The following is a 50101-nucleotide window of genomic DNA, read 5'->3' as shown; positions in this document are numbered from 1 at the left end:
TCCACTTTTTTACAGTCCGCGAGGCAGATCCACTATATTCAGTGTTTGATATTACGGGCTTTCGAAATTTAGGATCATTTGTCGACGAGCTGCGTCCGGGCGTTTACACGAGACGGGTCAGGCCGCTGCCGGCGGCTTCGGACATTCAAGCTGACTCTTGCATATTTAAGGACGATTTAAAGACTTGTCTTTATATAAATGGACGAATACAATTAAGTTATAAATAAGCGAAAGATGAAGGGAGAACTGTTATGAAAACGGTCGAAGAACTGGAAGCGAAGCTGGCCGAGCCTTCTGCGGCATTGGTTAAAGAGATTGCAGAGCTGGACGGCGATATCATGCTGCTGGGTGTCGGAGGCAAGATGGGGCCGAGCTTGGCGCGGTTGGCCATGAATGCCATTAAGGAAGCCGGAGTGAACAAGAAGGTAATCGGAGCCTCCCGTTTCTCCTCGGGTACGCTTAGACAGGAGTTGGAGAACGACGGAGTGGAAACGATTGCAGTCGACCTTCTTAATGATTCGGAACTGCAAGCGCTGCCAGATGTCAAAAACATTATTTATATGGCGGGAAATAAATTCGGTACGACCGGCAATGAGCATTTTACCTGGGCGATGAACTCCTACCTGCCCGGGCGGGTGGCGGAGAAATACAGAAATTCCCGGATCGTCGCCTTCTCGACCGGGAACGTCTATCCTCTGACGCCTGTCATCGATGGCGGAGCCACTGAATTAACTCCTCCGAATCCGAACGGGGAATACGGCCAGTCGAGCTTGGGCCGCGAGCGGGTATTCGAATATTTCTCTCATAAATATGGGACTCCGCTGACTGTATTTCGCTTGAATTATGCTATAGACTTGAGATACGGGGTCTTGCTTGAAATTGCCAAGGCAATCAAGGAAGGAAGAGAAATCGATGTAACGATGGGCCATGCCAACGTGATCTGGCAGGGAGACGCCAATGAGATGGCCATCCGCTCTTTGACCGTCGCCAGCAATCCGCCGACTGTGTTGAACGTAACCGGTCCCGAGACGATTTCGCTGCGCTGGGTGGCCAAGGAATTCGCCAACCGTCTTGGTACCGAGGCCAAGATTATCGGCAAGGAAGCAGAGACGGCTCTGCTCAGCAACTCTTCGAAAGCGATCCAAACCTTCGGTTATCCGAGAGTTTCCTTGCTGCAGATGATCGATTGGATTGCCGATTGGGTCCAAATAGATGGAGCTACCTGGAACAAGCCGACTCATTTCCAGGAAAGGGAGGGGAAATATTGATATGGCCAAGCGTAAAGAATTAACTCCCGAACAGCTGCGGGCGCTGCACGACGGTTTGGCGATTCCCGCTCACCCGCTGGCCCTGGATGAGAACCGGAAGCTGGATGAGCGGCGTCAGCGGGCACTGACACGCTACTATATGGCAGCCGGTGCCGGAGGAGTAGCGGTTGGGGTCCATTCGACACAATTTGAAATCCGCGATAAGGACGTGAACTTGCTGGAGCCTGTGCTGCGTCTGGCTGCCGAAGAAGTGGACCGGGCCAATCTGGACCGTCCCTTCCTGAAAATAGCCGGGATTTGCGGGCCGACAGAGCAAGCGATAGCCGAAGCAGAGCTTGCCGTGCGTCTCGGCTATGACATGGGGCTGCTCAGCATGGGCGGTCTTCAGAACTGGACGGAAGAGCAGATTCTCGACAGAACCCGGGCGGTTGCCGAGATTATTCCGGTGTTCGGCTTCTATCTGCAGCCTTCCGTCGGAGGGCGGATCTTCAGCTTCCGGTTCTGGGAGCAGTTCGCGAACATTCCCGGCGTTATGGCTATCAAGATGGCTCCGTTCAATCGCTACCAGACGATTGACGTAGCCAGGGCGGTATGTTATTCCGAGCGCAGAGACGAAATCGCTCTGTATACCGGCAACGATGATAACATTGTCAACGATTTGTTGTCAGTCTACCGGTTCCAGGTGAACGGACAGCCGGTGGAAAAAAGAATTGTAGGCGGTCTGCTCGGACATTGGGCGGTCTGGACCCGTAAAGCCGTGGAATTGCTCGAGGAAATCAAGCAGGTCCGAAATAATGAGCAGTTGTCTGCCGAGTGGCTTACCCGGAATATCGAGGTGACGGAGACTAATGCCGCTTTCTTCGATCCTGCCAACCATTTTGCAGGCTGCATTCCGGGAATTCATGAAGTGCTGAGACGCCAAGGGCTGCTGGCCGGCCGCTGGTGCCTTAACCCGAAGGAGGAGTTGTCTCCGGGGCAGATGGAAGAGATTGACCGGATGTATCGGGATTATCCGCATTTGAACGATGATAAGTTTGTCAAGCAACACTTAAATGAGTGGCTGGAGCAGTAAGGTAACGCCCACCATGAGCGGAGGGGTATTCCATGCGGTTTAAAGATGTGTTTTCCATAATAGGACCGGCGATGATCGGTCCTTCCAGCTCACATACGGCGGGGGCTATTCGTCTGGGACGGGTAGCCCGTCAGCTGTTTGGCGAGCTTCCGGAACAGGCGGAGATTACGCTGTTCGGTTCATTTGCCGAAACCTATCAGGGGCATGGGACAGACTTGGCCCTGGTGGGTGGCTTGCTGGATTACGAGCCGGACGATTCGCGGATTCCTCATTCACTGGATGATGCGGAGCAAGCCGGCATGAAGGTCAGTTTCCTGCCGAGCTCCCTGCCTGCCTTCCATCCGAATACAGCGAAGATTGCCTTGTCCGGCAAGGGAAAGACGCTGTCGGTGACGGGGGCATCCATTGGGGGAGGCAACATTGAGATTGTCAACGTCAATCAGTTCGACATCAAATTCACCGGCATATATCCAACCTTGGTAATCGCTCATCAGGACCGGCCCGGAATGATCGCGGAGATTACGGCGATTCTCAAGTCGGAGCAGGTGAATATCGGGTATATGGATCTGGACAGAAAGTCCCGCAACGGCGAAGCGATGACGGTCATTGAAGTGGACTCGCCGATTTCCCGCGAGCTGATCGATCAGCTTCTTAAGGTGGACATGATTCATACAGTGGGGACGGTTGACCTCACGGAAAGAGGATGAACAATGAGATTTCGGACGCTGAAGGAATTGGCGGAGTTATGTGAGCAGGAAGGATTATCTATAGCCCGTCTGATGATTGAGGAGCAATCTAAGGAATCGGGCCGGACTCCGGAACAGGAATTTAATAAGATGAAACAGTATTATGAAGTGATGAAGGAAGCGGTTCATAAAGGGCTGACGGAGGATACGACTTCACGCAGCGGTCTGACCGGACGGGATGCCCAGCGGGTGAACAGCTTCATGCAGGATCAAGAGCCGTCCTTGGGGAGAGAGGCCTGCCTCGCCATGACGTATGCGCTTGCGGTTTCAGAAGTGAACGCTTCCATGGGGCGAATCATCGCTACGCCGACGGCGGGGTCCTGCGGAATCATTCCGGGTGTCTTCGTCAGCAGCCAACAGCGATTCGGTTGGACCGACGACCATATGGTGGAGGGACTGTTCTGTGCAGGGGCGATCGGCTACGTTATAGCGAACAATTCGTTTGTCTCCGGAGCCGAGGGTGGCTGTCAGGCCGAGGTGGGATCCGCGATCGGAATGGCGGCCGGCGCTATGACGGAACTACGGGGAGGAACCCCGGCTCAAGCGGTACACGCTGTTGGATTGGCGCTCAAAAATACGCTTGGCCTGATCTGCGACCCGGTCGGCGGCCTAGTTGAAATTCCGTGCATCGTCCGAAACGGCTTCGGCGCAGTGAATGCGCTGGCCGCAGCGGATATGGCACTGGCCGGCGTGAGAAGTGTGATACCGTCCGATGAAGTGGTCAATGTTATGTACGAAGTAGGCAGCGCCATGCCGTCGAAACATCGCGAAACGGCTCAAGGCGGGCTCGCTCAGACTCCGACAGGCAAGCAGATCATGAGCGAGCTGAACTTGCGAAGGGGGAAGAAGCAATGAGCATGGCGAATCGGAAATGGTTGGATGACGGGAAACGGTTGGAGACGGAACTGGTCGAGTTTCGTCGCGATTTGCACCGTCATCCCGAGCTTAGCCTGCAGGAATCGAGGACAGCGGGCAAAGTTGCGGAGGCGTTAAGCGGGTTGGGGCTGACCATACGTACGCAAGTAGGGGGGCACGGAATTGTCGCCGACCTGGTTGGGGAAGCCCCCGGGCCCAGGATTGCTCTGCGCGCCGATATGGATGCGCTGCCGATAGAAGAAGAGAGTGGAGTTCCTTTCTCTTCCGAAGTCCCGGGTGTTATGCATGCCTGCGGTCATGACGCCCATACGGCCATTCTTCTGGGGGCCGCCCATATTCTGTCTGCGAGACGCCGGAGCCTGAAGGGTACGGTCCGCTTTCTGTTTCAGGCAGCCGAGGAAATCAATGCCGGAGCGAAGGCTATGATCGCAGATGGAGCTCTTGACGGAGTAGACGAAATCTACGGGCTGCATAATTTGCCCACGCTGTCGGCCGGTAAGGTGGCGACCCGCTATGGTTCCTTGATGGGATCGGTTGACCGGCTGGAAATCAAGCTGGAGGGGCGCGGGGGGCATGGTGCGATTCCCGATCAGAGCATCGACCCCGTCGTTGCCGCATCGGCCATCGTCATGGGGCTGCAGACGGCGGTGAGCCGCGAAATCTCTCCGTTCGAGCCGGCTGTCGTCACTATTGGGAGCATTCACGCCGGGGAGGCGAATAATGTAATTCCCCACCGGGCCATCCTGACCGGGACCGTGCGTACTTTCTCTCCTCAAGTGCAGAGCGGAATGAAGGAGCGTCTGGCAAGAATTATCCAGCAAATTAGCGAAGCCTATCGCTGCCGCGCAACGGTAAACTATATCGAACAGACACCGGTGCTGGTCAGTACGGATGAATGTGTCAGCCATGTCGAACAGACTACGGATCGTCTTATCGGACAGGAAAATCGGGTTGAGGCGGCTCCCACTATGGCCGGAGAAGATTTCTCCGTTTATCTTAACCATGTACCGGGTTGTTTCTTCTGGCTCGGATCGGGGCCTGCGGAGAATGCTGAACAGGCGTATGGTCTTCACCATCCGAAGTTTGCAATAGATGAACAGTGTATTGCTCTAGGTGCTTCATTGCTGTCAGCCATTGCAAATGATCGGCTGAACGGGTATAAATGAGAGGGAAGCCATCATCTTTAACTTGAAGCTGGAGGCACATTGCTCATGATTTCTAATTGGAATACCAATGAATTGGACAATATCAAAATCGGTGTCATCGGTTCCGAAGTACTTATAAAAAAGATCAGCAAAGTGATGAAAGGATTCCCTTCCTTTCAGCCGATTTATTCTGCGTTTAAAAGTGAACAAGAAGTACCGTCATTGGCCCAAAAATTGATGGACGAGGTGGAGGTCCTTCTATTTTCAGGGCCTCTTCCTTATCAGCGAGCGAAGGACAAGCTCAAATTCACCGTTCCGGTTCATTATTTGCCGCTGACCGGGACAGGCTTGTATCGGGCATTATTCCGTGCATATAAGAGTTTTGCCGCCGCCACACTATCGGTCGACACCTTAAAGATGCAGATGATTGAATCCCCGTTGAACGAATTAGGGGAGGTCGGGCTGCAAACCTTCGTCTATAATGGCAAGGATCCGTATTCCAGAGAGGCCCTTATTCAATTTCACCGCCAAATCTACGAGGAAACGCAAGGGAAGTCGTGTGCCTTAACCGGATTGAAATCGGTTGCAGCCGCACTGACGGAACTTAACATCCCGAACGAGTGGGTCGTGCCGACCGAGCAGGATATCATCGTTACCCTGGAAAGAGCCTTGTTATCGACAGAGTCCCGCAAGAGTAAGGAATCTCAGATTGTGCTGGGATTTATCGTCATTGACGATTCGGCCAGGTTATATGAAATGAAAACGACCGAACACGAGGTGCAGAAGCTAAAGCTGGAAATTCACCGAATGCTTCTGGAATATGTTGAGTCATTGGATGGCCATCTGACCCATCTGGGCGGGGATGAATATTTATTCACAACGACTCGCGGTATTTTTGAACGGGAAACCGGGGGGTACAAATATATTCCGCTTGGAAGAGAAGCGGAAAAATCACTTGGCTTTACCATCAGCATGGGGGTTGGCTTCGGCCAGTCCGCAGGAGAAGCGGGGACGCATGCGCGCATCGCTCTGCGGCAAGCCCGGGAAGCCGGGGGCAATATCAGCTTCATCGTCCGCGAGGATCGAAGCGTCATCGGTCCGCTAGAGATGTCCCAGCCACTGGAGATGAATTTGTCGCTGATCGATTCGAATCTGATCAAGAAAGCGGAGAATAATGGAATGACACTGGCTTACTTGAGCAAGCTGGCGGCTCAGGTGGCGCGTAAAGGGCAGACGGATTATACGGCCAAGGAGCTGGCGGAGATTCTGGGTGTAACCATCCGGAGTGTGCACCGGTTTCTGCTGCAATGGACCGATAGCGGTTTGGTGGACATTGTAGGCGAGCAGCGAAGTCCGTCCAAGGGGCGGCCCAAACAAATTTATCGGCTTTTGTTTATCGATAATCAACAAGAAAACTAAGCCATAGTCCAAAAAAATGATTAAAACAACAATAATAATGATTGAATCTTTCAAAAATAAGACATATAATTTCATTAAGATTTCTTATTTTATAAAAGGAGCGATCATTCATGAACTATGGCAAGTTTACTTATCCGGAAATTTCTTCTCAGTCTGAAGCGATTCAGGCGGCTCTCCAGATTGTTGAGCAAAATCAAGGCTGGATTGACCGTTATTTGAAAAACAATCAATGTGACGAAGTTATTTTTATCGGGTCCGGATCGTCTTATTATCAAGCCCAGACGATGGCCTCGACGTATCGAAAGTGGCTCGGTAAAGATGCCTCGGCATGGCCATCCTCTGAAATTTTCTTGTTTAGAGATCAGGCGGCAGCGGCAGGACGTAAGTATCTGTTGGTAGGTGTATCCCGTTCAGGAGAATCCACAGAGGTTATCCTTGCTCTGGAATCCGTGAAAGATTTGGCCAACTGGACGACCTGCGGAATTACATGCTATGCTGACAGTAAAATGGCTCAAATGACGGAGTGTCTTGTATCCGAACGGGGTCAGGAGAAGAGCACGGTCATGACCAAATCGTTCAGCAGCATGACTTTCATGATGCAAGCTGCAATCGCTTCCGCTTCCGGCAAGGCGGAGCTATGGGATGATATTCGCAAGGTGGCGGAAATGGATGAGCAGGTAGTCAAAGCGGCAGATCCCGTAGCCAAAGAATTAGCTTCAAACAAGTTCAGCAAATATATTTATTTGGGGATGGGAGCGTATTTCGGGTTGGCTCAGGAAGCCTGTCTGAAAATTAAAGAGATGTCTTATGTCTGGACGGAAAGCTTCGGCACATTGGAGTTTCGTCATGGTCCCAAATCTGTCGTTGACAAAGATACCTTCGTGTGTGTTATGGTCTCCGAGCAGGCCAGAAGCTACGAGCTGAAGGTAGCCGAAGAGATGAAGGCTTACGGAGCTCATGTTATGCTGATTACAGCCCGCAAAGGGGACGATACGGCTTTTGCCGATACGGTTTTTGAAGTGGGTGGAGCTGACTTATCCGATGAAGCCAGAAGTGTTCTTAATCTTCCAGTCCTGCAGTATCTTGGTTTATATACAGCTATTGAATTGGGTGTCGACCCGGATAGCCCGCGCAACTTGACGCAAGTCGTTAAAATCTAAAGAACTAGTATTACATTGCCACATTTATTCAAATTTGTACTAAAGTCTAACATTTGGAGTGAGCAGAAATCATGGTCGGAAAGGGTTCATCCAAAGGTGAGCAACGGCGCGCCAACATTCTGAATATGCTTAAACAAAATGGACGGATAACCGTGCAGGAAATAGTGGGCAGATTCGCATGCTCGGAAGCGACGGCCCGCCGCGACCTGGATCTGCTCGAGAAGACGGAACCGATCATTCGTACGATAGGCGGAGCTTTGTATGACGGCTTTAGTGCCACCCGGGAAATATCGTTCACCGAGCGCAAGCATTATTCCTGGATAGAGAAGGAAGCTATTGCTGAGAAGGCGGCTTCTCTTATCGGGGAAGGTGATATTATAGGTTTGACCGGGGGGACCACCACCTTTTTGATTGCCAGAGCGCTAAAGACGCGCAGAGGGATTACCGTGGTGACCAACGCAGTCAATATTGCCATGGAGTTAGCCGATAACGACGAGATTCAGATCGTCGTTATCGGCGGAATCATGCGGAACAAAAGCTTCGAGCTATGCGGTCCCCTGGCCGAGAAGATGGTCGACAGCTTGAACATAGGCAAGATGTTTATCGGAATTGATGGGATTTCCTTGCAGGGCGTGACCACCTATTCGGAATCGGAAGCGGAGATCGCCAAAGCGCTGATCAAAAGATCCGGGCAAACCTATGCCGTATTCGATCACTCCAAAGTGGGGAAAAGCTCGCTGTTTTCCATCGCTCCATTGTCATCCCTGCACGCTTGCATTACCGATGCGAAGAATATGGGGGCCGAACTTCATGAGCAATTGGTGAAGCTTGGTGTTAAGCAGTATTTAGTTGATTCCAGTGGAAAAAGAGAGGGAAGCGTATGAAATATTATGCCGGTATCGACTTAGGGGGAACGAATATTGTCTGCGGCCTCCTGGATGAACAGTTTCAACTGCTCCGCAAACTCAAGCTTCCAACGGAAGCAGCCAAAGGCGGGGAACACGTGATTGCCAAAATTGCCGGGATGGTGGATGAACTGATCGGCCAGCAAGGGATTACCCGCAAGGATGTCCGCGCCATCGGCGCTGGAATTCCCGGTTTAATTAATCCGGCGGAAGGAATTTGCAATTTCGCGGCCAACCTGTCCTGGAGAGATTTCAAAGTCAGTGAGAAACTCAATCAATTGCTGGGCATTCCTGTGTTTATCGATAATGATGTGCGCATGTATGTCCAAGGTGAAGCAGCCAAAGGAGCCGGGCAAGGCTATCCGGTAGTATTCGGCATAACCATCGGAACCGGTGTAGCGGCCGCTTTAGTTGAGAATGGCAAGCTGTATTACGGCGGATCCTACATTGCCGGTGAGATCGGCCATATTCGGATGGACGGGGAAGAGAGTTTGTGCGGATGCGGGCTAACGGGTTGTTTGGAAACGGTTGCTTCTGCGACAGGTCTGGCAAGACAAGCGCGAGAAGCGGTCGAGAAGGGGACCTCCACGATCATGTCCTCTATGGTTTCCAGTCCGGCAGAGCTAACCGCGACGCATCTTTCTCAAGCTTATGATCAAGGAGACCAGGTTGCAATCGATATTATGACGCATACCGGCAAGCAGTTAGGCAGAGGGCTTTCTTATGCGGTTACATTACTTAACCCGGACGTCATCGTTATCGGCGGCGGAGGCGCGAACGCGGGAGAACGTCTGCTGGGTCCGATGAAGCAGGAGCTTCAGCGTTTAGTTCTGCCTATGTATTGGGACCGTTTGGAGATCAAAACAGCAGAACTGCTGGATGATGCCGGAGTCATCGGCAGCGCGGTTAACGCCTCCAACCGGGTAGCGGAGTAGAAGAAGGGACTCGCTTCCAGCAATCTTCTTGCGTCTTTCTATCTCCCTAAATAACATCCATATCACTAAGCCGTTCCATCTTTTGATAAAAACTGCCCAAACTGAACTGCACCTCTTATGTTAGAGGGTCTCTAACTTTCGAGGGTCTCTTCAAAAATAGGGGCAGTTTTTATTTTTTTACCGCATCAGAAGGTTAAAGTTTATTAAGGCAACAAATGAATACCTTTCAAACTGGCATAAAAAAGCTACCGCGTAAAATCTTCACACGATCAGACACCCTGGCAAGCGACCGCGCCGGGGCAGGCTAATGCCATATTACTCCACGTCCTTGCCTCGACCAAGATGGCCGACCAATTTCTTCAAACTTGCCTGTTTTTCTAAGCCTGTTTTAGTTAGCCTGTTTTAGATAGCGTGTTTTTCTTAGCTTGTTTTTTTGCTTACCTGTAGCTTGTCTATTCACTTACTTATACACAAAACGTATACACTTATCTATCAATTGCCTATATGCCACCCCTGTACAAGACGTATACACTTATCTGCCATTTGGTTATGCACTTTCTGCTGTGCAAGACGTATACACTCGTTTCTACCACTTGCCTATGCACTTACCGATGCACTAGATGTAACCGCTTTTTATCGCTTGCCTATGTGCTTATCTTAGTACTCACGTATTCACTTAATGTATATCTTTTATCTCTTTGCGAAGCCTTTTGACTGTTATCCCCTTTGCTCAGAAAAAGTACATGGCTTGATGGATTAAATGTCAGATAAATAGTCAATTTAAAAAGATGTTTATTAGTCATGCTCAGAAAAGAGAAGCAATCTGAAGTGTCGCCCGTTATTCAATAATTATAGATGTTCAATTCGGTTACAGTTATCCAGATGTCCGCAAACAAGCACTAGCCAGATGTTCAAAAATCGGGACGTTCTGCAATTGTAAATTCAGACGAAAACAGAATTCATCCAGGTAATGCTGTAAATACTTCGGTCCGATCCCGTTAAATACTCGATTGGTCCACGCTCTCGCTTTGCGCAAATAATTCCGCAGGGAAGGAACGCGTTGATAATGGTAGCGTCTCGTCTCGATATCCACATCGAGCGCATCCGGGCTGACGTGCTCCTTGATGAAGTGCTCGCCCGCAGACCGATAGATTCTGCCATCCTCCATATCTTCCGGACGAACGGTTTTGATTTTGACCTGCTGAGGTACAGCTCCTTTGTCCAAGGAAGCAACGACGAATACAGGCCTCTGTTCGGGATAGAGCCCTAAGACCGATGCAGCGCTGCGGAAAGGGCGATGAAAGGCTGTACCCCCCTTCACCACACCGGTAAGCGGCTGCTTATGATCTGCTTGAGACAAAGCTTGGCGAATCTTGTGAAGGATCGCCCAGGCGGTTTTATAAGTGACCTGCAGGAACGAACTGAGCTGAACGGCATTCGTGCCTCGCTCGGTGTTGGCAACGAGATGAAAAGCGAGAAACCATTTGCACAGCGAAGTCCGGCTTCCTTCCATCACTGTACCAGCGATCAGGGAAGTCTGATGTCGGCAGCTTCGGCACTCATAGAGCGGCAGCCGACGGGAACGGATGACATACGCCTGCCTATGTTCGCAACGAGGACAGGAAAAGCCATCCGGCCATTTCGCTTGATAGATGAATTGTACACAATCCTCCTCGGTTTTAAAGCGATTCCGAAAAGCTTTTTCCTCTTGCTTGAAGGCACTTTCGTCCCATTTGGAGTACCGATCCATAGACAGATTTAACAAAACATCTTGAATTATTTTCGAATCTACACTTCGACCCGCATCCGTTTCTGGCTTTCGGTGCAAATCCGAACGGCAATCTTTATCCGCGTTTCGAGGCAAAAATGCCCCCAAGCCAAAACTCTTGTCCGACTCTTCATCCCTCTTCGAATCGAAACTTCCAGTCCATTTTCGATACAAACCTGAATGAAAGCCAGTACGCCGCTCTAACTCCATAGCCTCCGAAGCAAAAGAGGACATTGCACTCACCTCAATAGTACGAACATATGTTTGTTTTTATTATAACGAATATACGTTCTCGTATCAAGAAGTATTTATAAAAAGAGTAGAGGTTTAGATCGAGTCTGGACGGAATTTTTAAGAGCAACTATGGTAAATCTTAAAGACAAATCAACTCTGAATTTTGACAAATAAAAACTGTGTTTTTAAGAGTCAAAGAAACAAGAAAAGAGGGGAGTACTGAGTGAATGGGATAACAGTCAAAGAGCCGGGAAAGAGATAATGACACAACCAAACGGAACTGAGTGAACGGGTAGCAATCAAAAGGGGGGCGATGTATGAAGCTACTGCAGATAAAAAACTGAGTGAACGGGATAACAGTCAAAGAGCCGGGAAAGAGATAATGACACAACCAAACGGAACTGAGAGAACGGGATGGCAATCAAAAGGGGGAGATGTATGAAGCTGCTGCAGATAAGAAACTGAGTGAACGGGATGCAATCAAGGGGGGGTAGATATATGAAGCTGCTGCAGATAAGAAACTGAGTGAATGGGATAACAGTCAAAGAGCCGGGAAAGAGATAGCAATCAAAAGGGGGCGATGTATGAAGCTGATGCAGATAAGAAACTGAGTGAATGGGATAACAGTCAAATGGGCCGGGAAAGAGAAAATGACACGACCAAACCGGAACTGAGTGGTCGAGAGGCGTTCCTAGACATAAGTAACCGCCCGGCGGCCGCCGGGCGGTTGTATGTGACCTTCTTCGGGCTTAGGCGCCCATTGAAGTTGTCATTAAACGGTTTGTTTTCCCTTAACCCAAATGCTTGAGATGTCAAGATCAGGAGTGAGAAGCAGGATGTCCGCTTGCTTGCCCACTGCGAGGCTTCCCAGCTTGTCGTCCATTCCGAGCATACGGGCCGGATTGCCGCTTGCCAAAACACTCGCCTCCTGGACGGATATTCCCACCGTATTCACCATGTAACGGAAAGCAGAAATCATAGTCAGGGTGCTTCCTGCCAGACTGTTACCTTCTGTTAGGGTGGCCATTCCGTCTTTAACGGTGACGGCGAGCCCTCCAAGGCTATACTGTCCGTTACCCAGTCCGGCGGCAGACATGGCATCTGTAATCAGCATCAAATTATGACTCTGTTTAGCCCGGGTCAACAGCCGGATGGCACCCGGATGGACATGAAAGCCGTCTGCGATGATTTCCGCGCTGATTCGGTCATCCGTCAAGACAGCGCCGACCGTACCCGGCTTCCGGTGATGAAGTCCGGTCATTGCGTTAAAAGTATGGACCGCATGCTTCAGGCCGTGCTCCACCGCTTCCTCGATCACTTCATAAGTGGCATCTGTATGTCCGGCGGCTGCTACAATGCCGTTAGCCTTGAGCCACTCGATCAATTCGTAGGCACCTTCGGTTTCGGGTGCGAGGGTAAGCATTTTGATCAAACCAGGATATTGTTGAGTCCAATCCTGCAGCCATTGCTTCTGAGGAGGAACGATAAACTCAGGATTTTGCGCACCCGGCCATTTATGGCTGATGAACGGGCCTTCCAAGTGAACACCGATCAGTTGAGCATAGGGCATTTCCTTGCTTCTATAGCTGCTGACAGCCTCCAATACGCGGGATAAAGCATCATGAGGGCCGGTTACAGTCGTGGCCAGCATGGAGGTCGTTCCGTTCTGGCCATGAAAGCGGGTAATTCCATCCAGGCATTCCTGGGTTGCATCCATGAAGTCATGACCGAATCCCCCATGAACGTGAACATCGATAAAGCCGGGAACTACCCAGCCTTTCTTGGCGTCAACACGTGTTCCCGAGAAGGATTCCGTCAGTTCAGGACGGCTCCCACGGGATCCAACCCATACAATTTTATCTCCTTCTATCAGCACTTCTCCATCGCTGATAACCTCTTCCTCCGTAACTACTGAAGCATTGGTAATGAGAATTTGATTGGCGCTCATTTTAATAACCTCCCTGCTTCGGAATCCGTCATAACGATCAGTTGAGGATGCAGTTGAAGGAATGATGCCGGGCATTGCGGGTCAATAGGGCCTCTCAATGCTCTATGCATAATTTCTGCTTTATCCGAGCCTTTCGCGAGCAGCAGAATGGTTTTCGATTTCATAATGGTCCCCAGACCTACGGTAATTGCTTGGACAGGAACATCATCGATGGAATCAAAAAAACGAGCGTTAGCCTTTCGCGTCTCCTCGTGGAGATCGACCAGATGGGTAGCACTTTGGAGCGTTGGGCCAGGCTCATTGAACCCGATATGTCCATTGTGGCCGATTCCCAGAATTTGTATGTCAATTCCTCCGGCTTGTTCGATCATTTGGTCGTACCGGACGCACTCCTCTTGAACAATCTCGGCATTGCCATTAGGAATATGGGCATTCTCTGCCGGAAGATCGATATGCTGGAATAAACGGGTATTCATAAAAGTGTAGTAGCTTTCCGAGTGATCTCGGGGCAGTCCAACATACTCATCCAGATTGAAGGTCTTGGCCGATTTGAAGCTGACGCTTCCCTTTTTATAGAGCTCTACCAGCTTCTCGTAAACACCGACCGGTGTGGATCCGGTCGCCAGGCCAAGTACTGCATTCGCTTTCGTATGAAGCGTGGCGGCCAGCAGCCCGGCTGCCGCTTCGTTCAGTTCTTCATTGGATGAAAAAATGTGTACATTCATTCTAATTCTAACCTCCGACGATATTGTACGGACAGCAAAAAGAACCTGGGTCCGCCTAATCAAGAACAAAGAAATCCGCAGAAGCAGTCCAGGGACAGAGCAATAGATCATCGTCCCAACACAGGACCATCAGGATAGTACAATGGTAGTCATATAACGATGTCCTATTTTAAATGTAAGGTTTCTGAGGGGCTATGTCAATAAACAGAAAGTTTATCTCGATCATAATCCTGATTGCAAACATCATTTGTAATGTTAGAAACGATAAAAATAAATGCTACAACTATTAAAAGCCCGCAGCTGCAGCTTTTCCATTGAAAAACAAAATATCTCGTTAAATATTATATTTGGAAAGGATTGACTAGCACGTAGACCACTTATACACTATAGGGGAACTCATTTTTTGTCTGATGAAGACAGGGGCAAACCGGGAGAAGTCTTCAGCATCTGGGTAAACGCTTGCAGGCAGGCAACGCTTTGTCAAGTATTTCGTCGAACGTTTATCTGGCTGCGGAATTTGTAAACAGAGCCGCTCTCGGATTCACACTGGCTCATCAGATAATTAATATTGCAGATTGGGGTGGAGGATATGAAGCTGACGAATAAAATCGGAGTCATTGTGGATAGTTTTGGAATTGGAGTTAGAGAAGGACTGAAGAAAGCCAAAGAGGTTGGGGCTGAGGGAGTTCAGATTTATGCTGTAAAAGGAGAGATGGATCCCGCTAACCTTAACGCGGCAGCACGCAGAGAGCTTAAGGACTATATTGAATCACTTGGTCTTGAAATCTCCGCTTTGTGTGGCGATCTCGGAGGTCACGGATTTCAGGACAAGTCAGAAAATCCCGCTAAAATAGAGAAGTCTAAACGAATTCTAGATTTGGCCATGGATTTGGGTACGAATGTAGTAACGACTCATATCGGAATTGTTCCCAACGACCGTAATAGCGAGGTTTTTGCAGTGATGCAGGAGGCTTGTGAGGAATTAAGTCAATATGCAAGCAGCATGAATGCTTATTTCGCGATTGAGACGGGTCCGGAAACGGCTGAGCATCTGAAATCATTCCTGGATACGTTAAGCTCCAAAGGCGTGTCCGTAAACTTCGATCCGGCCAATATGGTTATGGTGACGGGAGATGATCCGGTACAGGGAGTCAAGCTGCTAAAGGATTACATTGTACATACCCATGTTAAGGATGGTATCCGATACAAGGAAGTGGACCCGCGTGAAATTTATGGAGCGCTTGGATATGAACCGATGGATCATGGCAAAATTGCGCAAATGGTAGCATCGGGAGAGATTTTCAAAGAAGTTCCTCTTGGAGAAGGAAAGGTTGATTTTGATGCTTATTTTGCCGCCCTGCAGGAAATCGGTTATCAAGGTTATCTGACGATCGAGCGGGAAGTAGGGGATCAGCCGGAGGTGGATATCCGCAAGGCTGTAGAATTTATCAAACGTTATCGGTAAGCCCGAAACGGCTCTTGAACGGGTCCGTTCCCGTTCAAGGGCCTTCTTTGTATGATGAGAGTGGAAGGCCGTTTAATGGTTTCGCGATGGCTTCGCCTCTAACCTGATGTGAAATCTTCGCAGCTATTTTTGGAATGATTCCGGTCACAAAGAAGGTGCCAGGATATGGACGTAATTAAAAGTCGTTGGTCAATCCTCCAAATAGTCAATCTGGGAACCTTTATGTCCACGTTGGATGTGGGTATTGTTAACGTAGTGCTGCCGACAATGGCCGAACAGTTCGCGGCCCCGTTGGCCCAGGTTCAATGGGTTGTTACCTCTTATTTACTGACTATGGTTGCCCTGCTTCCGATATTAGGCAAATGGTCCGACCGGATGGACCGCAGTAAAGTCTACAGCTACGGCTTCTTGGTATTTGCGGTCGGATCTTTATTTGCTGCTTATTCACCTAATTTGGCTTCTATGATTGTGTCCAGAATCGTTCAAGGAATAGGGGCCTCGATGATTCTGTCGAACAGCCAGGCGATGGTGCGCAAATTATTTCCCAATCATGAAATTGGCAAAGCACTGGCGATGAATGCCGTTGTGATCTCGATCGGAACTCTGTCCGGACCCGCAGTCGGAGGTTTGCTGATGGAATGGGCTGATTGGTCCGTCTTGTTTCTGATCAATGTCCCGCTAGGTCTCTTGGCCCTGCTGTGCGGGCTCAAATGGTTTCCCCGGGATACCAAGCGAGGATATCAGCCGCTGGATGTAATAGGCTCGGTTTTGCTGGCTATCAGCACGGCGCTTCTGCTGCTGGGGGCGGTATATGGTGAAAGCAAGGGCTTCACCGGCACAATCATTGCACTGTATGCTTCCGGAACCGTGCTGCTTGTACTGCTGTTTCTCTATGAGAGGCAAATCTCCCATGGAGTGATTGACAAAGTATTATATACCAATCGAGGGATGGCGGTGGGCAATTCTGCCTCGCTGTTAATGAACGTTGCTCAAATGTCCACTTTAATTCCGATAACCTTCTACATGCAGCAAGTGTTGGAGTACCCGACCCGCACAGTGGGGCTGATGCTTGCCCTGCAGCCGGTATTTCTCGGAATCGCATCACCCGTTTCCGGATGGTATAGAGATAAGTACGGGGCGTATTATCCGACTATTGTCGGAGCGTCCATTTGCGCTATCTCCATGCTGTTTATTATCTGGGGCGGTGGAATCCACCCCATAGGCATTGCGCTTCATCTTTCGTTATTTGGGGTAGGAATGGGATTGTTCCAAGCCATAAATAATGCCGAAATTATGTCTGCGGCCCCGCCCGAAAAAATAAGCTTGATAGGAAGTATGCTGGCTCTGATCCGTTATTTCGGAATGATTATAGGGATCGGAATGGCGGTACTTATGGCTGGCGGAATGGGGGCAACCGCAGTAGATCCGGTTGAGTTGACGGGAAGGATTAAAGGTTTGTTCGGTGCGGCCTGTGCAGTCTGTTTCGCGATGGTGCTTATTTGCTTGCTGCGGCCCAAGGAGAAGCCGCAGGCCGAAGCTCCGACGGGCTCTGCCAAGGCAAGCAAGCCGTTATAAGCGGATAGGGGGAACCTGCAGTACCTACAGGTCCGCAGAAGAGAGCCCATTATGACGCTGCAGAATTCGCATCCGGTAGCTGTTCTTGGCTGCCACATTCAGATCCTCCAGCAAACCGTAATTGGCCCAAGCTCCAATTACAGCTCCAATTCCCGGAACCAACTGGAGAAGTTTGCGGAGATCAAGGGAGTCTCGATATTCCTGCTGCAGCTTCTGCCAGTCGATCTCGTCGCTGTTATTGAATCGTCCTGATGATTCGTGATGCTGATGTTCCCAATTCTTCATCCGTTCAAACACCGTCAGCCGGTGCTCTCTGCTGGAGAAGGCCAGTTGAAAGATTGAGAGAATATAGAGCCTCTCGTTCATGTCCGAGGTATCGAAGCCGTAAATATGCGCCATCTCGAATAAATACTTCATCTTGATGGCGATCAGCGCGGGAAAATCCACTGCTCCCAGCAGAAGGCCCCCGGCTCCGGTACCCGCTCCTTCGGCGGCCGCTACTTTCTTGTATACATTCGTCAGCTGCTCCGCCTGGCGGTCTCTCTCCTCCAGCGTAATGCCGTATGCTACCGGCCGCTTAGGAGTGTACTTTGCGCCGACGAGAGAAGCTTGCACGATTCCTTTGATCGCGGAGGTCAACGCTGCGTGGACTTTCTTGGGCAGGACATTGTTGATTTTGTTGCTGAATGCTTTGGAAGTCGATTCCAGAACTCCTTCTTTCTTGGCCAAGTTCCGTGCCCAAAGCCGCAATTCCATGGCGACTTGTTCTTCATATCCCATCATTAGTCCACTCCTGATTTCTAATTCTCCATCCGGATGACAGACCATCTCGCCCGGGAAGGATCTGTTTGCCATTCTTACTTGACCGATCGCCTGCGGATGCCGGATGAAGATTGCGGTAGTTAATCATCGAAAGTGTCTTCCACCCTCGAATGTCCTTCCAAAATACATTCCAGCTCCGTCTCAAAATTCAAATAAAGAGGAGGGGGTAGAAGCTCGATCATTTTGGCGATCTCGGGAAGCGCCAAAGCTTCTTCCATATTTCTCGGCCTGCGCTTCATTCCTTCGATCCAGTCTCTAACCAGCTCTATCAGCTTATAGAAGCTATTTTGAAACCGGTCCGCGTCCGCTTCGGAATCTTCCGGAGAACTGACGCTCATTTGCTGCCAGTTCTCCATCATTTCCTTAAATGCCCTATCGATAATCGAATTCATCCCCAATCTCCCCTTTCATGGCTTTCATAGCTCTTTCTCGGCTTGTTATCCGCCTTCTAATTCATTGTAACGGAATTTGTATGCAGGGTAAAAGTAAAAATTAATAATGAAGAGTAAGTTAAGTTTAACATTTTTAGAATATTCAACGTTTTTTTATCCAATTTTCTCCATTTTTCACTCTCTTTGAAGTATAATAATGGGGAAGAACCAAGCAGCCGTCAACTAGGACAGGGAGGAATAATCCTTCAACGCGGTAAATTCGGTGCCATGCACTCGAGAAGGATAACCATTCATTTTCGAAAGGAGCAGATACGAAATGAACTATCGTCAATTGGGGGCTTCCGGACTGAGAGTAAGTGAAATCAGTTTGGGTAGTTGGTTGACCTATGGAGAAGGGGGATATGTCGATTCGGCTAGAGCCCAGGAGACTATAGACAAGGCTTATGAACTGGGCATCAACTTCTTCGATACAGCTAATATTTATATGCGCGGAGAGGCTGAGAAAGTAGTCGGACAAGCTTTAGGAAAATATGCCCGGGAATCGTATGTGATTGCTACCAAGGTGTGGGGGCGGATGGGGGAAGGGCCGAATGACAGAGGCTTATCTCGCAAGCACATTATGGAGCAGTGCGAAGCCAGCTTGAAACGGTTGAATCTGGATTATATAGATCTTTATTACTGCCATCATTTTGATCCGGACACACCGATGGAGGAAACGCTGCGTGCCATGGACGACCTGGTCACACAGGGCAAAGTCTTCTATATCGGAGTAAGCAACTGGACGGCGGCACAAATTGCGGAAGCTGTCCATTTGGCAGACAGGAAGCTCCTGAATCGGATCGTTGCCAGTCAGCCGGTATACAACATGTTTAATAGAGCGATTGAACAGGAGCTGATTCCCGCGTGTACGCGGTTTGGGATCGGTCAGGTCGTATATTCCCCCTTGGCTCAAGGAGTGCTTGCGGGAAAATACAAGAATGCGACAGATGTGCCTCCGGACAGCAGGGCCACCCACTCCAGCGGAAAGCAGACGATCCAAAGATATTTGCATGACGACAACCTGCTCAAGGTGGCTCGAATCCGTGAAATAGCTGACGAATTAGGGTTAACCCTGTCTCAGTTGGCCATCGCCTGGATTTTGCGTCAGTCCAATGTTTCCAGCGCGCTCATAGGCGCCAGCCGAGTCCAGCAAGTGGAGGAGAACGCAGTGGCGTCCGGGGTAAGTCTCCCAAACGATGCGTTAGAACAAATTGAATCCATCCTGAATAATTGATGATTGGGCCCGGGACATTGCTCCCGGGAGCTTCCCAAATTGCCTTGCAGCAGCCTCAATACATACTCTCGCCAGTATAGCGCTTCTCGGTATAGATACCCTCTTCTTGCCACCATACATACTCAAAATTTAAAGGCAGATGATCATATTTTCGCTTCCGGAGAACGGCCTGAACTGTTTCAAATCGCGTAATTTGGTTTATTTGTTAGGGGTTATAGGGGGAAGGCAGCTACAAGATGTAAGTCACCACAGATGGTTAGTTAGAAAATATCGGACTAGGGTGAGGAAAATGATAAGGCTTCATTCAAAAGGAAGAAGGATCACTGGAAGCGCTCGCAATGGAGTGCCTTTAAAGATATCCCGTCGGGGTTATGTGCGGAAAGAAAAAGATTCTCCCATTCAGAGTTCTTCCCAACGGATGGAAGAAAAAGGGGAACAGGGAGACGGAATCGACCGTTCAAAGGAAACTCAACAGCACTGCGATTCCTTGGTGGAGCACAATCCGGCAGCCATCTCCTCCCTCGACTTATCCGGCGCTATCCAAACGGCCAATCCGGCTATGGAACAGCTAAGCGGCTATTCGGCCCAAGAATTAATCGGAATCAATTTGCTAAGCATGATCGATCCGGCCGATGTTTCGCGGACCAAGGGCTGTCTGGAGCAGACGATTCGCGGAGAACCGGCAAGCTGTGAGATGGTCTTCTACCGCAAAGACGGCACGGCAATGGATTTGGGGGTCAAATTTGTCCCGATCATCGTCCGCGGAATGCCAACGGGCATATATTTCATCGGCAGGGACATCACCCAGCGCAAGAGGGCAGAGAAAGAGCTGCGGCGAACCAAGGAGCAGCTTGAATCTCTATTCACGAATACATCGGATGCAATCGTCATTTTTAACAGGGCTGTCACCGTTCTTCAGGTGAACCCCGCTTTCGAGAAAATGTTCGGATGGACAGCGGAGGAAGTGGTCGGCCGTCATATTTCCGAGATGCTTCCTCATGAATGGGACAAATTGGAGCGGGCCTGCGATCATGTTCTTCATGTCGGCCCCTTGAACGGAACGGATGTCGCTCTATGGAGAAAAGACGGCACCGTAATTGAAATCAGCGTCACCATCTCTCCAATTAAGGATGGTACGGGACAGGTCAATGCTTTCGCGGCAATGATACGAGATCTTAGCGAGCGGGTTAAGATGGAGAAGACTTTGCGAGAAAGTGAAGCGAAGTACAGATTGATCGCGGAAAATATGACGGATCTCATCGCCATTTATGACAGAAACGGAAGGATGACTTATGCGTCTCCGTCCTTTAAGCATGTTCTCGGTAAAGAGCCGGAGCTGCATGGGAGAATAGAACAGATGGTCCACTCCCAGGATCGCAGAAAGATTCGTGAGAGGTTTACGGAGATGGTAAACACGAATCAAGCCAGCCGGTTTGAATACCGGTATGCCCTTTCCGAAAATCAGTCCCTGTTTCTGGAGGCAAGCGGCATTCCCGTGATCGGGGAATCCGGCCGGGTAGAAAGCGTCGTTATCGTCTCCCGCGACATTACGGCTCGCAAGAAGGCCGAAGACGCCCTGTTGGAAGCGGAAGAAAAGTATCGCAGTCTTGTAGAAGAGGCTCTTGTAGGAGTATATTTGATACAAGACTGGGAAATCACTTACGTTAATCCCAGATGTGCAGAGATGCTGGGATACCGAAGTGAAGAAATACTCCATAAGAATGTGATGCATTTCGTATATCCGGAAGACCATGACCTGTTCCTGAGCAAGTTCCGCAATCGTAAGGGCAGAAGCGTCCATTTTTATTTTCGTGCCTTGCATAAGGATGGCAGGGCGGTGGATGTCGAGCTGCACGGGACGATGACGACATACAAGGAGAAGCCGGCGATCATTGGCACGGTTATGGATATTACAGAGAGAAAACGAACGGAGGAGCTTCTGCGGAAATCCGATAAGCTGTCGGTCGTCGGGCAATTGGCGGCAGGCGTGGCTCACGAAATCCGCAACCCGTTAACCTCTCTCAAAGGCTTCGTCCAGCTGCTTAAAGCCAAGAACCAGGGACAGGAGCAGTATCTCAATATCATGCTGTCCGAGCTGGATCGAATCAATTACATAGTGAATGAATTCATGGTGATTGCCAAACCTCAGGTCATAGAATTCCAGCCGAAAGACGTCCGCCGCATTCTCTATGACGTCATTCCACTGCTGGACACCCAGGCCATCATGAACAATATTCAAATTCGGATGGACGCGGAAGAGAACCTTCCGTTGATCCATTGTGATGAAAACCAAATGAAGCAAGTTTTTATCAATATTCTCAAGAATGCTATCGAAGCCATGCATCATGGCGGGATCATTCAAATAAGAGTCAAGCAGGATCACAAGCGAAAGCTGCAGGTACGCATAGTTGATCAGGGCTCGGGAATCTCGCCCGAACGGCTGGCCCAATTGGGGGAGCCTTTTTATACAACGAAGGAGAAGGGGACTGGCCTCGGATTAATGGTCTGTTATAAAATTATTGAGATGCATCACGGGACCATTAAAATTAAAAGTAAGCTAGGCCAGGGGACAACCGTGGATATTGTGCTTCCCGCATATCCATCCCCGGAACAAAATCATTTCAAAGACAAAGGGACTGAACTATGAAGACGAACAAGATATCGGATTTAAACAACTCGTTGCTTATGATCAACAGCATTTACTCCTCTCTCACCAAATCGGAGAAGAAGGTTGCGGATACCGTTATGAAGGATCCGGAGGCCGCTGTCTTCTATACGATAACGGACCTCGCGGAGAAGGCGGACGTGGGGGAAACTTCCGTCATCCGGCTTTGCCGCAAGCTGGGGTTTAAAGGCTACCAGGAATTCAAGCTGTCCATCGTCCAGGATTTGGCCAGCCCGGCGGAGCAAATTATGGGAGAGATTGAAGAGAACGATAATATGGAAACCATCGCCAAAAAAATAACGGCCCATAACACTCAAGCGCTGCACAATGCACTGTCACTCCTTAATGAGCAGCATCTGAACAAGGTGGCCGATGCCATCATTCGTGCCGACCGACTGTTCTTCTGCGGAGTCGGCTCCTCGGGATTGACGGCCATGGATGCCAAGTACCGGTTTATGCGCCTCGGTTTTCAGGCGGACGCAGTGATGGATTCCCATATGATGGCCATGAATGTGGCACTGGTCGGCAAGAATGACGTAGTGGCGGTGATCTCTACAAGCGGGAGCACGAAGGATGTGGTGAATGCAGTTTCGATTGCCAAGGCCAATGGGGCTTTTATTTTCTGTATTACCAACCACGGGAAATCCCCTGTCACCCAGCAGGCGGATGCAGTGCTTCTGGGGACGTCAAGAGAAACCCCGCTGCAAGGAGGCGCGTTCTCTTCCAAATTGACCCAGATCCATCTTCTGGATATTTTATCGACCGTTGTCGCTCTCCGGCAGAAGGATCGGACCTACGCCGCTCTGGAGAAAACAGCGAAGGCGGTGTCCGATAAGCTATACTGATGAGCTGCTGGCCGATCAATACTGATAGTTAACAAGGAAAATGGAGCAAAAGTTCATTTTATTTAAATTATTGGAAGGAAAATTCTTTCTTTCTTCGGTATAGGGATGTATACTTAAAAAGTAGAGAGTAAAAGACCGAAAAGGAAAGTGAGAATTATAATGAAGAACTCTTTGATCCCATCCTTGTATAACCAATGTATTGTTTCTTGCCAGGCACTGGAAGATGAGCCTCTGTACGGCTCTCATATTATGGCGGCGATGGCCCAAGCGGCAGAGCGTGGTGGAGCTGCAGCCATACGCGCCAATACCCCCGTCGATATTCGGGCAATTAAACAGGCTTGCTCCCTTCCGGTGATCGGACTGTACAAGAAAGATTACCCGGATTCCGATGTGTATATAACGCCTACGTTCCAGGAAGTGAAGGAAGTAATCGAGGCCGGTGCCGAAATCGTGGCGATGGATGCTACCCGACAGCAGCGGCCGAATGGGGAGACTTTGGAGGGGCTGATTTCCCGTATTCGCGAGAGCTTTCCAGAAACACTTATTCTGGCGGATATTTCCACCTATGAAGAAGGAGTCCATGCGATGGATCTTGGGGTCGATCTGGTCTCAACGACATTGTCCGGCTATACGAGCTATAGTCTGCAGCAGTCCGAACCGGATATTGAGCTGGTCGGCAGACTGGCGGCTCTCAAGCGGACACCGGTCATCGCGGAGGGACGAATCTGGACGGTTGAGCAGTGCCAGGAATGCTTCCGTCAAGGCGCTTACGCTGTTATAATCGGGTCGGCGATTACCCGCCCGATGGAAATTACGAAGCGGTTCGTCCGGGCTGTTCAAGAAGTCACGGGCACGAAGTAATCCATTACATGATCTTATGGGTATGGTGAATGAACGGGGGACTTAGAATGAATGAACTGGCCATTGGAGTGGATCTGGGCGGGACCAAAATTCATTTGGCCGCGATAGACCGTTCCGGGCAGACGGTAGTTGAATCCATCGTTCCTACCGAGGCCAAGCAAGGTTCAGCCGCTGTGCTGAACAAGATGGTTAACGGCATTGCCGATATTTTGAGCCGGCTGAAGGATGTAAGCAGAGAAGGCGATGTGGTCGGCATCGGTATAGGAAGCGCGGGTCAGATCGACTTCAGCAGCGGTACGGTCGCTTTTGCCGTCGATACATTACCCGGTTGGACCGGAACTCCGATTCGCGACAAGGTCACCGAGCGTTTTGGGCTGCCGGTGTATGTCGATAACGATGTGAATGTGATTGCCATCGCGGAGAAAAATTTCGGGGCGGCGCGCCCTTATAACAGCTTCGTATGTATCGCGCTGGGTACCGGTGTAGGCGGAGCTATAGTTGAAGAGGGCCGTTTGGTCCGGGGCGCTTTCGGAGGAGCCGGGGAGCTCGGCCATATTTCGGTCGATTTCAACGGGCCTCGATGCAGCTGCGGCAATCACGGATGTATTGAACTGTACGCTTCCGGTACAGGAATAGCCCGAGTTGCGGCAGAGATGATTAACGCGAATGGCTGGCAGCCGAAATGGCAGGCCGATTCGCGGGAAGTGATTGCCGCCTGGAATTCGGGTGACCCTCATGCTTCTGAAGTGATGGCTAAAGTCATTAGCGCATTAAGCACTCATATAAGCAGTGTCATTCACACTCTGAATCCGGAAGCGGTTATTATCGGCGGCGGCGTATCTGAAGCGGGACCGGCCTTCTTCGAGGCTCTAAGAGAGGAAACCGGAAGAAGAACGGGGGCCGCGATGTGGAAGGCAACAACTTTGCTTCCTGCAGAAATAGGGAGCGGCGCGGGTGTCATCGGAGCGGCCGCCCAAATCTGGCATTATGGAACGAACACAATCAATCACGGATAAAAGAAAAGGCCGCGTCAGCGGCCTTTTATGTTGGTAGGGATTTTACGCATCCGCGGGAATCGGCCAAACCTCACGTTCTTAGTTTGTACTTGCCGCTTGATCTAATGTTAACTTTCACTTTAATCTGTTTAAGGCTGTCCGGTTCCACGACCAGATCCCGGGTTTCCCGTATGTTCTTCCAGTTGGACAAATGATCCCGGTAGACAACTTCCCCCAGACGAAAGATGTCCGCACGTATTTTCATCCCTTCATCGAAAGTTCTTCTAATCTGTGAACGGATGGCTTCTTCCGTTGCTTTCTCCAGCTCGGCGGAGGAGATGTTCTCGTGTAATTCATTAACGATTCCCTTCAATTTGACTTCGATGTTAAAGTAGACCTTATGGTCATGAAATGAGGCTTCAACCTCATATATGGGCCTAGTCAATACAACTACAGCCAACAAATCATTATCCCTGTAAAGGGTCACGGGGGCACGTGCCGTATGCCTGTTAAGCCATTGGATGCCAAACAGGTCATGATTTTTGATCCATCCGGCCAACGAGCCGTCCGACCGGATGAAATAGGCGCCGTCCACTTGAAGCAGCTTGTGCTTCTTCAGTTTGTCTTTCTCACTGCTGATCCAATGATTCGTATTGGTTGTCAATGAAGGGAGATAGCTCGTTTCCCCAGGCTCCCGGTATCTCTGGATGAAACGGTATAAATAAACCGGTTCAATAATGGATCTTTGCTTATAGGTATTTGCCGGCTCATGCAGGATGGAGACCAGAGCGTTCGCATTGAAAAGGGGAGTGGAGGCGAATAATTCTTCAATGGGCTGTTTGGTGCCGAACACCCAAGTGTTGTACCGCACCTCCCGGTAACGGTTGATTAAATCGAGAGCTTCTTCCACTCCATGTCTAAGCACATTTTCCGAAACGACCAAGGCGGTAATATGTCCCCATAATATTTGCTTCTGCGAAGTGGAATATAATTGATTCATCGCTTCGGTAATGGTCCGCCCTCTCCCTTCTCCTATGTAAATAGGCGTAGGCTGGGACGCCGAGGCGCCTTCCTGCCTGACAATACTCGAGAAGTCCAATATTTGGGCATAGGTAATGTATTCCTTATCTACGTACTCCAGGCCCAAAGCGCTAATATAGCTGTAGCTCTGAGGCTCCTGGTAATTCCAACAGCCGCTTAGCATGATCGATATCATGACAAGGCAGAGCATTAGCCGGACTCTTCTCCCTGCCGTATTTTTCAAGAAGATCCCTCTCCTTGCTTCGATTGGTTTTTGGTCTTCAGATATTGCGGACGTTTCTTGCGCAGGCTCCATGGAATCCGCAGAACAGATTCCGGGATGTCCCGGAAAGTAGGCGGCGATAGCGGGGCCAGATAAGGAACCCCAAACGAACGGAGGTTGGCCAAATACAGGACGAGAGCAAAGAATGAAAACAGGAAGCCGAACATTCCAAGCAGGGAAGAGGCGAACAGAATAATCAGTCGTAATACATTCAGCGTCCCGGACAGAGCCTGGCTGACTAGAGTGGAGCCGGCCACTGCCGTGATGGCCCCTATGACAATCATGGATGGGGAGAACAGGCCCGCCCGGATAGCCGCATCCCCGATAATCAATCCGCCGACAACGGTTATCGTTTGCCCAATGGCCGACGGCAGCCGAACCCCGGCTTCCCGGAACAATTCAAGCAGGGCGAGAGTAAGAAACATTTCCAGTGCAGCCGGCAGAGGAATCCCCATTCGCGATGAAGTAATCGTGGCTAGCAGCATAAAGGGAATCTGATCCTGGTGGAAGGTCAGCAGAGCAATATAAAACCCCGGCAGCAGCAGCGTTACAAACAAGCTGATGAAGCGGATCAGCCGTCCGAAGGCAACATTCAGGAATGTAAAGTGCGTATCCTCCGCCGTTTTTAATTGGAGCATCAGATCGGATGGGGCGATAACTGCCGAAGGATTTCCATCGACAAGCACGACAAACCGTCCGTTCATCAGGCATTCGACTACAAAATCGGGTCTCCCCGTATACCCCATTAATGGAAATATGGAGAAGCTGGAATCGGCAATCATCGATTCCAATTGGGTGGTGCTGTAAAGCCCCGCGATGTTCATGCTCGTTAATCTTTTTCTGGCTTCCTCCAACAGTTGAGGATTGATAACATCTTGTATGTAAAGCAATCCTACTTTAGTCATCGTCCGGGTGCCGATAATATATTTTTCGTAGGCCAAGCTATTGCTGCGAATTCTCTTACGGATCAGGGCCAAATTCACTGAAATATTTTCCACAAAACCGTCCTTCGGCCCGCGAATCGAAACTTCCGCATTGGACTCTTCCGGCTGCCGGTCGGGAATTTTGGCTACATCCACTGAAAACAAGGAGGAATTGTCTACAAAATAAATAAGCAGCTTGCCCTCGAACACTTTGCCAGCCAGATCGGCATCAGAGGAGTCATTCTCTTCGCTCAGCTCCAGCTTCTTCTCCCGCTGGATTTGTTCCACGCTTCGAAAATGTGTTAAAGCATGCAAGTCCTGCAAAGAGGGGAGCACCATCTCATTAATCATCTTTTCGTCTGTCATGACCTCGCAGAAGACGAACAAAACAGCCGACTGCACGGGAGGATTACCGAACTGATAATATTGAAATTGAACATCGTCACAATGGGAGAACATCTTTCGGATCTTTTGTTCATTCCAGTGGGTAGCTGCCTTCGCTCCGCTCCTGGATTGCGTGTCCGGCGGAGTCATCCATTTTGGAATCCATTTCATGTTTGCCTGCTCCTTTTCTTCGCGACAAGCTCGCCAGCAAAGTTAGAATAAGGATGACCGATATCATCATAAAGAACGAATATGGGTAGTAATAATTTTTCAAAATCGATAGAAATACGGGGTCGCTATAGGGCAGTTCACATATAAAAAATGTGATGACGCCTAAGCCGAAAAGAACGATCACTCGTGCCAGCTTCTTGCGGACGTCCAACAGTTCCAGAATGAGAAATTGGGTGATGCTGATCCGGATAAAAGCGCCGGTCAACCATTGATAAATAGAGAAAAAGTCGAGATGTTCAATGTATCGGCCAACCTTGACAAGCCTCCATTGCTCGAATGGGGGATAGCGCTGCTTAGCCGCTTCGCCCGGCCCGAATTCGGCAATCGATCCCATGGTGGGACCTAACGTTAGCCACGCCAGAATGATCGCGAGCAGAAGGATGTGCCATAGCTTGACTTTCCTGCGCAGACGATGCTGTATAAGCAGCAAAATTACGATTTCGCTAAATCCGGAGAGCACGAAGAAAGCCCCGCGCAAAGACGGTGTCCAGCCATACTCGAATAGAGGAAATAAATAATTATAATCTTTGTGCTCGAAATTGGCGGACATGACGAAGAAACCGAGGAGAATGACGATCGGCAGAAGCATTCCCGACGTGATGGAGATGGCCTGAAGGCCGGAATAAGCCGCAACGGAACAAAGCAGCAGACCGGAAAGTGACAGGACGAACGAGGGGGTTCCCGGAAGATAGGAAGAGATAGTCCATGTATTCGTATCTTTGAGAGTGAAGGCACCCATGAATACAAAATATACTATGAAGATAAGTAAGAAAGGCCAGGTGGCCCAACGGCCGAAACGATCGCTGAGCCAGTCCCTGATCGACATTTGCCCGTTTTTTTTGATTATGTAATGTATACAAATGATGATAGGAATGTAGGCCAGGGAGGCTATAATGACTGAAATCCAGGAATCTCTCCCCGCTTCATCCAGAAGAATAGGGATAATCATTACGTGGTTGGTCAATCCGACAGTAAGCATGATGATGGAAGCCGCTTGAATGAAGGAAATTTTCCCCGTATTTACCATAACCACCATTCCTATACTTTGAAGTTACGGTTATTATTCCAAGAGCTTCATAAAATATGCCACGAAAGGTCAGCTTCAGTATCCGTTGACAAATCCATCCAAATAGATAGACTTAAAGAAAAAATGAATGGGGAGGCTTGGCCTCTCTTCCATGTCATTCGGGGGGAAAACTTTGAATCCTTTCTTTACGTTCCTGGCAAGACTTTCCTACAAGAGAAAGCTGATGGTATATTCTTTGCTGATCAGTATTCTGCCGGTTTTTCTCATTGGATTTGCCGCTTCCTATCGGGTTACCAAGGTCATTCAGGAGGAAGTGGACCATACTCAGCAAATGGTCTTGAATCAAATCAAAAATCAGCTCAACGATTTTATCATCAACCTGAACATTGCTTCCATCAGCCTTTCCTCTAATTTAACTCTGGAAAAATCGGTGAATGAAGGCCTGTCGGCCGATAATGTCAATCAATCGTTCGAGATGATTGAAACCATCCGCAAGCAGAAGAGCTTTTCCTCCATTCGTTTTGAAGTTTCAATGATTAGTAAGCGCTACCAAATGGTTTACTCCGACCTGGCCAAAACTTCTTTTGAGTATTTCAACCAAATGATGGACAGCGAGAAGCCCCAATACAATTCCTCCTTTATTATTACACCGCGTACTTATCCGAATCAGGAGGATTTGCTGCTGTTCCGGCCGATACCGCTGCATACGTATTATACTGACGGAGTGATCATACTCCATGTCAGTATTAGCGAAATTCTGCAGTTTGTCGACAAGCTCAATTTGGAAGACAACCGTAGATTGTATGTGGTCGACCCGTCGGGCAAAGTCATCGTCAGCCGGAACGAGAAAGACATTGGGACACGCTTAAGCGGCAGCCCCGGTATGCACGAATGGTGGCAGCAGCCTCCCGATACGATGGAGATTGCCTTGGATGGGGAAAAGTATCAGGTTGCATCTCTGAAGTCAAGCCTTAATGATTGGACCTACATCCTGATGATCCCCAAGGCCGATTTAACCCGCAAAGCCGATTCCATCCGGGGGTTCACCTGGGGCATTATGGGTGCCATGGGCCTGCTTTCCGTCATGATTGCGTTAATCGGTTCGCGCAGGTTCTATCATCCCATAGAGAAGCTATTAAAAACGATTTCGGGAGAGGGCAAATGGGAGGACAAGCATAGGGACGAATTGCAAGCTCTGGACTCTTTCATGCTGCATATGTTGAGAACGAACGGGGAGCTTAAGGACAAGCTGAAGGAACAGATCCCCGATCTTAGGGCAGGGATTTTCCAGCAGCTTCTGTGGGGGGAAATAACGGAGGCGGAAATGCGAGCCAAGGTAGAGCAATGGGACCTGCCGTTGAAGGGGGCTTTATTCAAGGTTTGCATTGCTGCCGTGGACGAGTATAAACAATGGGTGGAAGCCTATAGAGAGAAGGAGCTGCCTCTTATTCATTATGCATTGAAGAAGGTAGCGGAAGAGACCTTTGCGGAGAAGCTGCCCTGCATCGTATTCACCTCTCAGCAGGGCCAGATCGTTATCATGATCGGCAGCGACATGCCGAATGAAGAATTTCAAGCTGCGGTGAGAGAACGGGCCGATCAGGTAAGACATAATGTGGGCCGGTATTTTCCGTTTACTGTCAGCGTTTCCATCAGTCCGGCCTGCAGGGATTATTCCAGATTGACAAGCAGTTATCAGGAGGCTTTGACCTTGTTGAATTACAGGCTGCTTCTGGGCAATAATGTGACCCTGAGTGACGATGATATCGGGCCGTCCGTGAGAACTTCCAGCCGCCAGATTTTTCAGCTGCATAAGCAGATAGTCCATTCGCTTGTGCAGCGTGATCTGAATGGAGCTAACCGTGACTTGCAGCAATTGGTCGAAGCGATCCCTCAATATGCGCAGTCGTCCGAAACCGTGATGGGCTTGTTCTCTTATTTACTTGGAGAGCTGGAGTATGTTTTCCATGAAATCAAGGAGGATCTTCATGATGTTTTTGACTACCCTCCGTACAAGACGCTGTACAGCTTCACGACATTGGAGGATTTGCGGAAGTGGATGAGCAATGAGTTATTTCCGTCCATTGTGAAACAACTGGAGACCGACTCCGGATCAAAGCAGAAAAAAATTGCCCAACAAACCCTTTTATTTATTCATGATTCCTTCGACAGCGACCTGTCCCTTCAGCAGGTTGCGAATTCCTTCCAGATGTCCGATTCACAGCTTAGCCGGATTTTCAAGGAAGAGACCGGAAAGAACTTTAGCGAGTATTTAATCGAATACCGGATGAAGAAGGCGAGGGAATGGCTGGAGTATACCGACATGTCCATCAAGGAAATTGCCGAGCGGCTGAGGTATACGAATGTGCAGAATTTCTCGAGAACCTTCAAGCAGATCAGCGGCGTTCCCCCGGGAGAATACCGCAAACATGCGAGGAACGATTAAGCTTTAGCCCGAAATTTCAATGATTTCGGGCATTTATCGTTATTTGCCGGGCATTTATCAATATTTTCGTCCGTCTGAAAAAAGTGATTATTGCCTGATCAAACCGAAACAGGTTAGAGTAGGCTCACAACGCAGAGATTCAGCGCGGATTCCACCATACTAAAGAATGAAAGGGGTTACAACAATGGGGAAGACGATAAGCAAAAGACTGGCTGTATCGGTCAGCGCGCTAGTGGCTGCGGCGGCCATGGTGTCCGCCTGCGGCAGCAAGCCGGCAAGCGGGGGCGGCCCGGGCGGGGAGGCGGTCAATAAGGATATTCACATCCTGTTATCCCACTCCAATGCGAAATATGCCATGCAGCTCAAGGATAATGATCCCTATGTGAAGAAGCTGTCCGAGTTGTCCGGGTACAATCTGAAATTCGAGTTTCTGGGCCATGGCAACGATTATATCCAGCAATTGACGGTACGTTTTGCCTCCGGGGATCTGCCTGATTTAATCCGGACCGATTCCATCGATTCCACGATGCATCCCGGGGCGCTGCAGCAAGGAGTATTCCATGAACTGGGACCGTTGATCGACCAGTACGGCCCCAATATCAAGAGTAAAATTCCGAAAGAGGCGTGGGAAAGCACCCGGGTAAGCCGAGACGGTAAAATTTACGGGATTCCTGCCCTGTCCGCTCTGCCGGCTTCCCGAGTGATGTATATCCGCCAGGACTGGTTAGATAAGCTGGGGATGAAGGTGCCCGAGACACTGGATGAGTTCTTGGCTTTCTTTGAAGCGGTGAAAACAAACGATCTGAACGGTAACGGGGATCCCAATGATGAATACGGCTTTTATGTGAGGGAGAATCTTCAGTTCTCGGACGTCTTCTTCCGTGAGTTCGGTGCCTCCCCTAACCAATGGTATTACCGGGACGGCCAGCTCATTCCCGGCATGGTGCTTCCGGAAATGAAGGATGCCTTGAAATTTTGGAAGGAGCTGTATGACAAAGGCTATATCAACCCGAACCTGTTTACCAACAAGAGTGCCGATTGGGAAGCCGGAATCAAGCAGGGCAAAGCCGGCCTGTGGATGCACGACATAATCAACTATATGTCTAACTGGCAGCCCGAAAATTTCGTCAATCAGCCCGAGGTCAAGCTAAGCGCAATTATGCCTCCGCAAGGGCCTAAAGGAGGCGGCATTACGGCCCAAAGCGATCAGATTTATTTCGTCTGGGTCATTCCGTCCAAGGTCAAGAACCCGGAGGAAATCATCAAGTTTATCGACTGGGCATGGTCTGATGAGGCGGAGACCTTCTTCTCCCTCGGCATCAAGGATGTCAATTACACCGAAGAGAACGGCAAAGTGAAGTGGGATCCCAAAACTCCGGCAAATTACGAGAACGACGCCAGCATTTTCTATCAACTGTCCATCAACCCCCGCGGCGATGGAAGGATGCTCCCATCCTTGATTGAAGCTCACCCTGATGCGGAGTTTCTGAAGAAAGGGGTAGAGATTGCCAAGAACAGCAGCACGCCTAATGACGGTCTTCATATGCCGGTTCTCGAATCGCTGAAGACGCATCCCGAACTGGCGGTAGGCACGAATTCCGGCACACTGTTCCTGGATATGTTCGCCAAGGTCATTACCGGCAAGGAAGATGTCGACGCAGCGTTCGACAATTTCGTAAGCGAATGGAAGAGGCGCGGCGGGGACGCGGCAATCAAGGAAGCTACGGACTGGTACCACAGCTTCCACAAGAAATAAAGGGCTGAGGATTGCCGAAGCCTTCAAAAGGTCAATCAGGCGGCTGTGCCGTTATCTCGGGCCGGCCGCCTTCCGTACAAACGAGTCCATGCCATTGGATAAATTTATTTTCCACTGACCCTATAGGAGGTTGCGGAATGCAAAAAATAAAAGGCGATCGGATCGCCCTCCTGATTATAGCGCTGCCCGGAATATTACATTTTCTCATTTTCAAATATATCCCGCTTGCCGGTAATTGGATTGCCTTTCAGGATTACAATTTGTTCAAAGGGTTTGCAGGAAGTGATTTTGTCGGCTTAAAGCATTTTATTGCGATGTTTACTTATGACGAGTTTTTCAATATATTGCGCAATACGATATTGCTGAGCTTTTACTCAATTATTTTCGGCTTCCCCGCGCCGCTCCTGCTGGCCTTGCTATTGAACGAAGTCAGGACGATGTGGTTCAAGCGTCCGGTTCAAACATTACTCTACCTGCCGCATTTTCTCTCTTGGGTTATTGTAGGGGGAATCTTCATCAATCTCTTGGACCATGGAGGGATCGTCAACCAATGGCTGGAGAGGCTGGGAGCGGGTCGCGTTGATTTTCTCGGCAATCCGCAATATTTCCGGCCGCTGATCATTACGATTTCTATCTGGAAAGAAATTGGCTGGGGAACGATCATTTATTTGGCTGCCTTATCGGGGATTAATCCCAATTTATACGAAGCCGCCATGGTGGATGGAGCCGGAAGGTGGCGGCAAATGTGGAATATTACGCTGCCGTCGTTGCTGCCTGCCATTATCATCCTGTTCTTGCTGAGAGTAGGAAGTGTTCTGGAAGCCAACGTCGAACAGGTTCTTATTTTTCTGAATCCGTTAAACCGCGAAGTGGGGGAAGTGATCGACACCTATGTTTACCGGGTAGGTCTGTTAAGTGCCCAATTCAGCTTCTCTACGGCGATTGGTTTGTTTCAATCCGTTATCGGACTCAGCCTGGTCATGTTCCTGAATCAGCTAAGCCGAAGAACGACCGGTGAAAGTATTTATTAAAGGGGGAGGAGCGCCATGAATCTGTCAAAATCGGACCGGGTTTTTCCCATCGTTAACGGGCTCTTCCTGATTTTAGCCTGTTTAACAATGATCGCTCCGTTAATCCATCTGGCTGCGATTTCTTTGAGCTCGCCGGTCTATGCCAATGCCAAACTCGTTTATTTATGGCCGAAGGGCTTTAATTTGTCCGTTTATGAACAAATTTTCGGTATGGATACGCTGTGGCGCGCATTGGGAATCAGTATTTATATGTGCTTGATGGGGACTCTCATTTTTTTGCTGTTGACCACCAGTCTGTCTTATTCGCTATCCCGGTCCATTATGCCCGGCCGCAAATGGATTCTGAAGTTCATCCTTGTTACGTTCGTATTCACCTCGCCGTTGATCCCTAACTATTTATTGATTAAATCGTTGGGAATGGAGAATACTTTATGGGCCTTGATCATTCCCGGGGCGCTCAACGCTTTTTCGGTCATCATTATGAAGACCTTCCTGCAAGGGATTTCCTCCGAATTGTTCGATGCGGCCAAGATGGACGGCTGCAGCGAATATGGAATTTATGCGCGGATTGCCATTCCGCTCTCCAAGCCGGTGATCGCAACCTTGTCGCTGTTTTACGTAGTCGGAATGTGGAACTCATATTTCGGCGCCTTGATCTACATCCGAAGCAAAGAGCTGTACCCGCTTCAGCTTGTGCTGCGCAGCCTAATTCTGGAGCAGGATATGGGAGGGGCCGCACCCGCAGCGGTGGAGGTAGCTATGGAAGCGACCCCGGAAATGATGAAGGCGGGTGTCATCTTATTTACGACTATACCGATACTGGTAGTGTACCCCTTCCTGCAAAAATACTTCGTTAAAGGGGCATTGCTGGGCTCGTTAAAAGAATGAGGGACAACGTGAAAAGGCATCCGAACAATCGATCAGATGCCTTTTCTCTATATTGATGGTATGACGAGAAATGAAAGGATAATCAAGATTCGCAGCGGCTCCATTCCTTCTCTTCGCATTCCTTGGAGCAGAACCCGTGATGAAGCTCTTCACATTCCTCGCAGCATATATGCTGCAGATGACAAAAATCATTGGCGCAGTTAATGTAACGGTCTTCCGGTTTGCCGCAGTGGTGGCAGCGCCCGATCACAACATCCTCAGGCGTGTTATTGATACGGACGGAGATTCGCTCATCGAAGACGTAGCATTTCCCATCAAACAGCCGGCCCTGCACTTGAGGATCCTTGCCGTAAGTCACAATTCCGCCATCCAGTTGGGAAACGTCCTGAAACCCTTCCTCAATCATGAATGCGGTAAGCTTCTCACAGCGAATTCCCCCTGTACAATAGGTGATGATCGGCTTGTCTTTATGCTGCGCAAGATTGTTGCGGATCCATTCCGGGAATTCGCGGAACGATTCCACATCCGGGCGAATGGCATTACGGAAATGACCGATATCGTATTCATAATTATTTCGTCCGTCGAGGACAATGACATCTTCCTTCTGCAGCATCTCGTAAAACTTGGCCGGTGATAAACGTTTTCCGCCGATTTGGTTAGGATCGAGGTTTTTGTCCAGACGGAAGGTAACGAGCTCTTTTTTGGGACGGACAAATATTTTTTTGAAGGCATGTCCTTCCGCTTCATCGATTTTAAACACCATGTCTTTAAATAGAGGATGATTATGCATATCCTGCATATATTTCTCGGTTTGGGCAATGGTTCCCGAGACGGTCCCGTTAATGCCTTCTTCCGCTACCAAAATTCTTCCTTTGACCCCTAATTCCTTGCAATACTGAAGATGGTCTGCGGCAAATTGCTCATAATCGGGAATGTTTACGTATTTATAATATAGCAGGATACGATAGGATAGATCCTTGCTCATCAATAAGCACCACCTTGTTTTAAATGTAAAGAAAGTAACCCAAACATTGTATTATACACTTATTATTGTAGTCAAGTAAATAGATTTTTTCGTCTCTGCTTATGAAAACTCCGATAAAGGCATTAATTGTGAAAAATGTTGGAGAATGTTGGAAAGCAGTCTTGCTTCTTACAGGTATCATCACTAAACTAGTATAAGATGATCAGTCTTGTATACAAGTATACCTGTTAAAGGGTCTTAAACATGATTGAATTTTATTCATACTTGGAATACCATATGGTGAGATCACGCTATCCGGAACAACCATGATAGAACCCAAACCATTCAAATATTTTCTGTAGCAACCGTCTTCTGAGGGATTAGGCCGGCATGCAAGAAGATAGAAAACGAGCCTAAAGGCAGTTAAGCCAATAAGATACTTTTTACGTATTAACGCTGTAAAGAAGATTAACTTCTTATGTAGTAATATTCCGTTATTGGAATGACTTGGATTCCATTAGTTCGGAGGAATAGCATTGAGTGAAAATCATTATGTAAAAGATATGATAGACGATCAAGAGGCGGCAGAACATAAGCTGGATGTAGATGACCGACCCTCAATATGGTCGTTCAGCGGCGGCTTTCGCCATATATTCTACCATTCCAATATCGGAATGGCACTTGTCGACTTGTCCGGCAAGTGGCTTGCCATTAATTCTCCTTTAAGCACCTTATTAGGAGAGAGTGAACACAAGCTCGTTTCGTCGAGGATACAGGAGCATTTTCAGCCGGATACCTGGCCGATCATCCAGAGCCGTCTATTCGATCTGTATAACGGAAAAACAGACAGTGCAAAGCTGGAACTGGTATGGATGCTTATGAACGGAAAGCAAGTTCGAATATGTATGCACCTGTCCGTGATGAAGAATACAGCTTCCGAACCTGAAATTTATTTATTCCAGTTTATTCCCGATTCTAAGGAATACAGTGCTTGTATACAAGAAGAGGCAGACCTCAGAACCCCTTCTGTACAACCTATAGAGAAAGTCAAGATTGCCTTTCCTTCTCAAGAGACCAATAGCTCGGAGCATAGGAGAGTGGCCTTCCTGCGAGGCGGCAGGCCCCATCGCAATTCCTCCCGTATGCGGTTAATTCACCCACGAGAACTGCGTTCCCAGGAGTTATCGGACATTCCCGAGCGGGACATAGCGCTCTACCATAAGCTGGTGGAGAAGGCGCAAGTAGGCGTATATTTGTATCAGAACGGACAATTGATCTATATTAATCCCCATTTTGCAAAAATGTTCGGTTATCCGAGGAAGGAACTGTTGGGGCGCGATTTGAAGGAGTTTATGTATCCTGCGGATCACTTGAAATTAGACAAGGTAACGGAATGGGAAGAGAACATGCATTTCCAGTGTCGCGGGACAAGGTACGGGGGCTCCATTTTGGAATTAGAGGGCCATGGAGCTTGTATTATGTTTCGGGGAAAGCCCGCCTGGATAGGTACTGTGGTGGATATTACCGAACGCAAGAAAAACGAAGAGCGCCTGAGAAAATCGGAAAGGCTATCGGTTGCCGGACAACTGGCCGCCGGCGTTGCTCATGAAATTCGAAACCCGCTCACTTCTCTTAAGGGCTTCCTGCATTTAATGCGCACCAAGAATAGCGATAATCAAATGTATCTTGATATCATGCAGTCTGAAATCGAGAAAATAAATTTCATAGTTAATGAATTTCTGCTCCTGGCCAAACCGCATTCCGTTCAGTTTAAACGGAGGAAAATTTACGATTTAATCTGGAAGGCCGTGGACCGCTTGAAGCCGCAGGCGATTCATAACAAGGTCAGAATGATGACGGAGATTGAGCCGAACCTTCCTCCGATCCACTGTGAGGCGGAGCAGTTGATCCAAGCCTTCGTGAATATAATGATGAACGGAATCGAGGCAATGCCTAACGGAGGAACATTGGAAGTTTCCGTCTGCTTAAGCAGTCCGGATCGGATATCCATCCAGTTTAAAGACGATGGTCCCGGCATTCCGGAAGAGAGGCTGGATAAGCTGGGCGAGCCTTATTATTTGCCATCGGAGAAAGGATCTGGCTTCGGCCTGATGTTGAGCTACAAAATTATTGAAGCGCATAACGGGACTGTCAATGTTTATAGCGAAATTGACGAAGGGACGGTCGTTGAAGTATCCTTGCCCGTCCAGGCTCGAGCGGTTGCCGAATAACCGGCATGCTCGCATCGGGTCGGTTCATAAACAAAACACGCGAGGCAGCGGGAGATCGTTGCGTTAAGTTTGTGTTTGTACCGAGTACATAAGATATTCGCGGAAATTTTATATTGGATGGCTTCTTAAAGTGTGCTGATAATAAGGATTGGGTCATAATAGTGGTAGAAGATATTGAATGTATAAGGGAAATATGGAGAAATTAGTGAAATTGCAACCATCACAATAAGGGACAGAAGGAATCATTTACGTCATACCGTTCGTTTATCCGGACGGTATTTATTTTTTCTCAGCAGGATTTCGGATTTCTCGATCCCAGCTCCTTTTTACACATACCTTTGGACTGTTATCCCATTGAATCAGGAATCTATCTGGGAAGAGTAGCATTGAAGTAACCAAAGGAAGGATTTCACTTCCGATGTTTGCTTATTTATCTCGATGTGAGGGCCTTGGACTGTTATCCCGTTGAATCAGGAATCCGTTTGGGAAAGAGTAACATTGAGAGTAACCTAGAAAGACATTACTCCTGATGTTCGAGCATTTATTCCTTTGTCGGTTCCTTGGACTGTTATCCCCTTGACTCAGAATGCTTCTATGAAAAGATTCCATCAGACTCCTCTTTTCATTTTATTGAACAGGCACGAATCGTCTCTCCTTAAAAATATGTATCCCTCCTCGAGATCCGAATTACCCTCCAGAAAACTGAAACAGCGCCCTCAGAAATTCGATTTTCCTCCCACAGGTCCGAAACATCCGACCTAACACCTGGCCACCATAAAATCGCATCACACCCCCACAACAAATCGGAGGCACCCCTCCATAGAAATTTTCTGAACGAAAGGGATAATAGTCAAAAGTACGCAGACAGAGAGATGCGGCTCGATATGAATAAGTCTGAGCAAAGGGGATAACAGCCAAAAGGACGCTGAAAGAGAGATAGGGCCCGATACGAAAGATAGCTGAGCGAAGGGGATAACGGTCAAAAGGACGCTGAAAGAGAGATAGAGCCCAATATGAAAAAGACTGAGCGAAGGGGATAACAGCCGAAAGGACGCTGAAAGAGAGATAGGGCCCGATACGAAAGAGAGCTGAGTGGAGGGGATAACAGCCAAAAGGACACTGAAAGAGATAAGAGCCGGCACAAAAAGATCGAACGCAGCTTTGCCTGGTGTAAAATCCGTAACCAACCCCGAATCAATTTCAAGCACTGAACTTATCCAAATAACCCCAGGAACCCATCCATCCGCCTCAGTCACCTCAGCGAAGACCAACAATCCACTAAAATCCGAACATCGAAAAACCAATAGTCATCAGAAACAAGCGGACAAATCATCAATAAGTGATCTATCAAAAACTCCCCAACTCCAAACTCCAAACTCCAAACTCCAAACTCCAAACCATCTCCTTAAAACGAATCATCAGATTAGTTTGCGCCATCACTTTGTCTTGAAAAGTGGCCGACGATGTCGGAGATTAGCGGAATGTCGGGCAAGCTGTCGCCCATAGGATTAAAGGGGGACCCTGAAGAGCAGCCGGCTCAAGCGGTTATTGGGCAAAAACAAGTTTGCAAAAGGGGAAGGAGGAGCTATGAAAACGGTCGTCTGCATCAAACAAACGTTTGACACGGAAGAGAAGATAACGCTGGACAACGGGGCCGTGTCGGAAGAGGGAGTGAAATTTGTCATCAATCCTTATGACGAATATGCACTGGAAGAGGCGATCCGTCTGAAGGAGCAGTTCGGAGGAGAGGTGATCGCGGTCAGTCTCGGGCCTGACCGTGTAGAGGCCGCGCTGCGCACCGCTTTGGCGGTCGGAGCTGACCGGGCAGTTCATATCCGCGAAGAACTGAACGGTAATGACGAATACACATCTGCACGGAAGCTGGCGGCAGTCATCAAGTCCATGGAGTACGACATGATCCTCTGCGGACAAATGGCGATCGATTCCGGGGCTTCGCAAGGGGGACCGAGACTGGCGGAAGAGCTGGGAATTGCTCATATAGCTACAGCGGTAAAGCTTAGGTTAGAAGACGGCAAGGCAGTGGTGGAAAGGGATGTCGAAGGGGATATTGAGGTGGTTGAAGCTTCCCTGCCTCTCCTGATCACAGCCCAGCAAGGATTGAATGAGCCTAGATATCCGTCTCTTCCTGGAATTATGAAAGCCAAGAAAAAACCAATAGACGTTATTGAGGCGGAAGAGCTTGGATTGGCTAAAGAGGAAGCGGAGCCCAAGACTCATAGGGTCGAACAAAGGCTTCCCCCGGAGAAGCCCCCTGGCCGTATTCTGCAAGGGACAGCGGAGGAGCAGGTACGGCAATTGGCCGATCTTCTGCGGAACGAAGCCAAAGTGATTGGATAAGGAGGTATGGAATGGAACGATCGGTTCTTGTTCTTGCCGAAGTCAAGGATGGGAAGCTTCGTAATGTGACCTTCGAAGCGCTGACGGCCGCGCGGCGGTTGTCGGAAGGAGGCCGGATCAGCGCCGCTTTGTTCGGGCAGGGTCATCAGCCGCTGGCGGCTGAGCTGGCCATGCATGGCGCGGACCAGGTGTACTTGGCGGAGCATGCCGAATTAGACCGGTACACCCCGGACGGCTATACCCAAGCGTTTACGCAGTTGATCGTTCACGATGATCCGGATGTCATTCTGCTGCCGCATACCGCGATCGGTAAAGATTTGGCGCCTCGAGCCGCAGCGCGAATGGGCTGTGGGCTGATCAGCGACTGCACGGGCCTTGAATGGAAGGACGGAGAACCCGTATTCATACGGCCAATCTATGCGGGTAAAGCGTTCGAAAGCCGGAGATTTGCCGCGGGGAAATGGTTTGTCACGATTCGCCCCAACAATATTCCGGTGGAGGAGCACCAGAGCTCCCACGGCTGCCGGGAAATTCCTTTTGCCGTGGATATTAAAGATTTGCGGACCGTCGTCAAGGAAGTAATCTCCAAATCGTTGGCGGGGGTTGACCTGAGCGAAGCCAAGATTGTGATCTCCGGCGGAAGAGGCGTCAAAAGCGCCGAAGGCTTCGAACCGCTCCAAGAATTGGCCGATGTGCTGGGAGCTGCCGTCGGGGCATCACGCGGTGCTTGCGATGCGGGGTATTGCGATTATTCATTGCAAATCGGGCAAACCGGGAAAGTGATCACCCCGGACCTCTATATCGCTTGCGGGATATCCGGAGCCATCCAGCATTTGGCGGGAATGTCCAATTCCAAGGTGATCGTCGCGATCAACAAGGACCCGGAAGCGCCTATCTTTCAAGTTGCAGACTACGGAATTGTCGGCGACCTATTCGAAATCGTGCCTCTTCTGACCGAGCGCTTTAGAGAAATGCTGGCAACGTAAAGTGATTAACCGGAGGCAGGTGGTTAAACATGACGAACCGACCGTGGCTATCTTCTTATGAACCGGAAGTACAGCAGCGGCTCGATTATCCGTCCGTCGCTTTAACCGATTTTTTACTGGAGGCAGCCGAACATTATCCGAACCATGAGGCTGTGCTGTTCATGGGCAAGAAGCTGTCTTACCGCCAGCTTCTCGATTCCGCTTACCGTTTTGCCAATGCGATGATCCATCTCGGGATTCGGCGGGGAGACCGGGTAGCCTTGATGCTTCCCAATGTTCCCCAGTATGTCATTGGTTACTACGGGATATTGTTTGCGGGGGGCACGGTAGTTCAGACGAATCCTTTGTACACTGAACGGGAACTGGTACGGCATCTGACGGATTCCGGAGCCAAGACGATTGTCTGTCTGGATTTGGTTTATCCGAGAGTGAAGAAGGCTTCGCAATCGGTAGCTTTGAATAACATCATCGTAACCGGAATACAGGATTATTTGCCTTTTCCGAAAAATATGCTGTATCCCCTGGTGCAAAAAAAGCAAGGAGCCGGCAGACGGCTTGACCCGGAAAAGGAGAACATTCGGATGTTCAAGCAATTGATGGCGCGCTCCTCTCCGAAGCCGGTCAGGACAGAGGTCGATTTGTCCGAGGATGTAGCCGTTCTCCAGTATACAGGAGGAACGACGGGAACGGCCAAAGGGGCGATGCTGACACACGAAAATCTGGTCGCTAATGTTATCCAGTGCGCATCCTGGATTCACCGTATCCGCAAAGGTCAGGAAACGATACTGACGGCGGTGCCTTTGTTCCATGTATACGGGATGACTACTTGTATGAATTTGGGGTTATATCTGGCGGCCAGAATGCTGCTGGTTCCCAAATTTGAAGCCGGCATGCTGCTGAAGCTGATTGATAAAGAAAAGCCTACTTTGTTTCCCGGAGCACCTACCATGTACGTCGGTATTATTCATCATCCTCAATTAAGTCGCTATAATCTTTCCTCTATCGAATGCTGCATCAGCGGATCTGCGCCTCTGCCGCTGCAGGTTCAGCAAACCTTCGAGCAATTGACCGGCGGAAGGCTCGTGGAGGGCTACGGGTTGACGGAAGCATCGCCCGTTACTCACGCGAACCCGATATGGGGGAGGAGAGTGCAGGGCAGCATCGGTATTCCATGGCCGGATACCGAAGCGGTTATCATGCTGGATAACGGAGAGCCCGCCGAGCCCGGTGAGATTGGTGAGCTGCTGGTCAAGGGACCGCAGGTCATGAAAGGGTACTGGAACCAACCGGAAGAAACGGCATCCGTCCTCAAGGACGGCTGGCTTGCAACCGGTGATATGGGCTACATGGATAAGGACGGTTATTTCTATATTGTCGATCGCAAGAAGGAAATGATCAATGCGAGCGGCCTTAAGGTTTATCCGCGTGAAATTGAGGAGGTCTTATACCAGCATCCTGCGGTCCAGGAGGCGGCCGTCATTGGGATTCCTGATGAATACCGGGGAGAGACGGTGAAGGCGTTCGTCGTTCTGCGTCAAGGTCAGCAGGCGACGGAGCAGCAATTGGAGCAATTTTGCAGAGAACGGTTAGCCTCGTACAAAGTCCCCCGTGTCTATGAATATCGCACGGAGCTGCCGAAGACGCTCGTAGGCAAAGTACTGCGCAGGGCATTGGCCGAAGAGGAAAGAAACCTCCGGGACAGTCGGACCGAGTAACTGAATCGAGGCATTGCTTGGCCGTTGGTATTTGATTAAGGAAAAATAGGCACAGCGTGCTTCCGTGCTGTTATTTTACTCCACACGGGTAACAGCGAGCCGGAGGAAGCTACCATAAAGCAGAAACCTTCGGCATAGCTGTATAAAGGAAACGGGTTAGTCCTGGATCAAAGCCCTGGATTCCTTTGAGAGTTGTCAAGGCTCACATGAGGAGCGTTCCGGGGCAGTCGATGAAGGTGGGGTTCTTCCGTCTCGCCTTGGGATTATTATACTGACCGGTCAAAGTATAACGTTAAAGAAGGCTAAAGAGGGAGAGAAACCTGCGCAGTCTGTCGTTGCTTATGTGTAGACATGGAATGATCTTACTTTCAATATTCGGATAAAGGAGGTTAAGTTACCGATGGAGCGGACCTTGCAAAAGGCGGTTGTGCTAGGTTCTGGGGTGATGGGCGCGGCTATAGCGGCTCATTTGGCCAATGCGGGCCTGTCTGTCACTATGCTGGACCGCAAAATAGGGGGGCAGCGGCTGGCCCAAACGGCTCTGGAGCAGCTCCCACGGCAGAAGCCCAGCCCGCTGTATTCGAAACGCGTCCTGGAACGGATCCGGGCGGGAAGCTTCGAGGAGGATTTGACCGCTGTCGGAGAGGCGGATTGGGTGATCGAGGCGATCGTGGAGCAATTGGAGGCCAAGCAAGAGCTCCTCGCGGAGGTGGAGAAGCATTGGAAAACCGGGACGATCGTCAGCAGCAACACCTCCGGGATTTCCATAGCGGCCATGTCCCGACAGACAGGGGAGAGCTTCCGGCGTTATTTTATGGGAACGCATTTCTTCAATCCCCCCCGTTATATGAAGCTGGTGGAGTTAATTCCTACGGAGGAGACCGATCCCGAAGCCGTGGCGGCGGTAAAGAGATTCTGCGAGAGCCGGCTGGGCAAGAGAGTGGTCCTTGCTAAGGATACGCCGAATTTCATCGCGAATCGGATCGGAACCTACGGGCTTCTGGTAACCATGCACGAAATGGCGAAGCACGGCTTGTCCGTATCGGCGGTTGACGCCCTCACCGGTCCGGTGCTGGGCCGGCCGAAAAGCGCTACGTTCCGCACACTGGACATGGTGGGTCTGGACACGTTCGTTCATGTGGCAAACAATGTCCACCGTCAGGCAAGCGACCCGGAGGAAAAGGCTGCCTTCGAGGTCCCTGCCGTAATGAAGGAAATGCTGCAGAACGGACAAATCGGCGAGAAAGCCGGTCGCGGCTTCTATCAAGTGGTCCGCACGGGCGGGGAGAAGGTTATTGAACAATGGGACGCGGCTTCCGGGTCTTATATTGCAAGGGACAAAGCGCGCTTTCCCTCCTTGGAAGCCGCGCGCAATGCCAAAACCTTGAAGGAAAAGCTGCGTGTTCTGACGGAGGCCGGGGACCCGGGAGGGCGCTTCGTCTGGACGGTCATGAAAAAGGTGCTGCTCTATTCGGCTTATAAACTTCCGGAAATTGCCGACGACCCTCTGGCCGTAGATGAGGCAATGAAATGGGGGTTCAACTGGGAGCTGGGACCGTTCGAGACCTGGGACGCCCTTGGAGTGGAGCGGACGGCCAAACGAATGAAGGACGAAGGGGAGACTTTGCCGTCCTGGATAGAGGATATGCTGGCCGCAGGCAGAACCTCCTTCTACGAGAAAAAGGAGGGGCGCACCTTCTATTTCCTCCCCGGCGGCCAGGCCAAAGAGCTTTCCCGGCGGCCGGAGTTCCTGTCTCTGCGTTCGTTGAAAGAACGGCAGGGGGTTGTCCTGATGAGCAATGCGGGCGCCAGCTTGATCGATCTGGGAGATGATGTGGCCTGCCTGGAATTCCACTCTCCGAACAATGCCGTCGGCCCGGATATTTTGCAAATGCTGTTTCGTTCGCTGGAGGAGGTGCGGAGCCATTATCGCGGGCTGGTTATCGCGAACGAAGGCAGGCATTTCTGCGTGGGGGCCAACCTCATGCTGCTGCTTATGGAAGCGCAGGACGACAACTGGCTGGAGATCGATCGGATGATCCGTCAATTTCAGGAAGCCTCCATGGCTATTAAATATTTCGAGAAGCCGATCGTTTCCGCCCCATTCGGCATGACGCTGGGAGGCGGGGTCGAGCTGGCCATTCCGACGGCCGTCGTTCAGGCCTCCGCCGAAACGTATATGGGACTGGTTGAAACCGGGGTCGGATTGATTCCGGCGGGCGGCGGGACGAAGGAGCTGCTGATGCGTTTTACCCGGAACGTCGACTATGACGGCAAGGTCGACCTGCAGCCCTTCGTCAACCGCGCATTCGAAACTATAGGCATGGCCAAGGTTTCGACCAGCGCTCAGGAAGCCAAGGAGCTGGGGTATTTGCGAACGACGGATCGCATTTCGCTGAATCGGGACTCCCAGCTATACGACGCGAAACGGATGGTCATCGCCCTCTCCGATGCCGGATATTCCCCTCCGGAAAGAGAGAGCTGCAGGGTCGTAGGGGAGCCGGGCAGAGCCGTTCTCCAGATGGCTCTGTATCAGATGAGAGGCGGGGGACATATCACCGAGCATGACGAGCTGATCGGACGCAAGCTGGCCTATGTGTTAACCGGGGGCCTGAGGCCGGCCAATGCGGTCGTGTCGGAGCAGGCTTTGCTCGACCTGGAGCGGGAGGCTTTCCTCAGCTTGTGCGGAGAACCCAAGAGCCAGGCGAGGATGCAGCACATGCTGCTTAAAGGTAAACCGTTAAGAAATTAAACGAAGGCCTGCGTCCGGCAGGCCGAACGGACAGGAGGCCAAGCGATGAAGGAAGCAGTCATTGTAACCGCCGTCCGGACGGCGGTAGGCAAGGCGCATAAAGGGTCTCTCCGGCAGTTTCGGCCGGAGGATCTGGGAGCGGCTGCCGTTCAGGAGGCGGTCAAGCGGACACCGGGCATCTCGGGAGCCGATGTGGAGGATGTCGTCCTCGGCTGTGCCATGCCCGAAGGGGAGCAGGGGCTCAATCTCGGGCGGATCGTGGCGATTCGGGCCGGACTGCCTGACGGAGTCCCGGGACAGACCGTGAACCGGTTCTGCGCCTCCGGGCTCCAGTCGATCGCTTCGGCGGCGGAGAGGATCATGTGCGGCTTCGCGGATGTGATGGTGGCCGGCGGGGTCGAGAGCATGAGTCATGTACCGATGAGCGGCTACAAGCCGATGCCCAATCCGCATCTGGTGGAGCATCGGCCGGAAATGTACATGTCGATGGGACACACCGCCGAGGAAGTCGCGGCCCGGTACGGCGTCACCCGCGAAGAGCAGGACCGCTTCGCCGTATCCAGCCACCGCAAAGCGGCCGCTGCGATCGCGGCCGGCAAATTCCGGGACGAGATTGTCCCGGTGACGGTCGAGGAGGCGATCGTGGACGAAAGCGGTGAGCCTGCACGGCGCAGATTCGTGTTCGCCGAGGATGAGGGCGTGCGGCCGGATACGTCGCCGGAAGCGCTCGCCAAGCTAAAGCCGGCTTTCCGCCTCGGCGGAACGGTGACAGCCGGCAACACGTCGCAAATGAGCGACGGGGCCGCGGCCGTAGTCGTCATGTCCGGCGAGAAGGCGGCGCAGCTTGGCTTGCGGCCGCTGGCGGTACTCCGCTCCTTCGCCGTCGCGGGAGTGGCGCCGGAGGTCATGGGCATCGGGCCGGTAGCGGCCATCCCCAAGGCGCTCCGCCTCGCCGGCTTGACCGCGGGGCAGATCGATCTGTACGAAATTAACGAAGCATTCGCCTCGCAGTGTCTATATGTCATCCGGGAACTGGGGATAGACGAGGCGAAGGTAAATGTTAATGGAGGAGCGATCGCGCTCGGCCACCCGCTGGGCTGCACGGGAACCAAGCTGACGACAACTCTTCTTCATGAAGGAAGGAGAAGAAGAAGCCGTTACGGAATCGTCAGCATGTGCGTCGGCGGAGGAATGGGTGCGGCGGGAGTGTTTGAATTTATCCATTAACCTGACAAATAGCCATCATCTTCACCAGTCACTGGTGCCGTCTTGGCGGCCATGGGGGATAAGGGCTAATTGAAAATCCAGTTTCCCAGGGAAGAAGGGAGAGGAAGCGGTTTGAGTAAGCTGGCTAATCGCGGCGGAGGATTTTTGCTAGCCTCGCCGGATGTGGACGATGTATTCACCCCGGAGGATTTTACCGAGGAACAGAAAATGATCGCCGAACTGACGGAAGATTTCGTTGAAGGGGAAGTGGTCCCGCACGAAGAACAGATCGAACGGCAGGATTTAAACCTGACGGTGCAATTGCTGAAGAAGGCCGGCGGGCTGGGATTGCTGGCGGCAGACGTACCGGAGGAGTACGGGGGGACCGATCTGGATAAAATCAGCTCGACGCTGATTACAGAGAAGCTGGTCAGGGGAGGCTCTTTCGCTCTGTCGCATGGGGCGCATGTCGGAATCGGCAGCCTGCCGATCATCTTGTTCGGAAGCGAGGAACAGAAGCAGCGTTACCTCCCGGCGCTGGCAAGCGGAGAGAAGCTGGCCGCTTATTGCCTGACGGAGGCTTCCTCGGGTTCGGATGCACTTGGTGCGAAGACGACAGCCGTATTGAGCGAAGACGGTAAGCATTATGTGATGAACGGTTCCAAGCAGTTCATTACCAATGCAGGCTTCGCCGACGTGTTTATCGTATATGCCAAGATCGATGGGGATAAGTTCACCGCATTTATCGTTGAGAGGGATTATCCGGGCGTATCGACCGGACCGGAAGAACAGAAAATGGGGATTAAGGGCTCCTCGACCCGGCCGCTTATTCTGGAGGACGTCCCCGTGCCGGTCGACAACGTGCTTGGAGAGATTGGCCGCGGGCATGTGATCGCCTTCAACATTCTTAACATAGGCCGGTATAAGCTGGCTGCCGGTTGTCTCGGGTCCGCCAAGTGGGCCATCCGTCTGGCGGTGGATTATGCCAAACAGCGGAAGCAGTTCGGCAAGGCGTTGGCAGAGTTCCCTTTGATTCGCAAAAAACTCGCCGATATGGCTATCCGCACATTCGTTATGGAAAGCATGGTCTATCGCACTGGGGGATTGATGGATGCCAGTATGAGCAAGCTTGACAAAGCGGCGCCGGATTACAGCCGGAAGGCGGCCAAGGCGATCGAGGAATATGCCATCGAATGCTCGATCAACAAAGTATTTGCTTCCGAGGCGCTCGATTATGCCGCGGATGAAGGAGTTCAAATTCATGGAGGATACGGCTATATTCAGGAATATAAAATTGAACAAATTTATAGGGATTCGCGAATTAACCGGATTTTTGAGGGGACGAATGAAATCAACCGCCTGCTTATCCCTGCTGCCCTTCTGCGCAAAGCGTTAAAAGGAGAGCTCCCCCTGATGGATGTTACTCAGCAACTACAGCAGGAGCTGATCACTTATATTCCGCAGATGATGATGGAGGAGGAACCGCTCGCGCGCGAGTCGGCGATGATAGAAGCGGCCAAGAAGATTTTTCTGATGGTGGGCGGCTCCGCCGTAGAGAAGTACAGATTCGAGCTGGAGCAGGAGCAGGAAATCGTAGAGTGTTTGGCCGACGTCATCATTGAAGTTTTTGCGATGGAGTCCGCCGTACTGCGCGCCAGAAAAACAATGGGCCGCAACGGGCCGGATCAAGCGGTTAACCAAGCGGAAATGGCATCGGTGTACGTTCATGAAGCCTTCGCGCGGATCGAGTCCCGGGCGAGAACGGCGATTCTTGCTATGGAAGAGGGAGACCGTCAGCAGGTCCAAATATCGATTCTCAAGAAGCTGAGCCGCTGGGCTCCGCTGGATGCGATTGGAACGAAGAGAAGGATCGCTTCCCGAATTCTGGCTTCCGGGGGATATACCACGTAGTGTGACGAAAATCTTCGTAAACGAAGCGGAATTAATCCCTGAGGTTCGGTATATAGTGAGGCAGCGTTCATCCTGGGGATAAGGGTGCATCGGGGGCAATCGGGAAGGAGGGCTGTGAATGGCTCTGCAAGATCTGGAGGACGTGCAGAATACGGCGTCCGGACAACAAGCCGGAGTGAACGGGAGAGCCGGTAAGCCCGGGAAAGGTTCTTCGGATGGGGTGATAAACCGGAATAACGGAACGCCCCAGTCCGCGCAAAGAGGGAAAGATATGGATACCCGGACGAAAAAGGAAAGAATTTGCGAAGGAGCGCTGACGGCTTTCGCCCATCAGGAATTCAGCGAGACAACGATGGATTCCATCGCCGAGCTGGCAGGAGTGTCCAAGGGAACGCTGTACTACTACTTTCCAACGAAAGAGGAATTGTTCTTATATGTCGTAGAGAGAGGGATCGAACGGCTGCTCGGTCAGATCCAGCCGGTAATCCGCAGTGGGATTTCCCGCGAAGAGATGCTGGTTAAGCTGCTGAAGGTGCATTTGAAATTTTTTGACCGGGAGCAGTCGCTGTGCCAACTGCTTATGAGTAAGTCATGGGGGACCAAGTCGCTTCATCAGGATATCCAAAAGCGAATTTGCGGTTATTTCCGCACTATGGAGCAATTCTTTGAACAGCTTCAGCGGGAAGGCTGGATTGACCCGGCAATCAGCATCCCTACTTTAACTAGCGCCCTGTTCGGAATGGTCGGATTTACCGCGCTGAGAAGAATCGAAATGGGACTGGATGTGTATACGCAGGAAACGAAGCTAAGCTTGATCGCTTTATGCCGGGGAGCGCTTAGGGCAGAGGGAATCTCTCCCCGGACCAACCACATAACGATGGAGGACCTGAGATGA

The 50101-nt window shown here is 50.4% G+C and carries 38 protein-coding genes (1 of these 38 running past the window's edge); 29 read left to right on the top strand and 9 right to left on the bottom strand.

Features of this window, described 5'->3' with window-relative positions:
- The first annotated feature begins 251 nt into the window (after positions 1–251).
- The 9 genes from FS806_RS06970 (at position 252) to FS806_RS06930 (ending at position 9526) form a co-directional block, all read left to right on the top strand.
- The gene (locus FS806_RS06970) at positions 252–1268 is read left to right on the top strand and encodes an NAD-dependent epimerase/dehydratase family protein (protein ID WP_144933858.1); all 1017 of its coding nucleotides are present in this window, start codon (positions 252–254) and stop codon (positions 1266–1268) included.
- 1 nt (position 1269) lies between these two features.
- Positions 1270–2340: a dihydrodipicolinate synthase family protein gene (locus tag FS806_RS06965; protein ID WP_144933857.1), complete on the top strand. Its 1071-nt coding sequence runs from the start codon at positions 1270–1272 to the stop codon at positions 2338–2340.
- Between the two features lie 32 nt (positions 2341–2372).
- Positions 2373–3047 (top strand): L-serine ammonia-lyase, iron-sulfur-dependent subunit beta, encoded by a 675-nt coding sequence (sdaAB, locus tag FS806_RS06960; protein ID WP_144933856.1) that lies wholly within the window; start codon positions 2373–2375, stop codon positions 3045–3047.
- A 3-nt stretch (positions 3048–3050) separates the two neighbouring features.
- Positions 3051–3941, top strand: coding sequence for an L-serine ammonia-lyase, iron-sulfur-dependent, subunit alpha (sdaAA, locus tag FS806_RS06955; protein WP_144933855.1), 891 nt, complete (start codon positions 3051–3053; stop codon positions 3939–3941).
- Positions 3938–5128, top strand: a complete 1191-nt coding sequence (locus tag FS806_RS06950; RefSeq protein WP_260982011.1) for a M20 metallopeptidase family protein — start codon at positions 3938–3940, stop codon at positions 5126–5128. The genes sdaAA and FS806_RS06950 overlap by 4 nt, the downstream gene beginning before the upstream one ends.
- A gap of 45 nt (positions 5129–5173) precedes the next feature.
- Complete coding sequence (locus FS806_RS06945) at positions 5174–6526, top strand: helix-turn-helix domain-containing protein (protein WP_144933854.1); 1353 nt, start codon at positions 5174–5176, stop codon at positions 6524–6526.
- 110 nt (positions 6527–6636) lie between these two features.
- The gene (locus tag FS806_RS06940; protein WP_144933853.1) at positions 6637–7686 is read left to right on the top strand and encodes an SIS domain-containing protein; all 1050 of its coding nucleotides are present in this window, start codon (positions 6637–6639) and stop codon (positions 7684–7686) included.
- A 71-nt stretch (positions 7687–7757) separates the two neighbouring features.
- The gene (locus tag FS806_RS06935; RefSeq protein WP_144933852.1) at positions 7758–8570 is read left to right on the top strand and encodes a DeoR/GlpR family DNA-binding transcription regulator; all 813 of its coding nucleotides are present in this window, start codon (positions 7758–7760) and stop codon (positions 8568–8570) included.
- On the top strand, positions 8567–9526 hold the full coding sequence (locus tag FS806_RS06930) for an ROK family protein (protein WP_144933851.1): 960 nt from the start codon (positions 8567–8569) through the stop codon (positions 9524–9526). The genes FS806_RS06935 and FS806_RS06930 overlap by 4 nt, the downstream gene beginning before the upstream one ends.
- 874 nt (positions 9527–10400) lie before the next feature.
- Here the strand turns inward: FS806_RS06930 and FS806_RS06925 are convergent.
- The 3 genes from FS806_RS06925 to nagB form a co-directional block, all read right to left on the bottom strand.
- A complete protein-coding gene (locus FS806_RS06925; protein WP_222126603.1) occupies positions 10401–11276 on the bottom strand; it encodes an IS1595 family transposase in 876 nt (291 codons plus the stop codon).
- A 1024-nt stretch (positions 11277–12300) separates the two neighbouring features.
- Entirely contained in the window at positions 12301–13476 is a 1176-nt protein-coding gene (gene nagA, locus FS806_RS06920) for an N-acetylglucosamine-6-phosphate deacetylase (protein ID WP_144933849.1), read from the bottom strand.
- Positions 13473–14201: a glucosamine-6-phosphate deaminase gene (nagB, locus tag FS806_RS06915; RefSeq protein ID WP_144933848.1), complete on the bottom strand. Its 729-nt coding sequence runs from the start codon at positions 14199–14201 to the stop codon at positions 13473–13475. The genes nagA and nagB overlap by 4 nt, the downstream gene beginning before the upstream one ends.
- A 589-nt stretch (positions 14202–14790) precedes the next feature.
- Here nagB and FS806_RS06910 point away from each other — a divergent pair.
- Positions 14791–15666, top strand: coding sequence for a sugar phosphate isomerase/epimerase family protein (locus FS806_RS06910; protein ID WP_144933847.1), 876 nt, complete (start codon positions 14791–14793; stop codon positions 15664–15666).
- A gap of 165 nt (positions 15667–15831) precedes the next feature.
- Positions 15832–17241, top strand: a complete 1410-nt coding sequence (locus FS806_RS06905) for an MFS transporter (protein ID WP_144933846.1) — start codon at positions 15832–15834, stop codon at positions 17239–17241.
- A 24-nt stretch (positions 17242–17265) separates the two neighbouring features.
- On the opposite strand, the gene FS806_RS06900 is transcribed toward FS806_RS06905, so the two are convergent.
- Both FS806_RS06900 and FS806_RS06895 read right to left on the bottom strand, forming a co-directional pair.
- Entirely contained in the window at positions 17266–18024 is a 759-nt protein-coding gene (locus tag FS806_RS06900; RefSeq protein WP_260982010.1) for an EcsC family protein, read from the bottom strand.
- Positions 18025–18143: 119 nt separating this feature from the next.
- Positions 18144–18455, bottom strand: coding sequence for a hypothetical protein (locus FS806_RS06895; protein WP_144933845.1), 312 nt, complete (start codon positions 18453–18455; stop codon positions 18144–18146).
- A 316-nt stretch (positions 18456–18771) separates the two neighbouring features.
- Between FS806_RS06895 and FS806_RS06890 the strand changes: the two genes are divergently transcribed.
- From FS806_RS06890 to FS806_RS06870, 5 genes are all read left to right on the top strand, one after another.
- The gene (locus FS806_RS06890; protein WP_144933844.1) at positions 18772–19728 is read left to right on the top strand and encodes an aldo/keto reductase family protein; all 957 of its coding nucleotides are present in this window, start codon (positions 18772–18774) and stop codon (positions 19726–19728) included.
- A gap of 418 nt (positions 19729–20146) precedes the next feature.
- Positions 20147–22375 (top strand): PAS domain-containing sensor histidine kinase, encoded by a 2229-nt coding sequence (locus FS806_RS06885; protein WP_186328241.1) that lies wholly within the window; start codon positions 20147–20149, stop codon positions 22373–22375.
- A complete protein-coding gene (locus FS806_RS06880; protein ID WP_144933842.1) occupies positions 22372–23238 on the top strand; it encodes a MurR/RpiR family transcriptional regulator in 867 nt (288 codons plus the stop codon). The genes FS806_RS06885 and FS806_RS06880 overlap by 4 nt, the downstream gene beginning before the upstream one ends.
- 159 nt (positions 23239–23397) lie before the next feature.
- Complete coding sequence (locus tag FS806_RS06875) at positions 23398–24099, top strand: N-acetylmannosamine-6-phosphate 2-epimerase (RefSeq protein ID WP_186328240.1); 702 nt, start codon at positions 23398–23400, stop codon at positions 24097–24099.
- Positions 24100–24146: 47 nt separating this feature from the next.
- Positions 24147–25115 (top strand): ROK family protein, encoded by a 969-nt coding sequence (locus tag FS806_RS06870; RefSeq protein ID WP_144933841.1) that lies wholly within the window; start codon positions 24147–24149, stop codon positions 25113–25115.
- Positions 25116–25185: 70 nt separating this feature from the next.
- On the opposite strand, the gene FS806_RS06865 is transcribed toward FS806_RS06870, so the two are convergent.
- The 3 genes from FS806_RS06865 to FS806_RS06855 are packed head-to-tail and all read right to left on the bottom strand — an operon-like array spanning position 25186 to position 28971.
- Positions 25186–26358 (bottom strand): Ger(x)C family spore germination protein, encoded by a 1173-nt coding sequence (locus FS806_RS06865; RefSeq protein WP_186328239.1) that lies wholly within the window; start codon positions 26356–26358, stop codon positions 25186–25188.
- Entirely contained in the window at positions 26355–27875 is a 1521-nt protein-coding gene (locus tag FS806_RS06860; RefSeq protein ID WP_144933839.1) for a spore germination protein, read from the bottom strand. The genes FS806_RS06865 and FS806_RS06860 overlap by 4 nt, the downstream gene beginning before the upstream one ends.
- A complete protein-coding gene (locus FS806_RS06855; protein WP_144933838.1) occupies positions 27796–28971 on the bottom strand; it encodes a GerAB/ArcD/ProY family transporter in 1176 nt (391 codons plus the stop codon). Before FS806_RS06855 ends, FS806_RS06860 begins: the two co-directional genes overlap by 80 nt.
- Positions 28972–29185: 214 nt before the next feature.
- Here FS806_RS06855 and FS806_RS06850 point away from each other — a divergent pair, with 214 nt between their 5' ends.
- From FS806_RS06850 to FS806_RS06835, 4 genes are all read left to right on the top strand, one after another.
- The gene (locus FS806_RS06850; protein ID WP_222126602.1) at positions 29186–31408 is read left to right on the top strand and encodes a helix-turn-helix domain-containing protein; all 2223 of its coding nucleotides are present in this window, start codon (positions 29186–29188) and stop codon (positions 31406–31408) included.
- Positions 31409–31592: 184 nt separating this feature from the next.
- Entirely contained in the window at positions 31593–33164 is a 1572-nt protein-coding gene (locus FS806_RS06845) for an extracellular solute-binding protein (RefSeq protein WP_186328236.1), read from the top strand.
- A 137-nt stretch (positions 33165–33301) separates the two neighbouring features.
- Positions 33302–34195 carry an ABC transporter permease gene (locus tag FS806_RS06840; protein WP_144933835.1) on the top strand — a complete coding sequence of 298 codons (894 nt, stop codon included), beginning with the start codon at positions 33302–33304 and terminating at the stop codon, positions 34193–34195.
- Between the two features lie 15 nt (positions 34196–34210).
- Entirely contained in the window at positions 34211–35083 is an 873-nt protein-coding gene (locus FS806_RS06835) for a carbohydrate ABC transporter permease (protein WP_144933834.1), read from the top strand.
- Between the two features lie 82 nt (positions 35084–35165).
- On the opposite strand, the gene trhO is transcribed toward FS806_RS06835, so the two are convergent.
- The gene (gene trhO, locus FS806_RS06830; protein WP_144933833.1) at positions 35166–36068 is read right to left on the bottom strand and encodes an oxygen-dependent tRNA uridine(34) hydroxylase TrhO; all 903 of its coding nucleotides are present in this window, start codon (positions 36066–36068) and stop codon (positions 35166–35168) included.
- Positions 36069–36583: 515 nt separating this feature from the next.
- Between trhO and FS806_RS06825 the strand changes: the two genes are divergently transcribed.
- The gene (locus tag FS806_RS06825) at positions 36584–38278 is read left to right on the top strand and encodes a PAS domain S-box protein (RefSeq protein WP_144933832.1); all 1695 of its coding nucleotides are present in this window, start codon (positions 36584–36586) and stop codon (positions 38276–38278) included.
- Positions 38279–39865: 1587 nt separating this feature from the next.
- Entirely contained in the window at positions 39866–40636 is a 771-nt protein-coding gene (locus tag FS806_RS06820) for an electron transfer flavoprotein subunit beta/FixA family protein (RefSeq protein ID WP_144933831.1), read from the top strand.
- A gap of 11 nt (positions 40637–40647) precedes the next feature.
- Entirely contained in the window at positions 40648–41622 is a 975-nt protein-coding gene (locus tag FS806_RS06815; RefSeq protein ID WP_144933830.1) for an electron transfer flavoprotein subunit alpha/FixB family protein, read from the top strand.
- 29 nt (positions 41623–41651) lie between these two features.
- Positions 41652–43337, top strand: coding sequence for a long-chain-fatty-acid--CoA ligase (locus tag FS806_RS06810; protein ID WP_144933829.1), 1686 nt, complete (start codon positions 41652–41654; stop codon positions 43335–43337).
- A 400-nt stretch (positions 43338–43737) separates the two neighbouring features.
- Positions 43738–46089 (top strand): 3-hydroxyacyl-CoA dehydrogenase/enoyl-CoA hydratase family protein, encoded by a 2352-nt coding sequence (locus FS806_RS06805; protein ID WP_144933828.1) that lies wholly within the window; start codon positions 43738–43740, stop codon positions 46087–46089.
- A gap of 45 nt (positions 46090–46134) precedes the next feature.
- The gene (locus FS806_RS06800) at positions 46135–47316 is read left to right on the top strand and encodes an acetyl-CoA C-acyltransferase (protein WP_144933827.1); all 1182 of its coding nucleotides are present in this window, start codon (positions 46135–46137) and stop codon (positions 47314–47316) included.
- Positions 47317–47427: 111 nt separating this feature from the next.
- On the top strand, positions 47428–49206 hold the full coding sequence (locus FS806_RS06795) for an acyl-CoA dehydrogenase family protein (protein ID WP_260982009.1): 1779 nt from the start codon (positions 47428–47430) through the stop codon (positions 49204–49206).
- 118 nt (positions 49207–49324) lie between these two features.
- A complete protein-coding gene (locus tag FS806_RS06790; protein WP_260982008.1) occupies positions 49325–50101 on the top strand; it encodes a TetR/AcrR family transcriptional regulator in 777 nt (258 codons plus the stop codon).
- On the top strand, positions 50098–50101 hold the 5' portion of the coding sequence (locus tag FS806_RS06785; RefSeq protein WP_144933826.1) for a PaaI family thioesterase. Its footprint extends 410 nt past the window's final position; only the first 4 of its 414 coding nucleotides appear in the window; it begins with the start codon at positions 50098–50100; its stop codon lies beyond the right edge, outside the window. The genes FS806_RS06790 and FS806_RS06785 overlap by 4 nt, the downstream gene beginning before the upstream one ends.

Origin of the sequence: Paenibacillus sp. 32O-W (assembly GCF_007679495.1) — a bacterium.
Classification (GTDB): domain Bacteria; phylum Bacillota; class Bacilli; order Paenibacillales; family NBRC-103111; genus Paenibacillus_L; species Paenibacillus_L residui.
This window is presented reverse-complemented; position numbering and strand designations above follow the sequence as displayed.

Coding starts and splice junctions, on each gene's coding strand:
- FS806_RS06970 (WP_144933858.1), top strand. CDS start 252: ATGAAAACGGTCGAAGAACTGGAAGCGAAGCTGGCCGAGCCTTCTGCG.
- FS806_RS06965 (WP_144933857.1), top strand. CDS start 1,270: ATGGCCAAGCGTAAAGAATTAACTCCCGAACAGCTGCGGGCGCTGCAC.
- sdaAB (WP_144933856.1), top strand. CDS start 2,373: ATGCGGTTTAAAGATGTGTTTTCCATAATAGGACCGGCGATGATCGGT.
- sdaAA (WP_144933855.1), top strand. CDS start 3,051: ATGAGATTTCGGACGCTGAAGGAATTGGCGGAGTTATGTGAGCAGGAA.
- FS806_RS06950 (WP_260982011.1), top strand. CDS start 3,938: ATGAGCATGGCGAATCGGAAATGGTTGGATGACGGGAAACGGTTGGAG.
- FS806_RS06945 (WP_144933854.1), top strand. CDS start 5,174: ATGATTTCTAATTGGAATACCAATGAATTGGACAATATCAAAATCGGT.
- FS806_RS06940 (WP_144933853.1), top strand. CDS start 6,637: ATGAACTATGGCAAGTTTACTTATCCGGAAATTTCTTCTCAGTCTGAA.
- FS806_RS06935 (WP_144933852.1), top strand. CDS start 7,758: ATGGTCGGAAAGGGTTCATCCAAAGGTGAGCAACGGCGCGCCAACATT.
- FS806_RS06930 (WP_144933851.1), top strand. CDS start 8,567: ATGAAATATTATGCCGGTATCGACTTAGGGGGAACGAATATTGTCTGC.
- FS806_RS06925 (WP_222126603.1), bottom strand. CDS start 11,276: ATGGATCGGTACTCCAAATGGGACGAAAGTGCCTTCAAGCAAGAGGAA.
- nagA (WP_144933849.1), bottom strand. CDS start 13,476: ATGAGCGCCAATCAAATTCTCATTACCAATGCTTCAGTAGTTACGGAG.
- nagB (WP_144933848.1), bottom strand. CDS start 14,201: ATGAATGTACACATTTTTTCATCCAATGAAGAACTGAACGAAGCGGCA.
- FS806_RS06910 (WP_144933847.1), top strand. CDS start 14,791: ATGAAGCTGACGAATAAAATCGGAGTCATTGTGGATAGTTTTGGAATT.
- FS806_RS06905 (WP_144933846.1), top strand. CDS start 15,832: ATGGACGTAATTAAAAGTCGTTGGTCAATCCTCCAAATAGTCAATCTG.
- FS806_RS06900 (WP_260982010.1), bottom strand. CDS start 18,024: ATGATGGGATATGAAGAACAAGTCGCCATGGAATTGCGGCTTTGGGCA.
- FS806_RS06895 (WP_144933845.1), bottom strand. CDS start 18,455: ATGAATTCGATTATCGATAGGGCATTTAAGGAAATGATGGAGAACTGG.
- FS806_RS06890 (WP_144933844.1), top strand. CDS start 18,772: ATGAACTATCGTCAATTGGGGGCTTCCGGACTGAGAGTAAGTGAAATC.
- FS806_RS06885 (WP_186328241.1), top strand. CDS start 20,147: ATGGAAGAAAAAGGGGAACAGGGAGACGGAATCGACCGTTCAAAGGAA.
- FS806_RS06880 (WP_144933842.1), top strand. CDS start 22,372: ATGAAGACGAACAAGATATCGGATTTAAACAACTCGTTGCTTATGATC.
- FS806_RS06875 (WP_186328240.1), top strand. CDS start 23,398: ATGAAGAACTCTTTGATCCCATCCTTGTATAACCAATGTATTGTTTCT.
- FS806_RS06870 (WP_144933841.1), top strand. CDS start 24,147: ATGAATGAACTGGCCATTGGAGTGGATCTGGGCGGGACCAAAATTCAT.
- FS806_RS06860 (WP_144933839.1), bottom strand. CDS start 27,875: ATGAAATGGATTCCAAAATGGATGACTCCGCCGGACACGCAATCCAGG.
- FS806_RS06855 (WP_144933838.1), bottom strand. CDS start 28,971: ATGGTGGTTATGGTAAATACGGGGAAAATTTCCTTCATTCAAGCGGCT.
- FS806_RS06850 (WP_222126602.1), top strand. CDS start 29,186: ATGGTATATTCTTTGCTGATCAGTATTCTGCCGGTTTTTCTCATTGGA.
- FS806_RS06845 (WP_186328236.1), top strand. CDS start 31,593: ATGGGGAAGACGATAAGCAAAAGACTGGCTGTATCGGTCAGCGCGCTA.
- FS806_RS06840 (WP_144933835.1), top strand. CDS start 33,302: ATGCAAAAAATAAAAGGCGATCGGATCGCCCTCCTGATTATAGCGCTG.
- FS806_RS06835 (WP_144933834.1), top strand. CDS start 34,211: ATGAATCTGTCAAAATCGGACCGGGTTTTTCCCATCGTTAACGGGCTC.
- trhO (WP_144933833.1), bottom strand. CDS start 36,068: ATGAGCAAGGATCTATCCTATCGTATCCTGCTATATTATAAATACGTA.
- FS806_RS06820 (WP_144933831.1), top strand. CDS start 39,866: ATGAAAACGGTCGTCTGCATCAAACAAACGTTTGACACGGAAGAGAAG.
- FS806_RS06815 (WP_144933830.1), top strand. CDS start 40,648: ATGGAACGATCGGTTCTTGTTCTTGCCGAAGTCAAGGATGGGAAGCTT.
- FS806_RS06810 (WP_144933829.1), top strand. CDS start 41,652: ATGACGAACCGACCGTGGCTATCTTCTTATGAACCGGAAGTACAGCAG.
- FS806_RS06805 (WP_144933828.1), top strand. CDS start 43,738: ATGGAGCGGACCTTGCAAAAGGCGGTTGTGCTAGGTTCTGGGGTGATG.
- FS806_RS06800 (WP_144933827.1), top strand. CDS start 46,135: ATGAAGGAAGCAGTCATTGTAACCGCCGTCCGGACGGCGGTAGGCAAG.
- FS806_RS06790 (WP_260982008.1), top strand. CDS start 49,325: ATGGCTCTGCAAGATCTGGAGGACGTGCAGAATACGGCGTCCGGACAA.